The 57671-nt window shown below is 74.9% G+C and carries 52 protein-coding genes (2 of these 52 running past the window's edge); 23 read left to right on the forward strand and 29 right to left on the reverse strand.

Features of this window, described 5'->3' with window-relative positions; all coding sequences use genetic code 11:
- From prcB to LY71_RS16470, 7 genes are all read right to left on the reverse strand, one after another.
- On the reverse strand, positions 1-347 hold the start of the coding sequence (gene prcB, locus LY71_RS16440) for a proteasome subunit beta (protein WP_106279592.1). It extends 496 nt beyond the left edge of the window; 347 of the gene's 843 nt are visible here — the first part of the coding sequence; its start codon is at positions 345-347; its stop codon lies beyond the left edge, outside the window.
- Positions 348-509: 162 nt separating this feature from the next.
- Positions 510-1145, reverse strand: coding sequence for an endonuclease domain-containing protein (locus tag LY71_RS16445; protein WP_106279595.1), 636 nt, complete (start codon positions 1143-1145; stop codon positions 510-512).
- Positions 1146-1177: 32 nt separating this feature from the next.
- On the reverse strand, positions 1178-1387 hold the full coding sequence (locus LY71_RS16450; protein WP_091107399.1) for a ubiquitin-like protein Pup: 210 nt from the start codon (positions 1385-1387) through the stop codon (positions 1178-1180).
- A gap of 90 nt (positions 1388-1477) precedes the next feature.
- A complete protein-coding gene (locus tag LY71_RS16455) occupies positions 1478-2470 on the reverse strand; it encodes an acyl-CoA dehydrogenase family protein (protein ID WP_106279597.1) in 993 nt (330 codons plus the stop codon).
- Positions 2471-3976: a depupylase/deamidase Dop gene (gene dop, locus LY71_RS16460; RefSeq protein WP_106279599.1), complete on the reverse strand. Its 1506-nt coding sequence runs from the start codon at positions 3974-3976 to the stop codon at positions 2471-2473. It abuts the gene before it with no gap.
- Positions 3977-4044: 68 nt separating this feature from the next.
- Entirely contained in the window at positions 4045-5769 is a 1725-nt protein-coding gene (gene arc / locus LY71_RS16465) for a proteasome ATPase (protein WP_245887955.1), read from the reverse strand.
- A gap of 176 nt (positions 5770-5945) precedes the next feature.
- Positions 5946-6869 carry a tRNA (adenine-N1)-methyltransferase gene (locus LY71_RS16470; RefSeq protein WP_281261617.1) on the reverse strand — a complete coding sequence of 308 codons (924 nt, stop codon included), beginning with the start codon at positions 6867-6869 and terminating at the stop codon, positions 5946-5948.
- Between the two features lie 87 nt (positions 6870-6956).
- On the opposite strand from LY71_RS16470, the gene LY71_RS16475 reads away from it, so the two are divergent.
- A complete protein-coding gene (locus tag LY71_RS16475; RefSeq protein WP_106279603.1) occupies positions 6957-7880 on the forward strand; it encodes a RecB family exonuclease in 924 nt (307 codons plus the stop codon).
- A gap of 188 nt (positions 7881-8068) precedes the next feature.
- On the forward strand, positions 8069-9247 hold the full coding sequence (locus LY71_RS16480; RefSeq protein WP_106279605.1) for an amidohydrolase family protein: 1179 nt from the start codon (positions 8069-8071) through the stop codon (positions 9245-9247).
- A gap of 3 nt (positions 9248-9250) precedes the next feature.
- Here LY71_RS16480 and LY71_RS16485 read toward each other — a convergent pair whose 3' ends face one another.
- From LY71_RS16485 to LY71_RS16495, 3 genes are all read right to left on the reverse strand, one after another.
- Entirely contained in the window at positions 9251-9952 is a 702-nt protein-coding gene (locus LY71_RS16485; RefSeq protein WP_106279608.1) for an HAD family hydrolase, read from the reverse strand.
- Positions 9953-10232: 280 nt separating this feature from the next.
- A complete protein-coding gene (locus tag LY71_RS16490; RefSeq protein WP_106279610.1) occupies positions 10233-10565 on the reverse strand; it encodes a hypothetical protein in 333 nt (110 codons plus the stop codon).
- Between the two features lie 81 nt (positions 10566-10646).
- Positions 10647-10856: a dodecin gene (locus tag LY71_RS16495; protein ID WP_106279612.1), complete on the reverse strand. Its 210-nt coding sequence runs from the start codon at positions 10854-10856 to the stop codon at positions 10647-10649.
- A gap of 49 nt (positions 10857-10905) precedes the next feature.
- Between LY71_RS16495 and LY71_RS16500 the strand changes: the two genes are divergently transcribed.
- On the forward strand, positions 10906-11337 hold the full coding sequence (locus LY71_RS16500) for a hypothetical protein (protein WP_106279614.1): 432 nt from the start codon (positions 10906-10908) through the stop codon (positions 11335-11337).
- Between the two features lie 64 nt (positions 11338-11401).
- On the opposite strand, the gene LY71_RS16505 is transcribed toward LY71_RS16500, so the two are convergent.
- Positions 11402-12856 (reverse strand): sugar porter family MFS transporter, encoded by a 1455-nt coding sequence (locus tag LY71_RS16505; RefSeq protein WP_106279615.1) that lies wholly within the window; start codon positions 12854-12856, stop codon positions 11402-11404.
- A 325-nt stretch (positions 12857-13181) separates the two neighbouring features.
- Between LY71_RS16505 and LY71_RS16510 the strand changes: the two genes are divergently transcribed.
- Positions 13182-14354 (forward strand): FUSC family protein, encoded by a 1173-nt coding sequence (locus LY71_RS16510; protein WP_170121397.1) that lies wholly within the window; start codon positions 13182-13184, stop codon positions 14352-14354.
- Positions 14355-14482: 128 nt separating this feature from the next.
- Here the strand turns inward: LY71_RS16510 and LY71_RS16515 are convergent, their stop codons facing one another.
- Together LY71_RS16515 and LY71_RS16520 are read right to left on the reverse strand one after the other, a co-directional pair.
- On the reverse strand, positions 14483-14875 hold the full coding sequence (locus LY71_RS16515) for a tautomerase family protein (protein WP_106279747.1): 393 nt from the start codon (positions 14873-14875) through the stop codon (positions 14483-14485).
- A gap of 199 nt (positions 14876-15074) precedes the next feature.
- Complete coding sequence (locus LY71_RS16520; protein WP_106279620.1) at positions 15075-15812, reverse strand: GntR family transcriptional regulator; 738 nt, start codon at positions 15810-15812, stop codon at positions 15075-15077.
- Positions 15813-16024: 212 nt separating this feature from the next.
- Between LY71_RS16520 and iolC the strand changes: the two genes are divergently transcribed.
- The 9 genes from iolC (at position 16025) to LY71_RS16565 (ending at position 26167) form a co-directional block, all read left to right on the forward strand.
- On the forward strand, positions 16025-17017 hold the full coding sequence (iolC, locus tag LY71_RS16525; RefSeq protein ID WP_211297382.1) for a 5-dehydro-2-deoxygluconokinase: 993 nt from the start codon (positions 16025-16027) through the stop codon (positions 17015-17017).
- Positions 17010-17933 carry a class I fructose-bisphosphate aldolase gene (locus LY71_RS16530; RefSeq protein ID WP_211297383.1) on the forward strand — a complete coding sequence of 308 codons (924 nt, stop codon included), beginning with the start codon at positions 17010-17012 and terminating at the stop codon, positions 17931-17933. Before iolC ends, LY71_RS16530 begins: the two co-directional genes overlap by 8 nt.
- Before the next feature lie 10 nt (positions 17934-17943).
- A complete protein-coding gene (gene iolB / locus LY71_RS16535) occupies positions 17944-18879 on the forward strand; it encodes a 5-deoxy-glucuronate isomerase (RefSeq protein ID WP_245887956.1) in 936 nt (311 codons plus the stop codon).
- On the forward strand, positions 18876-20813 hold the full coding sequence (gene iolD / locus LY71_RS16540; RefSeq protein WP_106279622.1) for a 3D-(3,5/4)-trihydroxycyclohexane-1,2-dione acylhydrolase (decyclizing): 1938 nt from the start codon (positions 18876-18878) through the stop codon (positions 20811-20813). The genes iolB and iolD overlap by 4 nt, the downstream gene beginning before the upstream one ends.
- 24 nt (positions 20814-20837) lie before the next feature.
- A complete protein-coding gene (locus LY71_RS16545; protein WP_106279624.1) occupies positions 20838-21794 on the forward strand; it encodes a sugar phosphate isomerase/epimerase family protein in 957 nt (318 codons plus the stop codon).
- Positions 21791-22858 carry a Gfo/Idh/MocA family protein gene (locus LY71_RS16550; RefSeq protein WP_245887958.1) on the forward strand — a complete coding sequence of 356 codons (1068 nt, stop codon included), beginning with the start codon at positions 21791-21793 and terminating at the stop codon, positions 22856-22858. Before LY71_RS16545 ends, LY71_RS16550 begins: the two co-directional genes overlap by 4 nt.
- On the forward strand, positions 22855-23730 hold the full coding sequence (locus LY71_RS16555; protein ID WP_106279626.1) for a sugar phosphate isomerase/epimerase family protein: 876 nt from the start codon (positions 22855-22857) through the stop codon (positions 23728-23730). Before LY71_RS16550 ends, LY71_RS16555 begins: the two co-directional genes overlap by 4 nt.
- 10 nt (positions 23731-23740) lie before the next feature.
- The gene (locus tag LY71_RS16560) at positions 23741-25234 is read left to right on the forward strand and encodes a CoA-acylating methylmalonate-semialdehyde dehydrogenase (RefSeq protein WP_106279628.1); all 1494 of its coding nucleotides are present in this window, start codon (positions 23741-23743) and stop codon (positions 25232-25234) included.
- Positions 25235-25312: 78 nt separating this feature from the next.
- Complete coding sequence (locus LY71_RS16565; protein ID WP_106279630.1) at positions 25313-26167, forward strand: mycofactocin-coupled SDR family oxidoreductase; 855 nt, start codon at positions 25313-25315, stop codon at positions 26165-26167.
- 7 nt (positions 26168-26174) lie between these two features.
- Here the strand turns inward: LY71_RS16565 and LY71_RS16570 are convergent, their stop codons facing one another.
- On the reverse strand, positions 26175-26750 hold the full coding sequence (locus LY71_RS16570; protein ID WP_106279632.1) for an Lrp/AsnC family transcriptional regulator: 576 nt from the start codon (positions 26748-26750) through the stop codon (positions 26175-26177).
- Between the two features lie 104 nt (positions 26751-26854).
- On the opposite strand from LY71_RS16570, the gene hppD reads away from it, so the two are divergent.
- Complete coding sequence (gene hppD / locus LY71_RS16575; RefSeq protein ID WP_106279634.1) at positions 26855-28060, forward strand: 4-hydroxyphenylpyruvate dioxygenase; 1206 nt, start codon at positions 26855-26857, stop codon at positions 28058-28060.
- A gap of 98 nt (positions 28061-28158) precedes the next feature.
- Here the strand turns inward: hppD and LY71_RS16580 are convergent, their stop codons facing one another.
- On the reverse strand, positions 28159-30483 hold the full coding sequence (locus LY71_RS16580; RefSeq protein ID WP_106279636.1) for a transketolase-like TK C-terminal-containing protein: 2325 nt from the start codon (positions 30481-30483) through the stop codon (positions 28159-28161).
- Between the two features lie 72 nt (positions 30484-30555).
- Here LY71_RS16580 and LY71_RS16585 point away from each other — a divergent pair, with 72 nt between their 5' ends.
- Complete coding sequence (locus tag LY71_RS16585; RefSeq protein WP_106279638.1) at positions 30556-30909, forward strand: nuclear transport factor 2 family protein; 354 nt, start codon at positions 30556-30558, stop codon at positions 30907-30909.
- 34 nt (positions 30910-30943) lie between these two features.
- On the opposite strand, the gene LY71_RS16590 is transcribed toward LY71_RS16585, so the two are convergent.
- Genes LY71_RS16590 through LY71_RS16600 form a run of 3 tightly spaced genes read right to left on the reverse strand, consistent with a single transcriptional unit; the run spans position 30944 to position 33792 of the window.
- A complete protein-coding gene (locus tag LY71_RS16590; protein WP_106279640.1) occupies positions 30944-31969 on the reverse strand; it encodes an NAD(P)-dependent alcohol dehydrogenase in 1026 nt (341 codons plus the stop codon).
- Positions 31966-32736 carry a metal-sulfur cluster assembly factor gene (locus tag LY71_RS16595; protein ID WP_106279642.1) on the reverse strand — a complete coding sequence of 257 codons (771 nt, stop codon included), beginning with the start codon at positions 32734-32736 and terminating at the stop codon, positions 31966-31968. The genes LY71_RS16590 and LY71_RS16595 overlap by 4 nt, the downstream gene beginning before the upstream one ends.
- A gap of 12 nt (positions 32737-32748) precedes the next feature.
- Positions 32749-33792 (reverse strand): amidohydrolase family protein, encoded by a 1044-nt coding sequence (locus LY71_RS16600; RefSeq protein WP_106279644.1) that lies wholly within the window; start codon positions 33790-33792, stop codon positions 32749-32751.
- Between the two features lie 180 nt (positions 33793-33972).
- Between LY71_RS16600 and LY71_RS16605 the strand changes: the two genes are divergently transcribed.
- The 5 genes from LY71_RS16605 (at position 33973) to LY71_RS16625 (ending at position 40830) form a co-directional block, all read left to right on the forward strand.
- Complete coding sequence (locus LY71_RS16605; RefSeq protein ID WP_245887959.1) at positions 33973-35457, forward strand: AAA-type ATPase lid domain-containing protein; 1485 nt, start codon at positions 33973-33975, stop codon at positions 35455-35457.
- Between the two features lie 72 nt (positions 35458-35529).
- Complete coding sequence (pta, locus tag LY71_RS16610) at positions 35530-37614, forward strand: phosphate acetyltransferase (RefSeq protein ID WP_106279646.1); 2085 nt, start codon at positions 35530-35532, stop codon at positions 37612-37614.
- The gene (locus LY71_RS16615; RefSeq protein ID WP_106279648.1) at positions 37611-38807 is read left to right on the forward strand and encodes an acetate/propionate family kinase; all 1197 of its coding nucleotides are present in this window, start codon (positions 37611-37613) and stop codon (positions 38805-38807) included. The genes pta and LY71_RS16615 overlap by 4 nt, the downstream gene beginning before the upstream one ends.
- Before the next feature lie 83 nt (positions 38808-38890).
- Positions 38891-40198 (forward strand): sensor histidine kinase, encoded by a 1308-nt coding sequence (locus tag LY71_RS16620; protein WP_106279651.1) that lies wholly within the window; start codon positions 38891-38893, stop codon positions 40196-40198.
- Positions 40186-40830 (forward strand): response regulator, encoded by a 645-nt coding sequence (locus LY71_RS16625; protein WP_106279653.1) that lies wholly within the window; start codon positions 40186-40188, stop codon positions 40828-40830. The genes LY71_RS16620 and LY71_RS16625 overlap by 13 nt, the downstream gene beginning before the upstream one ends.
- Positions 40831-40837: 7 nt before the next feature.
- On the opposite strand, the gene metH is transcribed toward LY71_RS16625, so the two are convergent.
- Complete coding sequence (gene metH / locus LY71_RS16630; protein WP_106279655.1) at positions 40838-44638, reverse strand: methionine synthase; 3801 nt, start codon at positions 44636-44638, stop codon at positions 40838-40840.
- 139 nt (positions 44639-44777) lie between these two features.
- Between metH and LY71_RS16635 the strand changes: the two genes are divergently transcribed.
- Positions 44778-45641: a PAC2 family protein gene (locus LY71_RS16635; RefSeq protein WP_106279657.1), complete on the forward strand. Its 864-nt coding sequence runs from the start codon at positions 44778-44780 to the stop codon at positions 45639-45641.
- 171 nt (positions 45642-45812) lie between these two features.
- Here LY71_RS16635 and LY71_RS16640 read toward each other — a convergent pair whose 3' ends face one another.
- From LY71_RS16640 to LY71_RS16660, 5 genes are all read right to left on the reverse strand, one after another.
- Positions 45813-46868, reverse strand: coding sequence for an HD domain-containing protein (locus LY71_RS16640; RefSeq protein WP_106279659.1), 1056 nt, complete (start codon positions 46866-46868; stop codon positions 45813-45815).
- Entirely contained in the window at positions 46868-48163 is a 1296-nt protein-coding gene (mshC, locus tag LY71_RS16645; protein ID WP_106279661.1) for a cysteine--1-D-myo-inosityl 2-amino-2-deoxy-alpha-D-glucopyranoside ligase, read from the reverse strand. Before mshC ends, LY71_RS16640 begins: the two co-directional genes overlap by 1 nt.
- Before the next feature lie 142 nt (positions 48164-48305).
- The gene (gene glpK, locus LY71_RS16650) at positions 48306-49823 is read right to left on the reverse strand and encodes a glycerol kinase GlpK (RefSeq protein WP_106279663.1); all 1518 of its coding nucleotides are present in this window, start codon (positions 49821-49823) and stop codon (positions 48306-48308) included.
- Positions 49824-49881: 58 nt separating this feature from the next.
- Positions 49882-50607, reverse strand: a complete 726-nt coding sequence (locus tag LY71_RS16655) for an MIP/aquaporin family protein (protein ID WP_245887960.1) — start codon at positions 50605-50607, stop codon at positions 49882-49884.
- A gap of 163 nt (positions 50608-50770) precedes the next feature.
- Positions 50771-52516 carry a glycerol-3-phosphate dehydrogenase/oxidase gene (locus tag LY71_RS16660; RefSeq protein WP_245887962.1) on the reverse strand — a complete coding sequence of 582 codons (1746 nt, stop codon included), beginning with the start codon at positions 52514-52516 and terminating at the stop codon, positions 50771-50773.
- Between the two features lie 161 nt (positions 52517-52677).
- On the opposite strand from LY71_RS16660, the gene LY71_RS16665 reads away from it, so the two are divergent.
- Both LY71_RS16665 and LY71_RS16670 read left to right on the forward strand, forming a co-directional pair.
- Complete coding sequence (locus LY71_RS16665; protein WP_211297384.1) at positions 52678-53703, forward strand: sugar-binding transcriptional regulator; 1026 nt, start codon at positions 52678-52680, stop codon at positions 53701-53703.
- Between the two features lie 16 nt (positions 53704-53719).
- Positions 53720-54436 (forward strand): maleylpyruvate isomerase family mycothiol-dependent enzyme, encoded by a 717-nt coding sequence (locus tag LY71_RS16670; RefSeq protein WP_106279665.1) that lies wholly within the window; start codon positions 53720-53722, stop codon positions 54434-54436.
- 3 nt (positions 54437-54439) lie between these two features.
- On the opposite strand, the gene LY71_RS16675 is transcribed toward LY71_RS16670, so the two are convergent.
- The 5 genes from LY71_RS16675 to LY71_RS16695 form a co-directional block, all read right to left on the reverse strand.
- A complete protein-coding gene (locus tag LY71_RS16675) occupies positions 54440-54826 on the reverse strand; it encodes a VOC family protein (protein ID WP_106279667.1) in 387 nt (128 codons plus the stop codon).
- 177 nt (positions 54827-55003) lie between these two features.
- On the reverse strand, positions 55004-55747 hold the full coding sequence (locus LY71_RS16680; RefSeq protein ID WP_106279669.1) for an SCO1664 family protein: 744 nt from the start codon (positions 55745-55747) through the stop codon (positions 55004-55006).
- Between the two features lie 13 nt (positions 55748-55760).
- Entirely contained in the window at positions 55761-56312 is a 552-nt protein-coding gene (locus LY71_RS16685) for a DUF3090 family protein (RefSeq protein WP_106279671.1), read from the reverse strand.
- Positions 56313-56347: 35 nt separating this feature from the next.
- On the reverse strand, positions 56348-57052 hold the full coding sequence (locus LY71_RS16690) for a histidine phosphatase family protein (RefSeq protein ID WP_106279673.1): 705 nt from the start codon (positions 57050-57052) through the stop codon (positions 56348-56350).
- A gap of 160 nt (positions 57053-57212) precedes the next feature.
- Positions 57213-57671 carry the 3' portion of an undecaprenyl-diphosphate phosphatase gene (locus LY71_RS16695; protein WP_106279675.1) on the reverse strand. The gene runs 375 nt beyond the window's last position, so the window shows 459 of its 834 coding nt (coding positions 376-834); the start codon falls outside the window, past its right edge — the gene reads right to left on this strand; the stop codon is at positions 57213-57215.

Genomic DNA, 57671 nt, shown 5'->3' on the forward strand with positions numbered 1-57671 from the left:
AGCTCGACCTGGTAGAGCTTCACCATCTCGATGGCGATGCCCGCCGCGCCGGCGATGCCGATCACCGACCAGCTGTCGGCCGGGTACACCTTCTCGATGTCGCGGCTGGAGATCAGGTTGCCCATGGTCGCCCGCCGGTCGCCGCCCATGAGGACGCCGCCGTGGTAGGTGACCGCGACGATGGTCGTGCCGTGCGGGGTGAGGTCACCGACCGGGATCTGCGGCACCGGCCGGCGGCCGGGCAGCAGGTCGGGGGCGGTGACGCCGAGGAAGTCGGTGAAGGACGAACCCACCCGGTCCAGGTAGGCGGGCGGGAAGCCGCTCCGGCCGGTGTGCGACTGGGTCAACCCGTCCACCTCTCCGCCCCGTTCGGGGTGCTGATCGACGAGCCGCGGGGACCCGCGGCGCTCGCCGTCGACCCTACCGGCGCCGCTGACGGCCCACCCGGGGCGCCACGGGAGCGAGCGAGCCGCCGGCTCAGGTCAGGGATCCTCGCCGGACGGGCGGTGTCAGCCCCCTGGCGCCACCGGTCCGGCGCCACCGAGGAGGCGACGGAGGACCGCGTCATCCGGGTCCGAATCCCCCAGGGACCTGGCGTGGCGCAGGCGGTGCAGCTCGACGTAATCGGCTGCGGCTCGCATCAGCGACGGGTCGTCCCGGAACAGGCCGAGCGCCAGGTTGCAGCGTTCGCACAGCAGGGCCCGGACGAAGTCCCTCTCGTGGTCGTGATCGATGTGGGCCGGACGAGGGTCACCACAGATGGCACAGAGATCGGACTGTCGAGCGCGCAACTCGTCGATGCCCGCGCGGTCGAGCCCGTAGCGGCGGGCGTAGTACCGGTCCATGTCGGCCGCGTACTTGCACGGCTTGCACTGGCTGCCGAAACCCGACGAGGTCCGGGCGGAGCGGGCGAAGTCCTCGTGCGCGACCGCTTGATGACAGGAGGGACACCAGCGGAAGCCCTCAGGCACCCAGGAGTGGTCCCGCACCTCCCGTCCCTGCCTGCGCCGGGAGTCTCGGTACCACCGGCGGTTGCGCTCCCGATTACAGCTCAGGCAGTAGAACGACAGCCCGTCGCGCAGGGCACGGTTGCGCCCGAAGTCCGTGACGGGCTTCGCCTCCCCGCACTGCGGACAGGTCTTCATCCGCTATCCGACTACTCTGAGTCAGGATGCGACTACTCTCCGCCCTTCTGCACGTACGATCGCACGAACTCCTCGGCGTTCTCCTCGAGGACGTCGTCGATCTCGTCGAGGATGGCGTCGACGTCCTCGGACATCTCCTTGTGCCGCTCGGCGACCTCGGTGTCGACCGAGGCCTCGACCTCGTCGGTCTCCTCGCGCGTCCGCGTCGCCTTCTGCTGCCCGCCGGTGTCCCTGGTGGCCACGTGCCCTCCCCTGGTGCGCGCCGAGTGCGTGCTGGTGCTGAAGCTACCCGCAGGTACCGACATCCGTCGGCCGCCGGCGCGGGGTCGGGGTCAGCGCCGGGGCGGCGCGGCGCCGAGGCGGTCGAGCAGCGCCGCCCGGATCGCCGGGCGGGTGCCGAACACGAGCAGGAACAGCGCCTCCCGCAGCGTGCGCTCGGCGTCGCTGCCCGAGCGCACGGCGCCGCTGCCGGTGGCCACCGCGAGCGCCCCGGCCGCCCGGTGCGCGAGCGCGGCGGCCTCGGCCCGGGCGGCGGGCAGCTCGTCGGGGCCCGCGGCGTCCAGGCGGGCCCGCGCGGCGGCCAGCTCGCCGTCCAGCGGCGAGTTCCCGACCAGCCGGGCGCAGCGGCGCACCAGGCCCAGGGCCAGCGAGCCGTTCACCCGCAGCGTCGCCGCGTCCGACGCCAGCACCTCGGCGAACGGGCGGCGCCGCACCAGGCGGTCGGCCGGCACCCGGTGACCGGTCAGCCGCAGCTCCACCGTCGCGCTGGCCTGCACGGCCACCAGCGGCTGCGCCTGGACCGCCAGCGTGGGCCCCTCGGCCGCGTCGACCAGCACGAAGGCCACGTCCGCGCCGTCGCGGGCGGCGACGAGCAGCACGTCGACCGCCCCCCAGCCGGTCACCCAGGGCACCGCGCCGTCGAGCACCAGGTCGTCGCCGTCGGCCCGCACCGTCATCGCCGGCGGCCCCGGCCGGGTCGCCGCCTGCAGCGCCACCCCGGCCCGCCGCCGCCCGGCGCACAGGTCGGCCAGCAGCGCCGGGTGCGTGCCCGCGGCGGCCAGCCGGGCCACCACGCCCAGGTGCTGCAGCCAGACGAACGTCGTCGCCAGGTCGCCGGCGGCGAGCTCCTCGACGACGCCGGCGACGGTGACCGCGTCGGCGCCCAGCCCACCGGCCGAGCGCGGTCCGGTCAGCCCGTAGAGCCCCGCGCCGGCCAGCGCGTCGAGGTGCCCGCGCGGCACGGCCCCGGCCGCCTCCACCGCGGCGGCCGCGGGCGCGAGCAGGTCCTCGGCGAGCCGTCGCGCCGTGGCGACGGGGTCGGCCACTCAGCCGCCGGTGATCGTGTCGACCAGCTCCTGCGCCGTCGACGTCGACTCGAACAGCAGCCCGACGTGCTCGCGGGTGCCGCGCAGCGGCTCCATCGTCGGGATCCGCACCAGGTTCTCCCGGCCCAGGTCGAACACCACCGAGTCCCAGGACGCCGCGGCCACCTGCGCGGGGAAGCGCCGCAGGCACTCGCCGCGGAAGAAGGCGCGGGTGTCGGCCGGCGGGCTGACCACGGCGCGGGCGACCTCCTCGTCGGTGAGCAGCCGCCGCATCGAGCCGCGGGCCACGAGCCGGTGGTAGAGCCCCTTCTCGGGGCGCACGTCGGAGTACTGCAGGTCGACCAGCTGCAGCCGCGAGTCGCCCCACTCCAGCCCGTCGCGGGAGCGGTAGCCCTCGAGCAGCCGCAGCTTGGCCGGCCAGTCCAGCCGGTCGGCCAGCCGCATCGGGTCGGCGGCGAGGTCGTCGAGCACCTCGGCCCAGCGGCGCAGCACGTCGGCGGTCTGCTCGTCGGCCTCGCCGCCCCGGTCGACGAACCGCTCCGCCTGGTCGAGGTAGGCGCGCTGCACGTCGAGCGCGGTCATCCGGCGGCCGTCGCGCAGCCGCACGACGTGGGTGAGCGAGGGGTCGTGGCTGACGGCCTGCAGCGCGGCGACCGGCTCCTCGATCGCGAGGTCCTCGGTCAGCGCCCGGGCCTCGATCATCGCCAGCACCAGCGACGTCGTCCCGACCTTGAGGTAGGTGGACAGTTCCGCGAGGTTGGCGTCGCCGATGATCACGTGCAGCCGGCGGTACTCGTCGGGGTTGGCGTGCGGCTCGTCGCGGGTGTTGATGATCGGCCGCTTGAGCGTGGTCTCCAGGCCCACCTCGACCTCGAAGAAGTCGGCGCGCGAGGAGATCTGGAAGCCCTTGGTGCGGCCCTCGGTGCCGATGCCGACGCGGCCGGCGCCGGCGAAGACCTGCCGGGTGACGAAGAACGGGACGAGCCCGCGGATGATGTCGATGAACGGCGTGCGCCGGTCCATCAGGTAGTTCTCGTGCGCGCCGTAGCTGGCGCCTTTGCCGTCGGTGTTGTTCTTGTACAGCTGGATGGGCTGCGTGCCGGGGATCCGGGCGGCCCGCCGGGCGGCCTCGGCCATGACGCGCTCCCCGGCCTTGTCCCAGAGCACGACGTCGCGCGGGTTGGTGACCTCCGGCGTCGAGTACTCGGGGTGGGCGTGGTCGACGTAGAGCCGCGCGCCGTTGGTGAGGATGACGTTGGCCATCCCCGAGTCCTCGTCGAGGTCGGTGTGGTCGAGCGCCTGCGCCGGGGAGAGGTCGAACCCGCGGGCGTCGCGCAGCGGCGACTCCTCCTCGAAGTCCCAGCGGGGACGGCGCCGGGTCGGGGCGTCGGCCACCGCCCAGGCGTTCACCACCTGGCTGGAGAGGGTGGTCGGGTTGGCCGTGGGCTGCCCGGGCACCGAGATGCCGTACTCGACCTCGGTCCCCATCACCCGCCGAACGCTCATGCGACCGAGACTAGGCGGCGCGCCGGACGCCGCCCGGGCACCCCGCGCAGGGGTGCCCGGGCGGGGCCTCAGAGGTACTGGCCGGTGTTGGTGGCCGTGTCGATGGCCCGGCCGGACTCGTTGCCCTTGCCGCTGATGAGCGTGCGGATGTAGACGATCCGCTCGCCCTTCTTGCCCGAGATCCGCGCCCAGTCGTCGGGGTTGGTCGTGTTGGGCAGGTCCTCGTTCTCCTTGAACTCGTCGACGCAGGCCTGCATCAGGTGGCCGACCCGCAGGCCCGCCGTCCCCGTCTCGAGGTTCTCCTTGATGGCCATCTTCTTGGCGCGGTCGACGATGTTCTGCAGCATCGCGCCGGAGTTGAAGTCCTTGAAGTACAGGACCTCCTTGTCACCGTTGGCGTAGGTGACCTCGAGGAAGCGGTTCTCCTCGCTCTCGGTGTACATCCGCTCGACGGTGCGCTGGATCATCCCCTGGATGGTCGCCTCGGCGCTGCCGCCGTTCTCGGCGAGGTCGTCGGCGTGGATGGGCAGCGTCGGCGTCAGGTACTTGCTGAAGATGTCCCGCGCGGCCTCGGCGTCCGGCCGCTCGATCTTGATCTTCACGTCGAGCCGGCCCGGCCGCAGGATCGCCGGGTCGATCATGTCCTCCCGGTTGGAGGCGCCGATGACGATGACGTTCTCCAGGCCCTCGACGCCGTCGATCTCGCTGAGCAGCTGCGGCACGATCGTGGACTCGACGTCGGAGGACACGCCCGACCCGCGGGTGCGGAAGATCGAGTCCATCTCGTCGAAGAACACGATGACCGGCGTGCCCTCGCTGGCCTTCTCCCGGGCGCGCTGGAACACCAGCCGGATGTGCCGCTCGGTCTCGCCGACGTACTTGTTGAGCAGCTCGGGGCCCTTGATGTTGAGGAAGTAGGACTTCGCCTGACCCTCCCCCTTCACCGCGGAGACCTTCTTGGCCAGCGAGTTGGCCACGGCCTTGGCGATCAGCGTCTTGCCGCAGCCGGGCGGGCCGTAGAGCAGGATGCCCTTGGGCGGGCGCAGCTCGTACTCGCGGAACAGGTCGGCGTGCAGGAACGGCAGCTCCACGGCGTCGCGGATCTGCTCGATCTGCCGGGACAGCCCGCCGATGTCGGAGTAGTCGATGTCGGGGACCTCCTCCAGCACGAGCTCCTCGACCTCGCTCTTGGGGATCCGCTCGTACACGTAGCCCGACCGCGTCTCCAGCAGCAGCGAGTCGCCCACCCGCAGCGGCTGGTCGGTGAGCGAGTCGGCCAGGAAGACCACCCGCTCCTCGTCGGTGTGGCCGATGACCAGCGCCCGCGCCGTGACGCCGTCGACCGGCTCGAGCAGCTCCTTGAGCATGACGACGTCGCCCTGCCGCTCGAAGCCGCGCGCCTCGACGACGTTCATCGCCTCGTTGAGCATGACCTCCTGGCCGGGGCGCAGCTGCTCGCCCTCGACGGCCGGGGACACCGACACCCGCAGCTTGCGGCCGCCGGTGAACACGTCGACCGTGCCGTCGTCGAACCGGGTCAGGAAGACGCCGTAGCCCGACGGCGGCTGCCCGAGCCGGTCGACCTCCTCCTTGAGCGTGACCAGCTGCTCGCGCGCGTCGCGCAGGGTGCCGGCCAGCTTGTCGTTGCGCTCGGAGAGGAAGGCCGCACGGCCCTCCGCCTCGGCGATCCGCTCCTCCAGGGCGCGCACCTGCCGGGGGCTGTCGGCCACCTTGCGACGCAGGAGACCGATCTCCTCCTCGAGGTAGGAGATCTGGGCGAGCAGCGCGGACACGTCTCGTTCACGCCGCGCCCGGAACTCGTCGGGACCACTTCCAAGGCCGGAGCCCATCGCGCACCTCCGGTGATCGGGGGGAGCCAGGAGGCAAATCTATACACGCGGAGCGACAGCCCGCCCGGGGCTCGCGAGGGCCGTGACGCGCTCGTCACGTTCCCCCGCTGGGGGTCCTCCTACTTCTGCGCGCGGCGCTGGCGGATCGGCGCGACGACGCCCTCGGCCAGCCGCCGGGCGGTCACCAGGAAGGCGGTGTGCGCCACCATCCGGTGCTCCGGGCGCACCGCCAGGCCCACGGCGTGCCACGGGCGCACCAGCGACTCCCAGGCGTAGGGCTCGGTCCACACGGCCTGCGCGCGCAGCGCCTCGACGTAGGTGGACAGCTGGGTGACGGTGGCGACGTAGCCGACGAGCACGCCGCCGGGGCGCAGCGCCGCGGCCACGGTGGGCAGCACGGCCCACGGCTCGAGCATGTCGAGCACCACGCGGTCGACGACCTCCTCGGCGGGGTGGTCGGCGAGGTCGCCGAGGCGCAGGTCCCAGGTGCCGGGGACGCCGCCGAAGAAGGCGCTCACGTTGCCGCGCGCGACGTCGGCGAAGTCCTCCCGCCGCTCGTAGCTGGTGACCCGGCCGTGCTCGCCGACGGCGCGCAGCAGCGAGCAGGTCAGCGCGCCGGACCCGGCGCCGGCCTCCAGCACGCGCATGCCCGGGCCGATGTCGCCGTTGCCGACGATCTGGGCGGCGTCCTTGGGGTAGATGACCTGCGCGCCGCGGGGCATGGACAGCACGAAGTCGGCCAGCAGGGGCCGCAACGCCAGGTAGCCGGTGTTGGCGGTGGAGTGCACGACCGAGCCCTCGGGGGCGCCGATGAGGTCGTCGTGGGCGATGGCGCCGCGGTGGGTGTGGAACTGCTTGCCGGGCGTGAGGACGACGGTGTGCAGCCGGCCCTTGGGGTCGGTGAGCTGCACCCGGTCGCCGGCGACGAACGCCCCCGGCACGGGCTCGACCGTCGTCGGCCGCTCCTCCCCCGCCGGCAGGGGCTCCGCGGCCGGCGCCGGCTCGGGCTGGGGTGCGTCGGTCGGCTCGGGCTGCGGGTCCACGGGCGGCCAGCCTAGGCGAGGGCGGTCCGCGGGCTCCCCGGCGCGGGTGCCGCGGAACTGTCGGTGGCCCGGCCTAGCCTCGGGTGCGTGACTGCAGTGTTCTCCTCCGACACCGCGGCCGACGGCGAGCAGGCGGCCGGGCCTGCTCCCGAGCGGGCGCCGCGGCGGCCGTCGCTGTCGCCGAGCCGCGCGGCGGACTTCAAGACCTGCCCGCTGCTCTACCGGTTCCGCACCATCGACCGGCTGCCGGAGAAGAAGAGCGCCGCCGCGGTGCGCGGCACCCTGGTGCACGCCGTCCTCGAGCGGCTCTACGACCTGCCCGCCGCCGAGCGCACCGTGGACGCCGCGCGCGGCCTCGTCGGCCCGGCGTGGGAGGAGCTGCGCACCGACCCGGAGGTCGCCGCGCTGTTCACCGCCGGCGACGAGGGCGCCGAGCCGCCGTCGCTGGAGACCTGGCTGGCCTCGGCGGGCAAGCTGGTGGAGACCTACTTCACGCTGGAGGACCCCACCCGCATCCAGCCCGAGGGCCGCGAGGAGCTGGTCGAGGTCACGCTGCCCGACGGGCTGCTGCTGCGCGGGTACGTCGACCGGCTCGACGTCGCCCGCAACGGCGCGCTGCGGGTGGTCGACTACAAGACCGGCTCGATGCCGCGGGAGGCGTTCGAGTCCAAGGCGCTGTTCCAGATGAAGTTCTACGCGCTGGTGCTGTGGCGCACCCGCGGCGTGGTGGCCAGCCAGCTCAAGCTCATCTACCTCGGCGACGGCGACGCGCTGACCTACGCCCCCGACGAGGGGGAGCTGGTGCGCTTCGAGCGCACGCTGCTGGCCATCTGGGCGGCGATCGAGCGGGCGGTGTCCACCGGCGACTTCCGGCCCAACCGCAGCCGGCTGTGCGACTGGTGCGACCACCAGGCGCTGTGCCCCTCCTTCGGCGGCACTCCCCCGCCGTTCCCCGCCGCGGCGGCCGCCGCGGCCGGCTGGCCGACGCTGCCCGTCGTCGAGCGCGACTGACCCGCCCGTCCGGGCCGCCGCCTGCTCCTCCTGCCCGAGGTGACCGTGGCCCGGCGCACCGGGAGTTGGGGATAACGGTCGACGTCGCGAGTCGGTGCGCTGCACCGGAACGCGCAGGGTCCGGTCGACCGGCGGGCGGTGTGCGGCCTAGCGTCGGCCCGTCCGCCACCGCCCACGAGGGAGCCGGCATGCGGGGCTACCGTGCCGACCGCGCCTTCGACGGCGAGCGGGTGCTGCCCGGCGGGGCGCTGGTCCTGGTGGACGACGGCCGCATCGTCGGCGTCGAGCCGGCCGGCGCCGCGGTCCCCGACGGCGTCCCGGTCACCGCCCTGCCCGGAGCCACGCTGCTGCCCGGGCTGGTCGACACCCACGTGCACCTGTGCGGCGACAGCAGTCCCCGCGCGCTCGACCAGCTGCCCGAGCTCGGTCCCGAGCGGGTCGACACCATCGTCGCCTCCGCGCTGCACCAGCACCTGGCCGCCGGGGTCACCGCGGTGCGCGACCTGGGCGACCACCGGTGGGCGGTCGTGGAGCGGGCGCCGCGCACCGGGCCGACGGTCGTCGCCGCCGGGCCGCCGATCACCTCCCCCCGCGGGCACTGCTGGTCGATGGGCGGGGAGGCCGCCGGCGTGCCCGCGCTGCGGGTGGCGGTGCGCGAGCGGGCCGGGCGCGGCGCCGGCGTGGTCAAGGTCATGGCCAGCGGCGGCGCGATGACCGCGGGCACCGACCTGGCGGCCTGCCAGTTCACCCCCGCCGAGGTGCGCGCCGTGGTGGAGGAGGCGCACCGGCTGGGCCTGCCGGTGACCGTGCACGCGCACGCGCTGGCCGCCGTCCGGCAGGCCCTCGACGCGGGCGCCGACGGGATCGAGCACTGCTCGGGCCTGACCGCCACGGGCTGGGGCGTCCCGCCGGCGCTGGCCGGGCGGCTGGCCCGCGCGGGCACCGTCGTCTGCCCCACCCTCGGCCTGGCGCCGGGCGTGCGGCCCCCGCCGCGGGTCCAGGAGCTCATCGACCGGCTGGGCATGACCGAGGCGGCCCGTGCCCGGGAGGCCGCCCGGTTGCACGCCGCCGGGGTGGCCGTCGTCAGCGGCGTCGACAGCGGGATCAGCCCCGGCAAGCCGCACGGCGTGCTCCCCCACGCGGTCGCCTCCCTGGTCGCCGGCGGCGTGCCGCCGGCCGAGGCGCTGGCCTCGGCGACCGGCCGCGCCGCCCGCGCGTGCGGCCTCGGCGGGCGCACCGGGCGGCTGGCGCCGGGGCTGGACGCCGACCTGCTGCTGGTCGACGGCGACCCGGCGGTCGACGTCACCGCCCTGCAGCGGGTCCGCCTCGTGGTCTCCCGCGGCCGGGAGGTCCTACCGGGGAGCTGAGGCTCAGCGGCAGCTGGCGGCGGGCTCCCGGGCGGCGAGGACGCCGGCGAGGTCGGCGAGGCCGACGCCGGCGAGGGTGTCGCGCAGCACCAGCCCGGGCGCGGGGGCCAGCGGCTGCAGCGACGGCACCCCCAGCACCGCGGCACCGGCGGCCAGGCCCGCGCTCACCCCGACGGCGGAGTCCTCGACGACCACGCAGCGGGACGGATCGACGCCGAGCGCCGCCGCGGCCTGCAGGTAGGGCGAGGGGTCGGGCTTGCGGGCGGACACCTCGTCGCCGCAGACGGTCAGGTCGAAGGGCGGGACGCCGGGGAAGGCGCGCTCGACCCGGGCGAGCACGAGGTCGGCGAGGCGCCGCGGCGTCGTCGTCACCAGGGCGGTGGGCACGGCGGCGGCGCGCACCTCGGCGATGAGCTCGCGCGCGCCGGGCCGCCAGCGCACGTCGGTGGCCAGGAGCCCGGCGACGGTGTCCTCGACCCAGGCGGCGTCGTCCTGCCAGCGGTCCTCGCGGTCGAGGCCGAGGTCGGCGTGCAGCACCCGCATCGAGGAGCGCATCGAGGTGCCCACGGTGGCCTCGCGGGCGGCCGGGCTGAGCTCACCGCCCAGCCGGCGGGCGAGGGCGGCCAGCGCCGTCCCCCAGTGCTCCTCGGTCTCGACGAGGGTGCCGTCCATGTCGAACAGGACTGCTGCGGGGCGGTTCGGCATCGGGGCTGCGGTCTTCCTCGGCGGCTCGGCTCCCGGGCGCACGACGGGCACGCACCGGAGCGGTCTCGGACAGGGCTCGACCACCGCCGCTCGCGTCGCGGACCGGTCGTCGGGCCCGCCGGGGGCGCACCGGAGGCCGGTGGTCTCCGGTCCCAGTGTCCCAGCCGTCGCGAGACGGCGACGAGCGAGCCTCCTCACGCACGGCCGGTGCCGGACGAGCCGACGCGGCGGGCCTCCGTGCCCGGGCGGGCGAGTGACCACGGCCGGGACGCGGGGGCGCTCAGAGCTGGAGGACCTCCGCCGCGAGGAGGTAGGCCGCGGTCGCACCCGCGGGGTCGTGCAGGTCCCCGGGCTCGCGCGCCGTCGCCCGGGACCGGGCGCGGATCGCGGCGCCGGGATCGGCGGTGACGAGGTCGGCGCACAACCCCGCGACGACGGCACGGGCGTCGTGGTCGTCGAGGCCGTCGAGGGCGAGGCCGTCGTCGAGCAGGGTGGCCACCTCGCGGAACACCTCACGGACCGTCTCGGGGTCCACGTCGGGCCGCGCCCGGGCGACCTCCTCGGCGGTCACCAGGAACCGGTCGAACGGTGGCCTCGCGGCGCTGGGCGGCACACCCGCAGTCTGGTCGCGCACCCGCCCCCGGACGAGCGGTTTCCGGCGGACGGCCGACGCCGTCCCCGCCCGGGACCGGCCTCAGTCCTCCACGCGGAAGCCGACCTTGAGCGTGACCTGGAAGTAGGCGACGTCGCCGTCGGCGACCTGGCCGCGGACCTCCTGGACCTCGAACCACTCCAGGTGGCGGACCGTCTCGGCCGCCTTGCGGACGGCGGTGCGGATGGCGTCGTCCACGCTGGTCGGGCTGCTGCCCACGACCTCGCTGAGCCGGTACACGTGGTTGCTCACTGGGGGCTCCTCTCGGGCCGGGGACCACCGGCGGCCCTAGCATCGGGCGGTGCCCGACCGCTCGCACGCCCAGGTCGTCCTCGGCCAGCAGCTCTACCCCGTCCTGGAGCAGTGCCGCAAGCCCGAGGTGCTCTGGGCCAAGCTCGCCACCGGCAACTACGACTGGCTCGGCGTCCGGCGCAACGGCAGGTACGTGCTGGGCCGGCCGCGGTTGTCCGCCGTCGTCCCGGAGGAGCCCGGCCCGCCGCCGGACGACGGGCGGGAGCCGCACCGCATCGAGTCGCTGGCGCCGCTGCAGCGGGTGCCGCGGTGGGAGGCCTACCCGACGGCCGAGGAGGCCCGCGACACCTTCGGCCGCCTGGTGCAGGGCGACCCGATCACCCCGCTGCGCACCTCCGGGGTGTGGCGGGCGCGGCTGGTCGTCGACGGCCGGCCGGTCGAGGAGCGGCTGGTCGTGCGGCCGCTGCCGCGGCTGCTCTGACGCAGGACGCGGCGGTGCCCGCCACCGCGGTCTGCGGGGTGGCGGGCACCGTCGGGCGGGGTGGTCAGCCTCCGTGGACGCCGACCGGGGCCTCGCGGACCTCGGCCGGGGAGTGGGCGCGGAAGTCGTCCTCGAGCTCCTCGAGCGAGCGGCCCCGGGTCTCCGGCGCGAACTTCTTGACGAAGGTGAGCGAGCCGACGTTCACCAGCGCGAACAGGCCGAAGGTCAGGGTCGCGCCGAGGGTCGCCACCAGCGGCGGGAAGGCGAAGGAGATGGCCGCGTTCACCGTCCACAGCACGAAGACGGCGATGCCCATGGCGAACCCGCGGATGGTCATCGGGAAGATCTCCGACAGCAGCAGCCACACCAGCGTGCCGATGAACGTCTGCACGAAGAAGACGACGAACAGCATCGCGGCGAGGATGAGGTAGCTGCGGAAGCCCGACTCCGGCAGCAGGAACGACAGCGCCAGCACCGCGTGCCCGGCGGCGACACCGGTGAACCCGGTGAGCAGCAGCGGCCGCCGGTTGATCCGCCCGATGAGGACGATGCCGAGGATGGTGCCGATGATGCCGACGACGCCGACGGTGATGGTCAGGACCAGCGACGCGCTGGCCCCGAGGCCGGTGGACTCGAGGATGGTCGGCGCGTAGTAGTTCACCGTGTTGATGCCGGTGGCCTGCTGCACCGTGGCCAGCCCGCAGCCGATCCAGAGGATCCGGCGCATCCACGGGAAGGCCCGCAGGTCACGCATCGCCGCGCCCTTGTCCTCGTTGACGTCGCGCTGGGCGTGCTGGGCGATGACGTTGTACTCCTCGGCGGCCTCGGCCGGGTCGCGGCTGAGGCTCAGCACCCGCCGGGTGTCCTCCAGCCGGCCGCGCACGGCGTACCAGCGCGGCGAGTCGGGCAGGAAGAACATGCCGATGAACAGGGCGACCGCGGGCACGGTGGCCACCGCGAGCATCCAGCGCCACACGTGCGGGTCCTTGATGAGGGCGTCGAGCAGGGCGTTCATCGCGAAGGCGAGGAACTGGCCGGTGACGATCATCAGCTCGTTGATCGTGACCATCCGGCCGCGCCGGTCGGCGGGGGCCATCTCGGCGAGGTACAGCGGGCAGGTGGCCGCCGCGGCGCCGACGCCGAAGCCCAGCAGGATCCGGCCGCCGGTCATGACGCCGACGTTGGGGGCCACCGCGCAGATCAGCGCACCGACCAGGAACAGCCCGGCGCACACGAGCAGGCTGCCCTTGCGGCCGAGGGCGTCGGCCAGCTTGCCGCCGAGCAGCGCGCCGAAGGCCGCGCCGGGGAACAGCAGGGAGCTGACGACGACGGCCTCGGTGAACGTGGTGAGGGCGAGGTCCTCCTTCATGTAGAGGAGGGCACCGGAGATGACCCCGGTGTCGTAGCCGAACAGCAGGCCTCCGAGCGTGGAGATCACCGTCAGCTTGACGAGGAACCGGTTGTGCGCCGGCGAGCGCTGGACGCCGGTGGACGTCCGGGAGGACGAGTGGATCGACATGGGCCGCTCTTTCGGGTGGAGGGCGTCATGGCCCCGGGTGGGAGGAACGGGCGGGTCGTGCGGTGCGGTGCGCGGGGTCGGCCGGCGCGGTGGCGGGGTCGCGGCCGCGGGGCCGGCCGCACGGGGCGCGCCGGCGGAAGACCGCCCGCGGCCGGCGGGCCGGGGTGCGACGGGTGGGTGGTGCGCAGGGGACGGCGCGGGCGCGCACCGGTCGGCGAGCCGGGTGCCGGCGCGGGCCGGGGTCGCGGAGGATGAGCGGGTGGCTCCCTGGCGCCGGAGCGGGCGAGGGTCCGTCCGCGGACTCGTCGCGGGCGCCGTGCACCTGGTGCGCCGACGCGGCCGGACCGCGGCGTTCCGGGCGCTGCGGCTGACCGGGGCGACGGTGGCCGCCTTCGTCGTCGCCCAGCTCGCCGGGCTGCACGACCCCCCGCCGCTGATCGCCGCGCTCACCGCGCTGCTCGTGGTGCAGGCGACGCTCACCAGCACGCTGGTCAACGGGGTGCAGCGGGTGCTCAGCGTGGTCGCCGGCGTCGCGCTGGCAGTGGGGTTCGTCGCCGTCGTGGGGCTCACCTGGTGGAGCCTCGGGGCGCTGGTCGCGGCCGCGATCGTCGTCGGCCAGCTGCTGCGGCTGGGACCGCACCTGGTCGAGGTGCCGATCAGCGCGATGCTGGTGCTCGGCGTCGGCGCCTCCGGGGCGGAGGCCGTCGGGAGCGACCGGGTGCTGGAGACGCTGCTGGGCGCGGCGGTCGGGATGCTGGTCAACGTGCTGTTCCCGCCGGCGGTGCAGACCCGGTACGCGGTCCGCTCGGTCGAGCGGTTCGCCGGGGAGATCGCCGGGCTGCTCGACGGCGCCGCGGGCACGCTGCTCGCCGGCCCGGTGACCCCGGAGCAGTCCGCGCGCTGGCTGCAGGACGCCCGCCGGCTCAACCGGCACGTGCCCCGCCTGGACCGGGCGCTCGCCCACGCCGAGGAGAGCCGCCGGCTCAACGTGCGCGCGCTGCGCTCGCCGTGGGCCACCACCACCGGGGTGCGGGCCGGGCTGGACGCGCTGGAGTACACCTCGGTCTCGCTGCGGACGCTGTTCCGCGCCGTCGACGACGCCACCCGCGAGCGCACCGGCGTCCGCGACGACGCCGAGTACGCCGACACCGTCCGGCGCACCACGGCCAGCCTGCTCGAGCGCATGGGCACCGTCGTCCGCGAGTTCGGCCGGGTGCTGACGGCGGGGCCCGGGGACGCCCGGCCCGCCGCCGAGGAGCGGCTGGCGTCGTCCCTGACGGCGCTGGCCAGCGGCCGGGCGCTCGTCGCCGACCTGCTCATCGGCGACCCGCGCAGCCGCACGGGGCTGTGGGAGCTCAACTCCGCCCTGCTCACCACCGTCGACCGCATGCTCGACGAGCTGGGCCCGGGACCCGGCGACGTCGCCGCGGCGCTGCCGGTCTCCCGCGCCGCGCTGCTCACCGCGCACCGGCTGCGGCTGGGCCGCCGCCCGTCCTGAGGCCGGCGGCCCCGCGGCGGGGCGGCCGGCGAGGACCGGGTGTCGTGCGGACACGTCGTTCCTCCTCGGGAGTCGGGGGCGGATGCGAGGAGCGCCGGGGTCAGGGGCGCCGGCTCAGGGGGCGGGGGTCAGAGGTCGCCGTCGAGGAACTGGGCCCGGCCCAGCCCGAAGGACCAGTCGGCCCGGGTGTTGCCGACGACGGAGACGACGAGGTCGCCCGGGGCCAGCCCGGTGACCTCGCCGAGGCGGCGGCACAGGCCGGCGTAGAGCGCCCGCTTCTGCTCGTCGGAGCGCCCCTGCTGGACGACCTGGAGCACGACCAGGTCGTCGGTGCGCTCGATGCCCAGCCCGGTGTCCTCGCAGATGAGCTGCCCGGGCCGGTGCTCGGTGAGCACCTGGTAGCGGTCCCGGGGCGGCGCGGCGAAGACGTCGAGCAGGACCTCCTGGACGGTGTCGGCGAGCAGGCGGAGCTGCTCGGGGCTGCGCCGTCCCTCGACGACGTCGATGCGGACCAGGGGCACGGGGGCCTCCCTCGACGTGGGGTCGGCCGGCGTGACGCCGGCCACACGCTGAGGGACTATGTCAGGACATTAGGACTTTGCATAGACCCGATCGGCAGATCCCGCGCGCAGCGCAGCCCGACACGCCGCGGGCGGACGCAGGACGAGGGGCCCGACGGGCAGCGACGGGCAGCGACGGGCGGGGACGGGAGGGTGCGCCTCAGCGGCCGACGAGCGTCGTCTCGAACTCGTAGCGGGAGGCGCGGTAGACGTGCCGGCCGTGCTCCACGGCGGCGCCCTTGTCGTCGAACGCGGTGCGCTCCATGGTCAGCAGCGCCGACCGCGGCGGCTCGTCGAGCAGCCGCGCCTCGTCGGCCCGGGCCAGTCGGGCGCCGATGCGCTGGTGCGCCACCCGCAGGTGGACACCCTGCCCGCGCAGGTACTGGTAGAGCCCGCGCTCGGCGAGCTCGGCCGGCGTCGGCTCGAACCGCCCGGGCAGGTAGTTGGTCAGGATCGCCAGCGGCTCGCCGCGGGTCCGGCGCAGCCGCCGCAGGGCGACGACCTCCGCCCCCGCGGTCAGGTCGAGCTCCTGGGCGACGTCGGCCGGCGCCGGCACCCGCTCCAGGGAGAGCACCTCGGTGGTGGGCGCCTCGCCGCCGCGCGCGAGGTCGTCGTAGAGGCTGGTCAGCTCGACCGAGCGGCGGACGTGCGGCGCGATGACCTGGGTGCCCACCCCGCGCTTGCGCACGAGCAGCCCCTTGTCCACGAGCTCCTGCACGGCACGGCGGACGGTGGGCCGCGACAGCCCGTAGTGCTGGGCGAGGAGGAGCTCGTTCTCCAGCTTCGACCCCGCGGGCAGGCTGCCGTCGGTGATCGCCCGCTCGAGGGCCTGCGACAGCTGGAAGTACAGCGGCGTGGGGCTGGAGCGGTCGATGTCGAAGGTCGGCGTGACGGCCACCTGGTCCTCCTCGTGCGCACGCCGGCGGACGGCTCCGGCAGGGCGCCCCCGGATGATCGCACCCGGCGCGGTGCGCCCACCTCCCCACGTCGGGGCATCCCGACGTCTGCACGTCCTGCTGTGCTTATGTCCTGACAAAGTCTTGACGCGTGCCTGTGCGGTGGAGCACAGTCCCAGTCACCGCAGGACGACGCACGAGGACGGAGCACACCGTGCAGAACGCACCCGACGTGGTGGTCATGGGCCGCAGCGGCGTCGACGTCTACCCGCTGCAGGTGGGCGTCGGCCTCGAGGACGTCGAGACCTTCGGCAAGTACCTGGGCGGCAGCGCCGCGAACGTCGCGGTGGCCGCCGCACGGCTCGGCGAGACCGTCGCGCTGGTCACCGGGGTCGGCGACGACCCCTTCGGCCGGTTCGTGCGGCGGGCGCTGCGCGACCTGTCGGTCGACGACCGGTTCGTCGTCGTCGACCCCGAGCACCCGACGCCGGTGACCTTCTGCGAGGTCTTCCCGCCCGACGACTTCCCGCTGTGGTTCTACCGCCGGCCCACCGCGCCCGACCTGCAGGTGCGCCCCGCCGACCTCGACCTCGACGCCGTCCGCGACGCCCGGCTGTTCTGGGCCACGGTCACCGGCCTGTCCGAGGAACCCTCCCGCTCGGCCCACCACGCCGCCTGGGAGGCCCGCGGACGGCGGCGCCACACCGTGCTCGACCTCGACTACCGGCCGGTCTTCTGGTCCTCCCCCGAGGAGGCGTCCGCGCAGGTCCGGGCGGCGCTGCCGCACGTGACCGTGGCCGTCGGCAACCGCGAGGAGTGCGAGGTCGCCACCGGCGAGACCGATCCCGACCGTGCCGCCGACGCGCTGCTCGACGCCGGCCTCGAGCTCGCCGTGGTCAAGCAGGGCCCCCGCGGCGTCCTCGGCAGGACCCGCACCGAGCGGGTGGTCGTGCCGCCCACGCCGGTCGAGGTGGTCAACGGCCTCGGTGCCGGTGACGCCTTCGGCGGCTCGCTGGTGCACGGCCTGCTCGCCGGCCTGCCGCTGGAGCAGGTGCTGCGCAACGCCAACGCGGCCGGGGCGATCGTCGCCTCGCGCCTGGAGTGCTCGACCGCGATGCCGACCGCCGCCGAGGTCGCCGCGCACGTCGCCGCGCACGCCCCCTCCCCCACCCCCACCCGTGGCCGCATGGAGAGCACCCGTGTCTGACACCGCCCTGGACCTGCCCGACGTCGTCACCGGCGCACCCCTCTGCGCCACCTACGCCGAGGTCACCGAGCTGCGCAGCCGCCACCCCGAGGCCATCGGGCAGGCGCTGGCCACCCGCCGCCGGCGCCCGGCGTTCCTCCCCGACGACGGCCGGCTGATGCTGGTCGCCGCCGACCACCCCGCCCGCGGCGCGCTGGCCGCGCAGGGCCGCGCGACGGCGATGAACAGCCGCACCGACATGCTCGACCGGCTGCGCACCGCGCTGGCCCGGCCCGGCGTCGACGGCCTGCTGGCCACCGCCGACATCGCCGAGGACCTCCTGCTCCTGGGGGCGCTGGAGGACAAGGTCGTCGTCGCCTCGATGAACCGCGGCGGCCTGGCCGGCTCCACCTTCGAGATGGACGACCGGATGACCGCCTACGACGTGCGCGGCGTGGTCGAGGCCCGCTTCGACGCGGCCAAGATGCTCAACCGCTTCGACCTCGACGACCCCGGCACCGTGGTGTCGATGGAGTCGGCCGGCCGCGCGGTCACCGAGCTAGCCCGCGCCGGGGTCGTCGCCATGCTCGAGCCGTTCCTGTCCCGCCGGGTCGACGGCCGGGTGGTCAACGACCTCTCCCCCGACGCGGTCATCAGGAGCGTGCACATCGCCCAGGGCCTGGGCGCCACGTCGGCCTACACCTGGCTCAAGCTGCCGGTCGTCGACGAGATGGCGCGGGTCATGGACGCGACCACGCTGCCCACGCTGCTGCTCGGCGGCGACCCCTCCCGGCGCCCGGAGGAGACCTACGCGCAGTGGCGCGACGCGCTGGCGCTGCCCTCGGTGCGCGGCCTGGTGGTCGGGCGCACGCTGCTCTACCCGCCCGACGACGACGTCGAGGCCGCGGTGGACACCGCCGTCTCCCTTGTCCACTGAGGAGGACCCCGTGACCGCCACCGTGCCCGCCACCGCACCCGACACCCGGTCCCTGCACCTGCCCGCCGGCAGCGCCGCCGCCGGGGCCTACGCCCTCGAGGTCACCCCCGAGTCCGCCGGCTGGGGCCACTCCGGCCTGCGCGTCCTCGAGCTGGCCCCAGGCGGCACGCACACCCTGTCCACCGGCGAGGACGAGGTCGTCGTCGTCCCGCTGTCGGGCGGGCTGGCCGTCTCCTGCGACGGACACGACCTCACCCTGGCCGGGCGGCCGGACGTCTTCGCCGGGCCGACCGACTTCGCCTACCTCCCGCGCGAGGCCACCGCGCAGCTCACCAGCGAGCGCGGCGGCCGGTTCGCCCTCTGCAGCGCCCGCGCGAGCCGGCGGCTGCCGGTCCGCCACGGGCCCGCGGCCGGCGTACCGGTCGAGCTGCGCGGGGCCGGCGCCTGCAGCCGGCAGGTCAACAACTTCGCCACCGCCGGCGTCTTCGAGGCCGACGCGGTCATCGCCTGCGAGGTGATCACCCCGGGCGGCAACTGGTCGAGCTACCCGCCGCACAAGCACGACGAGACCAGCGACGCCGAGACCGAGCTCGAGGAGATCTACTACTTCGAGGTCGCCCCCGGCCCGCAGGGTCAGGCCGGCCTGGCCTACCACCGGGTGTACGGCACCCCCGAGCGACCCATCGACGTGCTCGCCGAGGTCCGCGACCGCGACGTCGTCCTCGTGCCGCACGGCTGGCACGGCCCCTCGATCGCCGCCCCCGGGCACGACCTCTACTACCTCAACGTCATGGCCGGCCCCGGCCCCGAGCGGGCCTGGCGCATCGTCGACGACCCCGAGCACGCCTGGGTGCGCGACACCTGGACGCAGCAGGACGTCGACCCGCGGCTGCCCCTGCACTCCCCTCCCACCAGCCCCGACCAGAACGGAGCGACCCGACCGTGAGCGCGCCGTCCTCCCCCCCGGCCCGGACCGAGACCGTCCGGCTGACCGTCGCCCAGGCGGTCGTGCGGTTCCTCGCCCAGCAGCACACCGAGCGCGACGGGCAGCGCCAGCGGCTGTTCGCCGGCTGCCTGGGCATCTTCGGCCACGGCAACGTCGCCGGCCTCGGCCAGGCGCTGCTGCAGGCCGAGCTCGACGAGCCCGGTGCCCTGCCCTACGTGCTGGGCCGCAACGAGCAGGCCGTGGTGCACACCGCCGTCGCCTACGCCCGGGCGAAGGACCGGCTGCAGACCTGGGCGATCTCGACCAGCGTGGGGCCCGGCTCGACCAACACCCTCACCGGCGCGGCGCTGGCCACCATCAACCGGCTGCCGGTGCTGCTGCTGCCCGCCGACACCTTCGCCACCCGCTCGGCCGGGTCGCTGCTGCAGGAGCTGGAGCTGCCCGCCTCCGGCGACGTGACCGTCAACGACGCCTTCCGGCCCGTGTCGCGGTACTTCGACCGCATCTGGCGGCCCGAGCAGCTGCCCGGCGCGCTGCTGGGCGCCATGCGGGTGCTCACCGACCCCGCCGAGACCGGCGCGGTCACCCTCTGCTTCCCGCAGGACGTGCAGGCCGAGGCCTTCGACTGGCCGGTGGAGCTGTTCGCCGAGCGCACCTGGCACGTCGGCCGGCCGCTGCCCGAGCGCGCCGCGCTGCAGCGCGCCGTCGCGGCGATCCGCGCGGCCCGCCGGCCGCTGGTCGTGGCCGGCGGCGGGGTCGTCTACTCCCACGCCACCGAGGCCCTCGACGCGTTCGCCGCCGCCACCGGCGTCCCGGTCGCCCAGACGCAGGCCGGCAAGGGCGCGCTGCCCTTCGACCACCCGCAGTCGGTGGGGGCCATCGGCTCCACCGGGACGACGGCGGCCAACGCCCTGGCCCGCGAGGCCGACGTCGTCATCGGGATCGGCACCCGCTACCAGGACTTCACCACCGCCTCCCGCACCGCCTTCAGCGACCCCGGCGTGCGCTTCGTCAACGTCAACGTCGCCTCCCCCGACGTGGTCAAGCACGCCGGGATCGCGGTGCAGGCCGACGCCCGCGAGGCGCTCACCGCGCTGACCGACGCGCTGGCCGGCTGGTCGGTCGAGGACGCCTACCGGGCCCGCACGGCCGAGCTCGCCGCCGCGTGGGAGGCCACCGTCGAGGCCGCCTACCACCCGCCGGTGCCCAGCGCCGGCGAGGGCGGCCGGCTCACCCAGAACGAGGTCATCGGCCTGGTCAACGAGGTGTCGGCACCCCGCGACGTGGTGGTCTGCGCCGCCGGCTCCATGCCCGGCGACCTGCACAAGATGTGGCGGGTCCGCGACCCCAAGGGCTACCACGTCGAGTACGGCTACTCGTGCATGGGCTACGAGATCCCCGGCGGCATCGGCATCCGGATGGCCGCCCCCGACCGCGACGTGTTCGTCATGATCGGCGACGGCTCCTACCTGATGATGCCGACCGAGCTGGTCACCGCCGTCCAGGAGGGCGTCAAGATCGTCGTCGTCCTGGTGCAGAACCACGGCTTCGCCTCGATCGGCGCGCTGTCCGAGCAGCTGGGCTCCCAGCGGTTCGGCACCCGCTACCGCGCCCGCGCCGCCAACGGCCGGCTCGAGGGCGACGTGCTGCCGGTCGACCTGGCCGCCAACGCCGCCAGCCTCGGCGTCGACGTCCTCACCGCCCAGGACGGCCCGAGCCTGGAGGCCGCCCTGCGCAAGGCCAAGGCCAGCGACCGCACCACCGTCGTCCACGTCGAGACCGACCCGCTGGTCGACGCCCCCTCCAGCGAGTCGTGGTGGGACGTGCCGGTCAGCGAGGTCTCCACCCTCGAGTCCACGCAGCGCGCCCGCGGGGTCTACGAGCAGTGGAAGGCCCGCCAGCACCCCTACCTGACGCCGTCCGAGCGTTCCTGAGCACCCCTCCGAGGAGAGGAAGACATGACCGTGCAGCAGCCCGGAGGCGCCCGCATCCGCGTCGGGTCGGCACCCGACTCGTGGGGCGTCTGGTTCCCCGACGACCCCCAGCAGGTGCCCTGGCCGCGCTTCCTCGACGAGGTCAGCGCCGCCGGCTACGAGTGGATCGAGCTCGGCCCCTACGGCTACCTGCCTCCCGACCCCGCCCGGCTGGCCGACGAGCTGGCCGCCCGCGGCCTGCGCGTCTCGGCCGGGACGGTGTTCGAGCACCTGCACCGCCCCGACGCCTGGAACGACGTGTGGCGGCAGGTCGGCGACGTCGCGACGCTCACCGCCGCGATGGGCGGCACCCACGTGGTGGTCATCCCCGACGTCTGGCGCGACCACAGGACCGGCGAGGCCATCGAGCCCCGCGAGCTCACCGCCGAGGCCTGGGCGCGCCTGGCCGCGGGCGTCGACCGGCTCGGCCGCGCGGTGCAGGAGGAGTACGGGCTGTCCATCGCCTTCCACCCGCACGCCGACAGCCACGTCGGCCGCCAGCCCGACATCGAGCGCTTCCTCGCCGAGACCGACCCGCGGTACGTCCCCCTCTGCCTGGACACCGGGCACGTCAGCTACTACGGCGGGGACAACCTCGACCTCATCCGCCGCTTCCCCGAGCGGATCGGCTACCTGCACCTCAAGCAGGTCGACCCGGCCGTGATCGAGCGGGTGCACGCCGAGGACGTCCCGTTCCCGCAGGCCGTGCAGCTCGGCGCCATGATCGAGCCGCCACACGGCGTGCCGGACCTGCCGCCGCTGCTCGAGGAGGTCGACCGGCTGGGCCTGGACGTGTTCGCCATCGTCGAGCACGACCTCTACCCCTGCCCGCCCGACGTGCCGCTGCCCATCGCACAGCGCACCCACCGGCTCATCGGCTCCTGCGGGCTGCCCTCGCTGCAGATCGGCCGGCCCCGCACCCCCGTGGCGGAGCAGGCGTGACCGCCGCCGAGGTCCTGCCCGCCGCGGCGCCGGCCGGGGCGGAGGCCGCGGACCTGCGCGTCGCCGTCCTCGGCGTCGGCCTGATGGGCGCCGACCACGTCGCCCGGCTGTCCCGCCGGGTGTCCGGGGCCCGCGTGACCGTGGTCAGCGACGCGGCCACCGACCGCGCCGACCAGGTCGCCGCCGAGGTGCCCGGCTGCCGCGTGGTCCCCGACCCGCTGGCCGCGATCGCCGACCCCGAGGTCGACGCCGTCGTCGTCGCCAGCCCCGGCCGCTTCCACGAGGAGCAGGTGCTCGCCTGCATCGAGCGCGGCGTCCCGGTGCTGTGCGAGAAACCGCTGACCATGGACGCCGGCAGCTCGCTGGCCGTCGTCCGCGCCGAGGACGCGTACACCGCGCGCACCGGGCGCCGGCTGGTGCAGGTCGGGTTCATGCGCCGCTTCGACCCCGAGTACGCCGCGCTGCGCGAGCTGGTCGCCTCCGGCGGCCTCGGCGAGCCGCTGCTGGTGCACTGCGCGCACCGCAACCCCGCCGTGCCCCCGGGCGTGACCACCGAGTCGGTCGTCAACGACTCCGTGGTGCACGAGGTCGACGTCGCCCGCTTCCTGCTCGGCGAGGAGATCGCCGCGGTCACCGTGCTGCGCCCCCGGTCCACCCGGCGCGCCGCCGAGGGCCTGTCCGACCCGCTGGTGGTGCTCCTGGAGACGACCGGCGGCCGGCTGGTCGACGTCGAGTGCTTCGTCAGCACCGGCCTGGCCTACGAGGTGCGCACCGAGGTCGTCGGCGAGGACGGCAGCGCGCTGATCGGCCTGGACTCCGGCGTCGTCCGGCTGTCCGCCGGCACCGGCGGCGCCGTGCGCGGCCGGACGGGCGCCCCCGGCTTCCGGGAGCGCTTCGGCCGCGCCTACGACATCGAGGTGCAGCGCTGGGTGGACGCCGCCCGGTACGGCGGGATCGACGGCCCCGGCGTGTGGGACGGCTACGCCGCCCAGGCGGTCTGCGCCGCCGGCGTGGAGGCGCTGCGCACCGGCCGGCGCACCGAGGTCCGGATGGAGGAGCGATGAGGATCGCGCTGGACCCGCAGATGCTGCGGACGACGCCCCTGCTGGAGCTGCCCGACGTGGTGGCGTCCATGGGTTACGAGTGGATCGAGCTCTCGCCCCGCGAGGACCTCGTCCCCTTCTTCAAGCACCCCCGCATCGACACCGCCACCGTCCGGGCGTTCAAGTCCCGGCTGGCCGACGCCGGCGTCGGGATCACCTCGGTGCTGCCGGTCATGCGCTGGTCGGGGCCCGGCGAGGTGGAGCGGCAGGCGGCCGTCCGGTACTGGAAGCGCGCCCTCGAGATCTGCGTCGAGCTCGGCGTGGACACGATGAACAGCGAGTTCAACGGCCGGCCCGAGGCGCCCGAGCTCGCCGAGGCGATGTTCTGGCGCTCGATGGAGGAGCTGCTGCCGCTGTTCGAGCGCGAGGGCGTCAAGCTGGCGCTCGAGCCGCACCCCGACGACTTCATCGAGCTCGGGCACCCGGCGATCGACATGGTCCGCGGCATCGACAGCCCCTGCGTGTCCTTCCTGTACTGCCTGCCGCACACGTTCCACCAGGGCGACGACGCGCCGGGGATCATCGCGCACGCCGGCGACCTGCTCACCCACGTGCACGTGGCCGACTCGATGGACCACCGGGCCTCCGACGGGCTGCGGTACATCACCAACCCGCCGGGCAACACCACCCGTGTGCACCAGCACATGGAGATCGGCCGGGGCGACGTCGACTTCGACGAGGCCTTCGCCGCCCTGGCCGGCATCGGCTTCGACGGCGTCCTGACCACCTGCGTCTTCGGCTGGGACGAGCAGGCCCGCGAGGCGGGCACCCGGATGCTGCAGGCCATCCGCGAGCTGGTCACCAAGCACTTCCCCGACACCCCCCTTCCCTGAGAGGTCCCCCATGCCCACCGCCATCCCGCACTGGATCGACGGCGCCCGCCGCGCGGGCACCAGCGGCCGCACCGGCGAGGTCACCGACTCCGCGACCGGCGAGGTCACCGGCGAGGTCGCCCTCGCCAGCGTCGAGGAGGTCGACGCGGCCGTCGCCGCCGCCACGGCCGCCTACCCCGCCTGGCGGGACACCTCGCTGGCCAAGCGCACCGCGGTGCTCTTCCGCTTCCGCGAGCTGCTCAACGCCCGCAAGCCCGAGCTCGCCGCGATCATCACCGCCGAGCACGGCAAGGTCCTCGACGACGCCCTCGGCGAGGTCTCCCGCGGCCAGGAGGTCGTCGAGTACGCCTGCGGCGTCCCCTCGCTGGTCCGCGGCGGGTTCACCGAGAACGCCTCGACCAACGTCGACGTGCACTCCATCCGCCAGCCGCTGGGCCCCGTCGCGGTGATCAGCCCGTTCAACTTCCCGGCGATGGTCCCCATGTGGTTCTTCCCCGTCGCGATCGCCACCGGCAACACCGTCGTCCTCAAGCCCAGCGAGCAGGACCCCTCGGCGGCGCTCTGGATGGCCGAGCTGTGGCAGGAGGCCGGGCTGCCCGACGGCGTGTTCAACGTCGCCCAGGGCGACAAGGTCGCCGTCGACCGCCTGCTCGAGCACCCCGACGTCAAGGCGGTGTCCTTCGTCGGCTCCACCGACGTCGCCCGCTACGTCTACGAGACCGGCACCCGGCACGGCAAGCGCGTGCAGGCCCTCGGCGGCGCGAAGAACCACATGGTCGTCCTGCCCGACGCCGACCTCGACCTGGCCGCCGACCAGGCGGTCAACTCCGGCTTCGGCTCGGCCGGCGAGCGGTGCATGGCGATCAGCGCGGTGCTCGCCGTCGGCGGCATCGGCGACGACCTCGTCGCCCGGATCGCCGAGCGGACGAGGACCCTGCGCACCGGTGACGGCCGCAAGGGCTGCGACATGGGCCCGCTGATCAGCCGGCGGCACCGCGACCGCGTCGCCTCCTACGTCGAGGCCGGCGAGCAGCAGGGCGCGAAGGTCGTCGTCGACGGCCGGCAGGTGCAGCCCGACGGCGGGGAGGACGGCTTCTGGCTCGGCCCCACGCTGGTCGACCACGTCGAGCCGCACATGAGCGTCTACACCGACGAGATCTTCGGCCCGGTGCTGTCGGTGCTGCGGGTGGACACCTACGAGCACGCCGTCGAGCTGATCAACCGCAACGAGTACGGCAACGGCACCGCGATCTTCACCAACGACGGCGGCGCCGCCCGGCGCTTCCAGCACGAGGTGGAGGTCGGGATGATCGGCATCAACGTGCCCATCCCGGTCCCGATGGCCTACTACTCCTTCGGCGGCTGGAAGAACAGCCTCTTCGGCGACTCCCACGCCCACGGCGCCGAGGGCGTGCACTTCTACACCCGGGGCAAGGTCGTCACCTCCCGCTGGCTCGACCCCAGCCACGGCGGCCTCAACCTGGGCTTCCCGCAGAACGTGTGATGCCCGGCCGGCGCCGGCGGGACCCGTCCCCGCCGGCGCCGGCCGCTCCCTCCCCCACCCCGCACGAGGAACGAGGACATGGCCCAGACAGCGTTCGACCCGCACCGCTTCGCCGGCCGGGTCGCCTTCATCAGCGGCGCCGGGCGCGGCCAGGGCCGGCAGTTCGCCGTCGACCTGGCGAAGGAGGGCGCCGACGTCATCGGCTTCGACATCTGCGAGGACATCCCCGGCGCCAGCACCCCCATGGCCACCAAGGCCGACCTCGAGGAGACCCGCGCCCTGGTCGAGGCCGCCGGCCGGCGGATGGTCGCCGAGCGCGCCGACGTCCGCGACTACGCCTCCGTCGAGGCGGTGCTCCGGAAGGGCCTGGCCGAGTTCGGCCGGGTCGACGTCGTGGTGGCCAACGCCGGCATCTGCTGCGGCGCGGGGCCGTTCTGGGAGATCGGCCTGCAGGAGTGGAGGGACACCGTCGAGACCGACCTCACCGGCGTCTGGCACACCGTCCGCGCCGCCACCCCGGCGATGATCGAGGGCGGCCGCGGCGGCGCGATCATCATGATCGCCTCAGCGGGGGCGACGAAGGGCTTCCCGAACATCACCCACTACGTGGCGGCCAAGACCGCGTTGGTGGGGATGCTCAAGCCGATGGCCGCCGAGCTCGGCCCGCACTCCATCCGGGTCAACGCGCTCTCGCCGACCAACGTCAACACCGCCATCTACATGACCGAGACGAACAAGCGGCTCTTCCTCCCGGACAACCCCGCCCCGACCGACGAGGAGTACGAGCTCGCCTCCCGGCCGCAGCACGTGCTGCCCATCGGCTGGATGGAGACCCGGGACACCTCGGCCGCGCTGCGCTACCTGGCCTCCGACGACGCCCGCTACGTCACCGGGCTGGAGCTGCGCGTCGACGCCGGCGTGGTGCTGCGCTGAGTCGGGTTCAGCGGTCGGGGTCCGCGCGCCGGTAGGGCGAGCGGCCCGACCCGCTGGCCGCCTCGGCGGCCAGCAACGGCAGCGTCCGCCAGGCCACCAGCTCGGAGAGCACCACCACGCTGGTCGAGCGGACCACCGCCGCCGAGCGGTTGAGGTCGACCAGGATCTGCTGCAGCGCCTCGTGCGAGCCCGCCGCCACCCGGCACAGCACGTCGCCGCTGCCGGTGGTCGCGTGCGCCTCCAGCACGCCGGGGATGGCCTCCAGGTCGCGGCGGACGGCGTCGATGGCGCCCTGCGCGATCTCCAGGGTGACGAACGCCTGCACGCCGCACCCCGCGGCGGCGACGTCGACGTCCGGCCCGTAGCCGGTGACCACGCCGGCCTCCTCCAGGCGCGCCAGCCGGGCGGTCACCGTCGCGCGGGCCACGCCGGTGACCCGGGAGAGCTCCAGGTCGCCGGCGCGGCGGTGCTCGCGCAGCGCGGCGAGCAGGGCGACGTCGAGCGCGTCGAGCGGCCGGCCCAGGGTCACGTGCGCCTCCAGCTGTGCGGTCTGCACACCTCGGTGCGGGTACAGCTGTGCCATCTGAGCACACCGGGCAGCCGCAGCGACACCGGTTGCCCAGCCGGATGAGCGGGTGTGCGCTCCACCCGACGCTGCCGGCACGCGCCCGACGGGAGACGGAGACGATGAGCCTCGACCAGGTCCTCAACGACGAGGAGCGGCTCGCCCGCCTCGACCTCGACCAGCTCCGGCAGCTCGTCGGGCTGGTCGAGCACGACGACTCCGCCGATCCGTTCCCGGTGTCGGGGTGGGACGCGCTGGTGTGGGTGGTGGGCAACGCGCTGCAGACCGCGCACTTCCTGCAGTCGGCGTTCGGCATGGAGTTGGTGGCCTACTCCGGCCCGGAGACCGGCAACCGCGACCACTGCGCCTACGTGCTGCGCTCGGGTGCCGCGCGGTTCGTCGTCCAGGGCGCCTACGACCCCGACAGCCCGCTGGCCGACCACCACCGCCGGCACGGCGACGGCATCGCCGACATCGCGCTGGCCGTCCCCGACGTCGACCGCTGCGTCGCGCACGCCCGGGCGCAGGGCGCCACCGTGCTCGAGGAGCCGCACGACCTCACCGACGAGCACGGCACCGTGCGGCGCGCGGCGATCGCCGCCTACGGCGACACCCGGCACAGCCTGGTCGACCGCTCCCGCTACTCCGGCCCCTACCTGCCCGGCCACGTCGCGCGGACCTCGTCCTACGTGCCCCGCCCGGGCCGGCCGCGGCGGCTGTTCCAGGCCGTCGACCACGTCGTGGGCAACGTCGAGCTCGGCGCGATGGACACCTGGGTGGACTTCTACAACCGCGTCATGGGGTTCACCAACATGGCCGAGTTCATCGGCGCGGACATCGCCACCGACTACTCGGCGCTGATGAGCAAGGTGGTGGCCAACGGCAACCACCGGGTGAAGTTCCCGCTCAACGAGCCGGCGATCGGCAGGAAGCGGTCGCAGATCGACGAGTACCTGGACTTCCACCGCGGCCCGGGTGCCCAGCACGTGGCGCTGGCGACCACCGACATCCTGGCCACCGTCGACGCGATGCGCGCCGAGGGCGTGGAGTTCCTGTCCACCCCGGACTCCTACTACTCCGACCCCGAGCTGCGGGCGCGGATCGGCGAGGTGCGGGTGCCGATCGAGGAGCTGCAGGCCCGCGGGATCCTGGTCGACCGCGACGAGGACGGCTACCTGCTGCAGATCTTCACCCGGCCCACCGGCGACCGGCCGACGGTGTTCTTCGAGTTCATCGAGCGGCACGGCTCGCTGGGCTTCGGCAGGGGCAACTTCAAGGCGCTGTTCGAGGCCATCGAGCGCGAGCAGGCCCGGCGCGGCAACTTCTGACCTCCCCCGCGTGCCCGCCGGGTGGGCAGTTGCGGTTGCCCGCGACGGCGGGTCCGCGCGTGTCGCCGGCCACGACTGCCCATTCGGCCGGGCGCTCCTCAGTCGACCAGGTCGAGGGCGGCGCCCACCAGCGAGTCGACGTCGAGGCCGTGGGCGCGGTAGACGCTGTCGAGGTCGCCGCTCTGGCCGAAGCGGGTCACGCCCAGGTGCGTGGCCGGCACGCCGCGGACGCCGGCCAGGAACGCCAGCGTGTGCGGGTGGCCGTCGAGCACGGTGACCAGCGGAGCGGCCCGGTCGGCCGGGAAGGCCGCGTCGAGCACCCAGCCGGGGGCCTCGTCCAGGCCGCGGCGGGCCTGCACCGCCCGGAACAGCAGGTCGGGGCTGGTCACCACGACGACGTCGGCGGGGAAGCCGAGCGCGTCGAGCCGCTCGGCGGCGGCCAGCGCCTCGGGGACGACGGCGCCCACCGCGGCGAGGGTGACCGCCGGGCGCGGCACCCGGCGCAGCGGGTAGGCGCCGGCCACGACCTGCCGGCGGCGCCGCTCGCGGGCCGCGGGGTCGGCCGGGACGGCGGCCAGCGCCTGGTCCACCGGCCGGGTGGAGAGCCGGACGTAGGAGCTCGACCCGCCGGGGCGCCCCATCTGCCCGAGCGCGGCCAGCAGGCACCACTCGGTGTCGAGGGCGAAGGCCGGCTCGTAGGACAGGCAGCCGGGCTGCTCCAGCCCGATGGACGGCGTGGTGATCGACTGGTGGGCGCCGCCCTCGGGGGCCAGCGTGACACCCGACGGCGTGCCGACCAGCAGCGACTGCCCGCCGGCGTAGACCGTGAACGACCACGGCTCCAGCGCCCGCTCGACGAACGGGTCGTAGAGGACGCCGATCGGCAGCAGCGGCTGGCCCCAGCGCGACCAGGTGGCGCCCAGCTCGCCGAGGACGCCGACCAGGTTGGTCTCGGCGATGCCCAGCTCCACGTGCTGGCCCGACGGCTTCTCCCGCCAGTGCAGGATCGTCTCGGCGTCGTCGGCGAACCAGTCGCGCCGGTCCTCGTGCGACCAGACGCCGACCTTGTTCACCCAGCCGCCGAGGTTGGTCGAGCTCGACACGTCGGGGCTGACGGTGACCACCCGCCGGCCCACCTCCGGCGCGGCCCGGTTGAGGTCGAGCAGCGTGCGGCCCAGCGCGGCCTGGGTGGTCGCCGTCCCCGAGGGGGTGCGGCCCAGGTCGGCCGGCACCGGCGGCGGCGTCGGCGCCGGGACGTCGGCGCGGCGCAGCCGGCCGGCGGCCGCGGCGAGCAGCCGCCCCGGCGCGCTGTCGGCCGGGAAGCCCGCCCACGGCTGCGCGGGGTCGACGCCGACGGACGCGGCCAGCTCGTGCAGCTGGGCCTCGGTCAGCAGCGCCGAGTGGTTCTGCGGGTGGCCCTCGGTGGCCAGCCCGTAGCCCTTGAGCGTGTAGGCGAGAACCACGGTGGGCCGGGTGTCGTCGATCCGCGTGAACGCCTGGCGCAGCGCGGCGAGGTCGTGGCCGCCGAGGTTGCGCACCGCCGCGACCAGCTCGTCGTCGGGCACGCCGGCGACGAGCGCGGCGACGTCGTCGGCGCCGGGTCCCTCCCCGGGCAGCGTCCGCCGGACCTCGGCCGGTGTCCGGCGCAGCATCCGCTGGTACTCGGCGTTGCTCATCCCGTCGATGCGGTCGCGCAGCGCCGGCCCGCCGGGGCGGGTGAACAGCTCCTCGAGCAGCCGGCCGTACTTGACGGTGAGCACCTGCCAGCCGGCGGCGGCGAACATGCCCTGCAGCCGGGTGGCGCCCATGGTGGGGACGACGCGGTCGAGCGACTGCCGGTTGAGGTCGACCACCCAGACGACCTCACCCAGGTCGGCGACCATCGGGTCGAGGACGGCCTCCCAGATCGCGCCCTCGTCGAGCTCGGCGTCGCCGACCAGCGACCACTGCCGGCCGGTGCCGCCCGCGCCGAAGCGGGTGTTGACGTAGCGGCGGGCCAGCGCGCCCCAGATCGGCGCGGTGGCGCCGATGCCGACGCTGCCGGTCGAGTAGTCCGCCGGGACGGGGTCCTTCAGCCGCGACGGGTAGGACTGCAGCCCGCCGAACGAGCGCAGCGTGGTCAGCCAGGAGGCGTCGAGCTGCCCGAGCAGGAACTCCAGCGCGTGCAGCACCGGGGAGGCGTGCGGCTTGACGCTCACCCGGTCGTCGGCGCGCAGGTGCTCCAGCCACAGCGCCGTCATGACCGTGACCATCGACGCGCTGGAGGCCTGGTGGCCGCCCACCTTCAGGCCCGAGGGGTTCGGCCGCACCCGGTTGGCGTGGTCCACGACCGCCGTCGCCAGCCACAGCACGCGCTGCTCGACCTCCCGCAGCGCGGCGTCGTCGGAGCCGGTGGCGGGGGGCCGCGGGGCGGTCAGCGTCATGGCTTCTCCTGTCGGGCGGTCGGAGGACCAGGATGGCGGGTGCCCGGCCCGCCGTCGCGAGAGGACCCGTCCATGACCGCCCCCGACCGCGCGGCGCAGCTGCACGCGCTGTACCAGGCCTTCGGCCGGCGCGACCTCGACGCGGTGCTGGCCGCGATGAGCCCCGACGTCGACTGGCCCAACGGCTGGGAGGGCGGCCGCGTCCACGGGCGGGAGGGCGTGCGCGACTACTGGACGCGCCAGTGGGCGCAGATCCGCCCGGTGCTGCGGCCGACCCGGGTCACCGAGCGCCCCGACGGCGCCGTCGAGGTCACCGTCGCCCTCACCGTGCGCGACCCCGGCGGCACCCTGCTCTCCCGGGAGACCGTCCGGCACGTGTACCGCTTCGACGGCGACCTGGTGGCCCGGATGGACACCGAGCGGTAGCGCCCCCGGCCGACCCGGCCGGGGGCGCCACCCGTCACGGCACGAGGATGGCCCGGCCCCGGACCTTCCCGGCGTCGAGGTCGCGGATCGCGTCCACGGCCCGGTCCAGCGGGTACTGCTGGGTGTGCAGGGTGACCTGCCCGGCCTGCGCGAGCACCATCAGCTCGGCCAGGTCGGTGTAGGTGCCGACGATGTTGCCGACGACGTTCTTCTCGCCGGCGACGAACTCCAGCGTCGGGATCCGCAGCTCGCCGCCGTAGCCGATGACGTAGAGCGAGCCGGCCGGCCCGGTCATGTGCCAGCCGTCCATCTCCGCGCCCTGCTCGGCGACGAAGTCGAAGACGACGTCGGCGCCCCCGCCGGTCAGCTCTTGCACCGCCTGCACCTGGTCCCCGTCGGCGACCACGGTCTCGTCCGCGCCGATCTGGCGGGCGAGCTCGAGCGCGTCGGGGTTGCGGTCGACGACGACCACCCGGGCGCCCGACAGCGCGGCCAGGCACTGCACGCCGATGTGGCCGAGACCGCCGGCGCCCTGCACGACCGCGGTGGTGCCCGGGTGCAGCAGCGGCAGGGCCTTGCGCACGGCGTGGTAGGCGGTGATGCCGGCGTCGGCGAGCGCGGCGACGTCCGCGGGGTTGGTCGACGGGTCGAGCTTCACGCAGGCGCGGGCGGTGGTGCGCAGGTACTCGGCCATGCCGCCGTCGTCGTTCGACAACCCCGGGAAGAAGGCGTGCTCGCACTGCATGTCCCGGCCGGCGCGGCAGGCCAGGCACAGGCCGCAGCTGGGCTGGGGGTGCAGGATCACCGTGTCACCGACGGCGACGTTCGTGACCCCCTCCCCGACCCGGTGCACCCACCCGGCGTTCTCGTGCCCGATGACGTAGGGCAGCTCCGGGTTCTGGATGTCGGCCCACTGGCCCTCGAGGATGTGCAGGTCGGTGCGGCAGACCCCGGCGCCGCCGATCTTGACGATGACGTCGAGGGGGCCCTGGAGCTCCGGCTCCGGGATGTCGTCGATGCGGGGGTCGGCGTGGTACTCGTGCACGCGGACGGCCTTCATGAGCGCACCTCCAGGGGGAGCAGCGGACGGTCCTCGGGGCGGGGGGTCTGGTCGGCCTCCGACCCCGGGTAGCGGGTGGTGAGCAGCCCGCGGCAGAAGTGTGCGTTCCCGTCGACGGAGATGCGCACCGAGCGGGCCCGCCGCAGGAAGTGCGCCGCGGCGTCGTACGCGGGCCGGGTGCCGTCGGCCTCGACCAGCACCGGTGCGCCCGGGTCGAGCGGCAGGCCGAGCACGGCCCGGCGGCGCAGCAGCGCCTCGGTCGTGGGCTCCCCTGCCGGCAGGTCGCCGAGGGTGAGCGCAGCGACGTCCACCGCCGGGTCGAGCCGGAGCAGGGCGGTGACCGCCCGCTCCATCGCGGCGGTGTGCGCCTTGCGGGTGAAGGTCGCCCGCAGCTCGTCGAGGGACTCCTCCGCCTCGTGCCCGAAGGTGCCCTGGTAGCCCAGGCCCGCGGCCAGGCCCCGGTTGATCAGCTCGGAGTCGTGGTGGTCGTCGAGCTCGACGACCACCCGCCCCACCCCGGGCACGGCCGACACCGCGTCGTGGGCGTCGGAGACCATCAGCCAGGCGAAGTTGGGCGCGCAGAACGAGGTGGGCAGCCGCAGGTGCACCTCCACGTGCGCGCCGTCGCCGGCGCCGACGACGGCCACCGAGCGGACGAAGCCGAGGTCGGTGATCGGCTCGTCGAGCTCGGGGTCGACGACGGTGCCCAGCGCCGCGCGCACCGCCTGCTCGGAGACGGCGGCCAGGTCGGGGAGGACGGCGGTCATGCGGCGTCCTCCTCAGACCGACGCGAGGTCGGCGGCGGCGGGCTCGCGCGGACCGGTCTGCGTCTCGTCGGCCTCGGGCAGCCGCAGGTGCTCGGGCACGTGCAGGTCGTAGAGGCGGGCGGCGTTGAGGCCGAGCACCTTCTTCCGCTGCGCGGTGGTGATCGGCGCGTACTCGGTCATGTCCTCGGGGATCTGGAAGTCCACGAACCGCTCGACCAGCCACTTCGGCGTCCAGAGGGCGTAGTCGCTGGAGAACAGGATCCGGTCCTCGCCGATCCAGTAGAGGAGCTCGCCCATGATCTGCGCGAAGTAGCGCGGCCGGGTGTGGATGAAGGGCATGGCCACCGCCAGGCCGCCGTAGACGTTGGGCTCCTGGGTGGCGATCCAGCAGAAGTCCTCCAGGCGCGGCAGGCCGACGTGCTCCACGACGAAGGTGAGGTCGGTGAAGTCGGTCGCCACGTGGTCGACGTCGGCGACGTCGAAGGCGTCGCGGTCCAGCGGGCGGATGGTGGGGCCCTTGTGGATGTGGATGTTCCGGATGCCCAGCTCGCGACAGACCTCGAGGTAGCGGTAGGCCATCGGGTCGGTGAGCTTCCAGCCGCGGGACTCGCCGTGCCAGTCGGCGGTGTAGAGCTTCACGCCCTTGAGCTGCATGCGCTCGGCGTTCTCCCGCAGCTTCTCCAGGCCGTTCTCGCCGTCGCGCGGGTCCCAGTAGTGGTTGTAGGTCAGCTGGTCCGGGTGGGCCTGGGCGAGGGCGAAGGCCTCCTCGGTCTGGCCGAAGCCCCGGTGGTAGAACTCCGCGAGCCGGGCCGGCTGGAAGATCGCGTGGTCGACGATGCCGTCGACGAACACGTCGCGCATCAGCCGCTCGCCGCCCTGGTAGAGGTACTCCTCGTAGCCCCAGGTCTCCGACTCCGGGGACAGGTTGCGGTGGTAGTCGTAGAAGCAGTCGATGAACTGCTTGCCGTGGACGTTGCGCTGGTTCTCCGGCCGCGCGTCCCACAGCGCGATGTGCGCGTCCACCACGTAGTACTGCTCGCCGTCCTTGGTGTACATCCGTCGGCCTCCGTCGGCTCCGGTCGTGAGCTGGGTCACCTGCCCGCCGCCGACGCTAGGGCGCGCGGGCCGCCACGCACCCCCTCCGGCCGTCTCACTCTGAGACACCTCGGGACGCCGCCTGCCGCGTACATTGCCGTGACACAGGCCACAGCACCCAGGCCCAGCCGGGAGGCGACCGTGGACGAGCCGGCCCTACCGGAGTCGCTGCCGGAGTCGCTGCCGGACCCCGCCCTGGCCGGCCGGTCCGCGGCGCCGCGGGTGCGGGCGTCGTGGCGGCGCAGCCAGGGCTACGGGGTGCCGCCGGACGAGGTGGTGCCGGTGTTCACCGGGTCACCGGACACCGGCTCGCTGCTCTACGAGTGCGCGCACCGGGTGCTCAGCGACCTGCAGTCGACGATCGCCAACGAGCCGGTGAGCCTGATGGTCGCCGACCCGGCCGGGTTCGTGCTGGCCCGCCTCGGCGACGACGTGTCGATCCACCGGGCGCTGGACCGGGTGCACCTGGCGCCGGGGTTCTCCTACAGCGAGCGCAACGCCGGCACCAACGGCCTGGGGCTGTCGCTGGCCGACCGGGCGCCGACGCTGGTGCGGGCCGCCGACCACTGGGTCACCGACCTGCGCGGCTACACCTGCGCGGCGGCGCCCGTGCTCGAGCCGGGCACCGGCGAGCTGGCCGGCAGCATCAACCTCACCACCTGGTCGGACTCCTCCTCCGAGCTGCTGCTGGGCCTCGCGCAGACCGCGGCGAGCGCCACCAGCGCGCTCATGGCGGTGCGCAGCGGCGGCCGCCTCGTGCGCCCGGCGCCGCGCGGGGAGGTGTTCCGGGTGATCGGCGGCTCGCTGGCCCCCGACGACGGCGACCCGTGCGTCACCCCGGCCTGGCGGACCGCCGTCGACCGGGCCGCGGTGGCGGTCTCCTCCGGGCACGGGACGGTCGTCGTCGGCGAGCCCGGCGCCGGCAAGGCGACGCTGGCCGCGCTCGCCCGGCGGCGGCTGCCCGGCCGGCAGCGGCTGCTGCACGCCCGCGCGCCCGAGGCCGGCGACGTCGCGCCGTGGCTGGAGCTGTGGACGCCGGAGCTGCGCGACGCCGACACCTGCGTGATCGTCTCCGGGCTGCACCGGCTGCCGGCGTGGGCGGCCGGCGAGCTCGCGCACGTCCTCGCCGGCGTCCGCCGCGCCGGGCGGCCCCAGCCCTTCGTGCTCACCGCACCCGGCTACGGGGCGCTGCCCGACCCGGTCGCCCGGCTGGCCGACGCCGTCGTCGAGGTGCCGCCGCTGCGCGACCGGGCCGACGACGTGCTGCCGCTGGCGTCGTGGACCGCCCGGCAGGAACGGCACCGCGAGGTCGCCTTCACGCCCCGCGCCGCCCGCGCGCTGACCGGGTACGCCTGGCCGGGCAACGTCGGGCAGCTGCGGCGCGTGGTGCGCGAGGCGGTCGCCCGGGCCGACGTCGTCGACGTCCACCACCTGGCGCCGGAGGTGCTCGACGCCGGCAGCCGGCCGCTGTCGCGGCTGGAGCGGCTGGAGCGCGACGAGATCGTCCGGTGCCTGACCGAGCCCGGGACGACGATGACCCGGGTCGCCGAGGAGCTCGGCATCGGCCGCGCCACCCTCTACCGCAAGATCGCCCAGTACAAGATCGCGCTGCCGCGGGCGGGCTGAGCTCCCGCGCTCCGGACGCCGCCCCGCCGCCGGGCCCCTAGGGTCGCGGGCAGGGGGCGGAGGGAGACGAGGGTGTCGGACGGGCTCTACCTCACCGGCTGCGAGCCGGCGACCGGGAAGTCGGCCGTGGCCCTGGGGGTCTTCGAGCTGCTGGCCCGCCGGGTCGGCCGGCTCGGCGTGTTCCGCCCGGTGGTGTCCTCGCGCGACGCCGCCGACCCGGTCGTGGAGCTGCTGCTGCCGCGCTCCCCCACGGAGCTGGCCGAGGAGGCCTGCGTCGGCGTCCCGTACGCCGACGTGCTCGCCGACGAGGACCGGGCGCTGTCGGAGATCGTGGCCCGCTACCGGGCGCTGGCGGCGCGCTGCGACCGGGTGCTGGTCGTCGGCTCGGACTTCAGCGAGGCCGGCGCCTCCCGCGAGCTGGCGCTCAACGCCCGCATCGCGGCCAACCTCGGGCTGCCCGTGCTGTGCGTCGTCTCCGGCCGCGACCGCGACCCCGGCGACGTCGCCGCCGCCGTCGGCGTCGGCGAGACCGCGGTGCGGGCGGCCGGCGGCGAGGTGGTCGCCGTCGTGGCCAACCGGGTGCCGCCGCGGCTGCTGCCGGCCGTGCGGGAGCGGGTCGGCGGCCGCGGGGTGCCCGTCTACGTGCTGCCCGAGGCGCCGGTGCTCACCGCGCCCACCGTCGCCGAGGTGGCGCGGGCCTGCGACGCCCGGGTGCTGGCCGGCGACGACGCGGCGCTGGGCCGGGAGACCTCCGGCGTGCTGGTGGCCGCCATGACCATCCCCAACCTGCTCGAGCGGCTGGTCGACGACGTCGTGGTGATCACCCCCGGCGACCGCGCCGACGTCGTCCTCGGGGTGCTGGCCGCGCACCTGTCCGGCGGCCTGCCCGCCCCCGCCGGGCTGGTGCTCACCGGCGGCATGGCGCCCGCCGAGCCGGTGATGCGCCTGGTGGAGCGGCTGCCGGCGGTGGTCCCCGTGGTGGTCACCGACCAGGACACCTACGCGACCGCCACGCTGGCCGGGTCGGCGCCCGGCCGGATCGGGCCGGGGGCGCCGCGCAAGATGGACGTGGCGCTCGCGCTGGTGGAGGAGCACGTCGACGGCGACGAGCTGCTCGACCGGATCGCGGTCGCCCGGCCGCGGGTGACCACGCCGCTGATGTTCGAGTACGAGCTGCTCGACCGGGCCCGCGCCGACCGCCGCCACGTCGTCCTCCCGGAGGGCACCGACGAGCGGGTGCTGCGCGCCGCCGAGCGGCTGCTGCGCCGCGGCGTCGTCGACCTGACGCTGCTCGGCGACGCCGGCGAGGTGCGCGCCGCGGCCGCCCGCGCCGGCGTCGACGTGGCCGGGGCGCGGCTGCTCGACCCCTGCGACCCGGAGCTGCGCGAGCGGCTGGCCGTGGAGTACGCGCGGCGGCGGGCGCACCGCGGCGTGACCATGGACGCCGCCCGCGACCTGGTCGTCGACGTCTCCTACGCCGGCACGCTCATGGTCGCCCTGGGCCTGGCCGACGGCATGGTCTCCGGCGCCACGCACACCACCGCGCAGACGATCCGCCCCGCGCTGGAGCTGATCAGGACCACCGAGGGCGTCTCCCTGGTGTCCAGCGTGTTCTTCATGTGCCTGGCCGACCGGGTGGTGGTCTACGGCGACTGCGCGGTCAACGTGCACCCCGACGCCGGGCAGCTGGCCGAGATCGCGGTGACCTCGGCGCAGACCGCGGCGCGGTTCGGCGTCGAGCCGCGGGTGGCGATGCTGTCCTACTCCACGGGCAGCTCGGGCAGCGGCGAGGACGTCGAGCGGGTGCGCGCGGCCACCGAGCTGGTGCGCTCGCGCGCACCCGGCCTGCTGGTGGAGGGACCGATCCAGTACGACGCCGCCGTCGACGCCGGGGTGGCGCGCACCAAGCTGCCGGCCAGCGAGGTGGCCGGGCGGGCCACGGTGTTCGTGTTCCCCGACCTCAACACCGGCAACAACACCTACAAGGCCGTTCAGCGCAGCGCCGGTGCGGTGGCGGTCGGCCCCGTGCTGCAGGGGCTGCGCAAGCCGGTCAACGACCTGTCCCGTGGGGCGACGGTGCAGGACATCGTCAACACCGTGGCGATCACCGCCATCCAGGCGCAGGACCCGGCCGCCCCGGGCGGAGCGCGGTCGTGAGCGGGCGGGTGCTGGTCGTCAACTGCGGCTCGTCGTCGCTGAAGTACCGGCTGGTCGACGTCGGCGCCGGGCAGGCGCTGGCGTGGGGGCTCGCCGAGCGCGTCGGGCAGCCCTCGGGCCGGCTCACCCACTCCCGGGCGGGCGCGGAGCCGTCGGTGGTGGAGCGGCCGCTGCCCGACCACGCCGGCGCGCTCGCCGCGGCGCTGGAGGCCTTCGCGCACGCCGGCCCGTCGCTGGCCGACGCCGGCCTGACCGCCGTCGCCCACCGGGTGGTGCACGGCGGCGACCGCTTCTCCGCGCCCGTGCGCATCGACGACGACGTCGTCCGCGCGGTGCGCGAGCTGGCCACCCTGGCGCCGCTGCACAACCCGGTCAACGCCGTCGGCATCGAGGTGGCCCGGCGGGCCTTCCCCGGCCTGCCGCACGTGGCCGTGTTCGACACCGCCTTCCACGCCACCCTGCCGCCGCACGCGCACACCTACGCGGTGCCGCCGCAGTGGGCCCGCGACCACGGCGTGCGCCGCTACGGCTTCCACGGCACCTCGCACGCCCACGTCTCCCGCGCCACGGCCGAGCTCCTCGGCCGGCCCCTGTCCGAGACGAACACCGTCGTGCTGCACCTGGGCAACGGCGCCAGCGCCACCGCCGTCGCCGGGGGCCGCAGCGTGGAGACCTCCATGGGCATGACGCCGCTGGAGGGCCTGGTCATGGGCACCCGCTCCGGCGACCTCGACCCCGCCGTCGTCGCGCACCTGCACCGGGTCGCGGGCCTGTCCCCCGCGGAGGTCGACCGGGCGCTGAACTCCTCCAGCGGGATGCTCGCGCTGGCCGGCACCAACGACCTGCGGGAGGTGCACCGGCGCATCGCCGACGGCGACCCCGCGGCCGCGCTCGCCCTCGACGTGTTCTGCCACCGGGTGCGCAAGTACGTGGGCGCCTACCTGGCCGTGCTCGGCCGCACCGACGCGATCGCGTTCACCGGCGGCATCGGGGAGAACGACGCCGTCGTCCGCGCCCGCTCGCTGGCCGGGCTGGAGTCGCTGGGCATCCGGCTCGACGAGGAGCGCAACGCCGTCCGCGCCCCGGGCGGCCGGCGCGTCTCGGCCGACGACAGCGCGGTCGCCGTCCTCGTGGTGCCCACCGACGAGGAGCTGGAGATGGCCCGCCAGACGGTGGCGCTGCTCGCCGCCTGACCCGCCGTGTCGGGGAAGCCCGACAGCGGGCCGGCCGGGCAGCAGGATGGGACCGTGACGCCCGCGCCGCCAGGCTCGTCGGCATGAGCACCGACACCGCCGTCCTGCCACCGATGAGCACCGCAGAGCCTCCCCCGGCCCGCCCGCACGAGCGGCTGCGCGCGCTCGGCGTGGACACCGCCTACTCCCTCGTGGGCCTCCCCGTCGCGACCGTCGCCTTCGTCGTGGTCGTGGCCGGGCTGTCCCTCGGCGCCGGCCTGCTGGTCGTCTGGGTCGGCCTGGCGGTCCTCGCCGCCACCCTGGTCGCCGCCCGCGGCCTGGCCGGCGTGGAGCGGGCCTGGCTGCCCGCGGTCCTGGGCACCCCGCTGCCCCGGCCGGCCTACCGGCGCGCCGACGGTGGCACCGTCCGCCGGCTGCTGACGCCGGTGCGCGACCCGCAGACCTGGCTCGACGCGCTGCACGCGCTGGTCCGCTTCCCGCTGGCCGTGCTCGCGTTCGCCGTGACGGTGAGCTGGTGGGCGGTCGCCCTCGGCGGCCTCAGCTACGGCCTGTGGGACTGGGCGCTGCCGCGGGACGAGGGCAACCAGGACCTGCTCGAGCTGGTCGGCCTGGAGACCTCGTCGTTCCGCCGCGTCCTGCTCTACACGGTGATCGGGGCGGTGTTCGCGCTGCTGCTGCCGGTCGTCGTCCGCGCAGTCGCGCTGCTGCAGGCCCAGCTGGGCCGGGTGCTGCTCACCGGCCGTGCCGCCACCCAGGCCGAGATCGACCGGCTGGCCGGGGGCCGCGACGCCGCCGTCGCCGCGGAGGCGGTGGCGCTGCGCCGGCTGGAGCGCGACATCCACGACGGGCCGCAGCAGCACCTGGTCCGCCTGGGCATGGACCTCTCCCGCGCTCAGCGGCAGCTCGACCGCGACCCCGCCGCCGCCCGCGCGACGCTGGGCGAGGCGGCCGGGCTGGCCCGGGAGGCGCTGGAGGAGCTGCGGGCGCTCTCCCGCGGCATCGCGCCGCCGGTGCTCGCCGACCGCGGCCTGGCCGCCGCGCTGGCCGCCGTCGCGGCGCGGTCCCCGGTGCCCGTCGAGCTGGCCGTCGACCTGCCGCCCGGGCGGCTGGCGCCGGCGGTGGAGAACACCGCCTACTTCGTGGTCAGCGAGGCGCTGGCCAACGTGGCCAAGCACAGCGGCGCCACCGCCTGCCAGGTCGTCGTCGTGGCCGCGGGGCCGGCGCTGCGGGTGACCGTGGAGGACGACGGCCCCGGCGGGGCGGTGCTCGTGCCCGGGCACGGCCTGGCCGGGCTGGCCGACCGGCTGCGCGCCGTGGACGGCGTGCTCACCGTCGACAGCCCGGCCGGCGGACCCACCCGGCTGGTCGCGGAGCTGCCGTGCGGGTCGTGATCGCCGACGACTCGGTGCTGCTCCGCGAGGGGCTGGTGCGCCTGGTCGAGGAGGAGGGCAGCGAGGTGGTCGCCGCCGTGGGCGACGGCCCCTCGCTGGTCCGGGCGGTGACCGAGCACCGCCCGGACGTCGCCGTCGTCGACGTCCGGATGCCCCCCACGCACACCGACGAGGGGCTGCGCGCCGCCGTCGAGGCCCGTGCCGCCGTCCCGGGGACGGCGGTGCTGGTGCTGTCCCAGTACGTCGAGGTGGCCTACGCCGACGAGCTGCTCGCCGACGGCCGCGGCGGGGTCGGCTACCTGCTCAAGGACCGGGTGACCGACCTCGACGCCTTCCTCGCCGCGCTGACCGGCGTCGCCGGCGGCGGCACGGTGCTCGACCCCCAGGTGGTCGCCCAGCTGTTCGCCCGCCGCCGCGCCGACGACCCGGTGCGCCGGCTGACCCCCCGCGAGCGCGAGGTGCTCGAGCTGGTCGCCGAGGGGCACTCCAACGCCGCGATCGCCCGCCGGCTGGTGGTCACCGGCGGCGCGGTGGAGAAGCACACCCAGCGGATCTTCGCCAAGCTGGGCCTGGCGCCCGACGAGGACCGCAACAGCCGCGTGCTGGCGACGCTCGCCTACCTCCGCTCCTGACCCGGCTCTAGTCCTCGTCGGTGCGGTAGCCCAGGTTCGGCGAGAGCCAGCGCTCGGCCTCGGCCACGGTCCAGCCCTTGCGGCGGGCGTAGTCCTCGACCTGGTCGCGGCCGACGCGGCCGAGGTTGAAGTAGCGCGACTCCGGGTGGGAGAAGTACAGCCCGCTCACGGCCGCGCCCGGCCACATGGCCATGCTCTCGGTGAGCTGGATGCCGGCGGTGTTCTCGACGTCGAGCAGCGACCAGATCGTGAGCTTCTCGGTGTGCTCGGGGCAGGCGGGATAGCCCGGCGCCGGGCGGATCCCGTGGTACTTCTCGGCGATGAGGCCGTCGCTGTCGAGGTGCTCGTCGGGGGCGTAGGCCCAGAACTCCTTGCGCACCCGCTCGTGCAACCGCTCGGCGAAGGCCTCGGCGAGCCGGTCGGCGAGCGCCTCCAGCATGATCGCGCTGTAGTCGTCGTTCGCCTTCTTGAACGCCATGACCCGCTCCGTCGAGCCGATCCCCGCGGTCACCGCGAACGCACCGACGTAGTCGCGCAGGCCGGTCGCCCGGGGCGCGACGAAGTCGGCCAGCGACCGGCGCGGCGAGCCGTCCCGCCCCTCGGTCTGCTGGCGCAGCTGGTGCAGGGTCGCCAGGACCTCGCGGCGCGACTCGTCGGTGTAGACCTCCAGGTCGTCGCCGTCGACCTGGTTGGCCGGGAACAGGCCGAAGACCCCGTTCGCGGTGAGCCACTTCTCCGCGACGATCCGGTCGAGCATCGCCTGCGCGTCCTCGTAGAGACGGCGGGCGGCCTCCCCGGTGGTCGGGTTGTGCAGGATGTCGGGGAACCGGCCGCGCATCTCCCACGCGTTGAAGAACGGCTGCCAGTCGATGTAGCCGCGCAGCTCCTCCAGCGGGTAGTCGGGCAGGCTGCGGACGAACTGGGTGGCCACGTGGTGCGCGTGGTCGCACGCCGGCCCTGCGCAGACGTCCATCGCCTGCTGCAGCAGCATGCGCGGACGCGGCGGGGAGTAGCCGCTCCAGTCGATCGAGGGGGCGGCGGCCCGCGCGGCCTCGAGGGGCAGCAGCGCGCGGGAGTCCTGACGGGCCGCGTGCCGCTCGCGCAGCGCCGCGTAGTCCGCCTCGGTCTCGGCCAGCAGCCCGGGCCGCTGCTCGTCGGAGAGCAGCGCGGCGACGACGGGCACCGACCGGGAGGCGTCCTTCACCCAGATGACCGGCCCGTGGTACCGCTGCGCGATCTTGACGGCGGTGTGCGCCCGGGACGTCGTCGCGCCGCCGATCAGCAGCGGGACGTCGAAGCCCTGCCGCTCCATCTCCGAGGCCAGGGTGACCATCTCGTCCAGGGACGGCGTGATCAGCCCGGAGAGGCCGATGACGTCGGCGCCCTCCTCCTTGGCGGCGTCCAGGATCCGCTGCGGCGGCACCATCACACCGAGGTCGACGACGTCGTAGTTGTTGCACTGCAGGACGACGCCGACGATGTTCTTGCCGATGTCGTGGACGTCGCCCTTCGCCGTCGCCATGACGACCTTGCCGTTCGTCCGCTCGGCGTCGCCGGGCTGCTTCTCGGCCTCGATGTAGGGGATCAGGTAGGCGACGGCCTTCTTCATGACCCGCGCGGACTTCACCACCTGCGGCAGGAACATCTTGCCGGCGCCGAAGAGGTCACCGACGACGTTCATGCCGTCCATCAGCGGGCCCTCGATGACCTCGATGGGCCGGCCGCCGCGGGCGGCGATCTCCTGCCGCAGCTCCTCGGTGTCGTCCTCGACGAACGCGTCGATGCCCTTCACCAGGGCGTGGGTGATGCGCTCCCCCACCGGGAGGGACCGCCACTCCTCGGTGGCGACCTCCTTCACCGACCCGTCGCCGGCGTAGTCCCCGGCGATCTCGAGCAGGCGCTCGGTGCTGTCCGGCCGGCGGTTGAGGATCACGTCCTCGATGCGGTCGCGCAGCAGCTCGGGCACCTCGCTGTACACCTCGAGCTGCCCGGCGTTGACGATCGCCATGTCTAGACCGGCCGCGATCGCGTGGTACAGGAAGACCGAGTGGATGGCCTCGCGGACCGGGTTGTTGCCGCGGAAGGAGAACGAGACGTTGGAGACGCCGCCGGAGACCAGCGCACCGGGCAGGTTCTGCTTGATCCAGCGGGTCGACTCGATGAAGTCCAGCCCGTAGTTGGCGTGCTCCTCGATGCCCGTGGCGACGGCGAAGATGTTCGGGTCGAAGATGACGTCCTCGGCCGGGAAGCCGACCCGCTCCACGAGGATGTCGTAGGCCCGCTTGCAGATCCGGGTGCGGCGCTCGACGTTGTCGCCCTGGCCGTCCTCGTCGAAGGCCATCACGACGACCGCGGCGCCGTACTTGCGGCACAACCGGGCGTGGTGGACGAACTCCTCCTCGCCGTTCTTCAGCGAGATCGAGTTGACGATCGGCTTGCCCTGGATGTTCTTGAGGCCGGCCTCCATGACCTCCCACTTGGAGGAGTCGACCATGACGGGCACGCGGGAGATGTCGGGCTCGGCGGCGATCAGCTTGGTGAAGCGGTCCATCGCCGCGACGCCGTCGATCATCCCCTCGTCCATGTTGACGTCGATGACCTGCGCGCCGGCCTCGACCTGCTGCCGGGCCACGGCCAGGGCGGCGGGGTAGTCACCGGCCTTGATGAGGTTGCGGAAGCGCGCCGAGCCGGTGATGTTCGTGCGCTCGCCGACGTTGACGAACAGCGAGTCCTCGGTGACGACCAGCGGCTCCAGACCCGAGAGCCGCAGCGCGGGGGCCACCTCGACCGGCGTGCGCGGCCGCTTGCCCGCCACCACGCCGGCGATCGCGGCGATGTGCGCCGGGGTGGTGCCGCAGCAGCCGCCGACGAGGTTGACGAACCCGCTGTCGGCGAACTCCTCGAGCACCGCCGCGGTCTCCTCGGGTGCCTCGTCGTACTCGCCGAAGGCGTTGGGCAGCCCGGCGTTGGGATAGCAGGAGACGAACGTGTCGGCCACCCGCGCCATCTCGGCGACGTAGGGCCGCATCTCCTTGGCCCCGAGGGCGCAGTTGAGGCCCACCAGGAGGGGCCTGACGTGGCGGACGGAGTTCCAGAACGCCTCGGTGACCTGCCCGGACAGCGTCCGGCCCGACGCGTCGGTGATCGTGCCGGAGACGATCACCGGCCAGCGGCGGCCGCGCTCCTCGAACAGCGTCTCGAGGGCGAAGATCGCCGCCTTGGCGTTGAGCGTGTCGAAGATCGTCTCGACGATCAGCGCGTCCGCGCCGCCGTCCACCAGGCCGCCCGCCTGCTCCAGGTAGGCCTCGACGAGCTCGTCGTAGCTGATGTTGCGGGCACCCGGGTCGTTCACGTCGGGCGAGATCGACGCCGTCCGGGTGGTCGGCCCGATGGCGCCGGCGACGTAGCGCGGCCTGTCCGGGGTGCGCGCGGTCATCGCGTCGGCCTCGCGGCGGGCCAGCCGGGCGGCGGCCTCGTTGATCTCCCGGGCCAGGGCTCCCATGCCGTAGTCGGCCAGCGAGACGGCGTTGGCGTTGAAGGTGTTGGTCTCGATGACGTCGGCGCCGGCCTCGAGGTACTCCCGGTGGATGCCGGCGATGATCCCGGGCTGGGTGAGGACGAGCAGGTCGTTGTTGCCCTGCAGGTCGCTCGGCCAGTCGGCGAAGCGCTCGCCGCGGTAGCCGGCCTCGCTGGGGCGGTCGCGCTGGATCGCCGTCCCCATCGCCCCGTCCAGCACGAGGATGCGCTGCTCGAGCAGGGCGGTGAGCTCCGCGGTGACGTCGGGGCGGAGCTGCGGGGCGTCGGTCACGGGCGTCCTCGGGGGGTTCGGTCGGCGGCGGAGGGGCCTGCTGCGGGCACAGCGGTCCCGGCCCCGCCTCTTGTTCCGCGGGCCATCCTCCCATCTCGCTCCTCCCGGCGGGACGCCGCGACCGACGTAGGCTCGCAGGGTGACCGACCCCAAGTCCGCCTCCGAGGACCTGCCCCAGCTCGACCGGCCGGTGGTGGTGGTCGCGTTCGAGGGCTGGAACGACGCCGGGGACGCCGCCACCGGGGCGCTCGAGCACCTGGAGCTGATCTGGGACGCCACCCCCCTCGCGGCGCTCGACCCCGAGGACTACTACGACTTCCAGGTCAACCGGCCCACCGTGTCCCTGGTCGGCGGGATCAGCCGCCGCGTCGAGTGGCCGACGACGCGCATCTCGGTGGCCCGCCCGCCGGACAGCGACCGCGACGTCGTGCTCATCCGCGGCATCGAGCCCAACATGCGCTGGCGTGGCTTCTGCGAGGAGCTCATCGAGCTGTGCCGCGAGCTCGACGTGCAGACCGTCGTCGCGCTGGGCGCCCTGCTCGCCGACACGCCGCACACCCGCCCCACCCCGGTCACCGGCTCCGCCTACGACACCGAGTCCGCCGAGCGCTGGGGCCTGGAGACCTCCCGCTACGAGGGGCCCACCGGCATCCTCGGCGTCTTCCAGGACGCGTGCGTGCAGGCGGGTCTCCCGGCGGTGAGCTTCTGGGCCGCCGTCCCGCACTACGTGTCGCAGCCGCCCTCGCCGCGGGCCACCGTGGCGCTGCTGCAGCGCGTCGAGGAGGTGCTGGAGGTCGCCGTGCCGCTCGGCGCGCTCCCCCAGCAGGCCGACGAGTGGGTCAAGACCGTCGACGAGATGGCCCAGGAGGACGCCGAGGTCGTCGAGTACGTCCGCTCGCTGGAGGAGCGGCAGACCGAGACCGACCTGTCCCAGGCCAACGGCGACCAGATCGCCCGCGAGTTCGAGCGCTACCTCCGCCGCCGGGGCTCCTCCCCCAACTAGCCCGACCCGGCCGCCGCTGTGGTGGGCGGCGGCCGGCCCGGTCGAGGTCGAGTTGGGGATAACGGTCGGGGGAGCCCCTCTGCCGGCGTTCCTCCCCCGGTGCCGGTGCTGCAGCGCCCGCGGTGCACGGGGGAACGCCGGCACTCCGCCGTCCCGCGGCCGGTCCCGGCGTCAGGTGCGCAGCAGCGGGGTCATCCGGGCCGCGGCGTCCTCGCCGAAGAGCCGGTCGTGGGTGGCCAGCGCGAACCGGTCGGTCATCCCGGACACGTGGTCGACCACCTGCGTCACCAGGTCGGCCTCGGTGTCGCGGTAGGTGGGCGGGATGAGCTCGGGGTGGGCGAGGTGGTGGTCGACCAGCCGGCGGATGACGTCGACCGCCAGCTGCTTCTGCCCCGCGGCGGTCTCGGACACGTACACCCGCTCGAACATGAACGCCCGCAGCTCGTGCATCGCCGCCAGGGGCCCGGCCGCCATGACCACCGCTCCCCCGTCGGCCAGCGAGCCGGCGACGACGGCGTCCACCATCGCGCCGACCATCGCGCTGCCCGGCTCGCCGAACGCCGCGCGCGCGACCGCCGGGAGGTCGCCGGGCCGCAGCACCCCGGCGCGGACGGCGTCCAGCGCGTCGTGCGAGAGGTAGGCGATCCGGTCGGCGTAGCGCACGCACTCGCCCTCGCGGGTGGCCGGCGGCGGGGTGATCTTCCAGCTGTGCGCGCGGATGCCGTCGCGCACCTCCCAGGTGAGGTTGAGGTGCTCGAGCACCTCGACGATCCGCACGCCCTGCGCCGCGTGGTGCCAGCCGCCGGGGACGTAGGGGTCGAAGGCGTCCTCGCCGATGTGGCCGAACGGCGAGTGCCCGACGTCGTGGCCGAGCGCGATCGCCTCGGCCAGCGTCTCGTGGAGGCCCAGTGCCCGGGCGATGGCGCGCGCCACCTGGGTGACCTGCAGCGTGTGGGTGAGCCGGGTGACGAAGTGGTCGCCGTCGGGGTTGAGGAAGACCTGCGTCTTGTGCTTGAGCCGGCGGAAGGCCTTGGCGTGCAGGATCCGGTCGCGGTCGCGCTCGTAGGGGGTGCGCAGCCGGTCCTCGGGCTCGGCGACGGCGCGGCCGCGGGTGGCCGCCGAGCGCGCCGCGGCCGGGGCGAGCCCGGACTCCTCCGCCTCGCGCGCTGCGCGGTCGGTGAGGCGGAACCCCCCGGTCGCCGCACCACCCGGGGACCCGCCCGCCATCAGCCCTCCTGCGGCGCGGCGCCGAAGAGGTCCACGCCCAGCAGCGCGTCGACGGCGTCGGCCACCATGGCCGGGGCGCCGTCCTCGCCGTCCCCGTCCCCGTCCCCGTCCCCGTCCCCGTCCCCGTCCCCGGCGAGGGTGGCCGCCGCCCAGGCGTCGACGAGGGCGATGGCGCCGGGGCTGTCGAGGTCGTCGGCCAGGCGCTCGCGCAGGCCCGCCAGCACCGGGGCGGCCGGGGCGCCGGCGCCGCGGACGGCAGCACGCCGCCAGGTGGCCAGCCGCTCCTCGGCGGCGGCCAGCAGGTCGGCGGTCCAGGCGCGGTCGGTGCGGTAGTGACCCGACAGCAGCGCCAGCCGGACGGCCATCGGGTCGACGCCCTCGCCGCGCAGCTTGGAGACGAACACCAGGTTGCCGCGGCTCTTGCTCATCTTCTCGCCGTCCAGGCCGATCATCGCCGCGTGCACGTAGGCCCGGGCGAAGGGCTTGGTGGCGGTGAGCGCCTCGGCGTGCACGGCGGAGAACTCGTGGTGCGGGAAGACGAGGTCGCTGCCGCCGCCCTGCACGTCGAAGCCCATGCCGATCGTGTCCAGCGCGATGGCGGCGCACTCGATGTGCCAGCCCGGGCGGCCGGCTGTGCCGCGCGGGCCGGGCCAGGACGGCTCGCCCTCGCGGCGGCCGCGCCACAGCAGCGGGTCGAGCCGGTTGCGCTTGCCCGGGCGGTCGGGGTCGCCGCCGCGCTCGGCCGACAGCGCCAGCATGGTGGCCTCGTCGTAGCCGCTCTCGTCGCCGAAGCCCGGTGCCTGCGCGACGTCGTGGTAGACGTCGCCGGTGCCGTCGTCGAGGGCGTAGGCCAGGCCCTCGTCGAGCAGGGTCTCGACGTGGGCGACGATCTGCGGGATGGCCGCCACCGCGCCCACGTAGTCGTCTGGCGGCAGGACCCGCAGCGCCGTCATGTCCTCCCGGAACAGCGCGGTCTCGCGCATCCCGAGGACCACCCAGTCCTCGCCGTCGCGCTCGGCGCGCTCGAGCAGCGGGTCGTCGATGTCGGTGACGTTCTGCACGTAGTGGACCCCGTGCCCGGCGTCCCGCCACACCCGGTTGACCAGGTCGAAGGCCAGGTAGGTGGCGGCGTGGCCGAGGTGGGTGGCGTCGTAGGGGGTGATCCCGCAGACGTACATCCGGGCCACCCGGTCGGGCGTGGTGGCCACGACCTCCCCCCGGGCGGTGTCGAACAGCCGGAGGACCGGGCCGGCACCCGGCAGGGTCGGCAGGAGCGGGGCGGGCCAGGCGAGCACGACGCCGAGCCTAGTTGCGTGGCCGCGCCCACCCCGCGGACGCCGCCCACCTGGGGACGGCGCCCGCGGTGAGCGCACCGAGCGGCCCCCTCGCAGGGGCCCACCGCGAGCTAGCGAGCGGTGGGGGGGCGAGGGGGTCCTTCTACTCGTCGTCGTCGTCGACCCAGTCGAGGGTGCGGGCCACGGCCTTCTGCCACTTGCGGTAGTAGCGGTCGCGGGTGCCGGCGTCCATGGCCGGCGACCACCGCTTGTCCTCCGCCCACTGGCTGGTCAGCTCGTCCTCGTCGGCCCAGAAGCCGACGGCGAGCCCCGCGGCGTAGGCCGCGCCCAGCGCCGTCGTCTCGGCGATCTGCGGCCGGACGACGTCGACGCCGAGGACGTCGGCCTGGAACTGCATGAGCAGCTCGTTGACCACCATGCCGCCGTCGACGCGCAGCTCGGTGAGGTCGACGCCGGAGTCGGCGTTCATCGCCTCGACGACCTCGCGGGTCTGGTAGGCGGTGGCCTCCAGGACGGCGCGGGCGAGGTGGCCGCGGTTGACGTAGCGGGTCAGCCCGACCAGCGCACCGCGGGCGTCGGAGCGCCAGTGCGGGGCGAACAGGCCGGAGAACGCCGGCACGAAGTAGGCGCCGCCGTTGTCCTCCACCGACCGGGCCACCGCCTCGATCTCGCCGGCGCCGCCGATGAGCCGCAGGTTGTCGCGCACCCACTGCACCAGCGAGCCGGTGACGGCGATGGAGCCCTCGAGGGCGTACACCGGCTTGCGGTCGCCGATCCGGTAGCAGACCGTCGTCAGCAGGCCGTTCTTCGACGACACCGCCTCCTCGCCGGTGTTGAGCAGCAGGAAGTTGCCGGTGCCGTAGGTGTTCTTGGCCATGCCGGGCGAGAAGCAGACCTGCCCGAAGGTGGCCGCCTGCTGGTCGCCGAGCGAGCCGGCGATCTTGACGCCGGCGAGCGCGCCGGCCTTGCGGCCCTCGCCGTAGACCTCGGAGTTGGAGCGGATCTCCGGCAGCATCGACACCGGGATGCGCATGTCCGCGGCGATCGACTCGTCCCAGGCCAGCGTGCGGTAGTCCATGAGCATCGTGCGCGAGGCGTTGCTGACGTCGGTGATGTGCTGCCCGCCGTCGGTGCCGCCGGTCATGTGCCACAGCAGCCAGCTGTCGATCGTGCCCATGAGCAGGTCCCCGCGCTCGGCCCGCTCGCGGGCGCCCTCGACGTTGTCGAGGATCCAGGTCACCTTGGGCCCGGCGAAGTAGGTGGCCAGCGGCAGGCCGACCTTCTCCTTGTACCGGTCGGCGCCGCCGCCGAGCTCGCCGAGCTCGGTGACGATGCGGTCGGTGCGGGTGTCCTGCCAGACGATGGCGTTGTAGACCGGCTCGCCGGTGGTCCGGTCCCACACGACGGTGGTCTCGCGCTGGTTGGTCAGGCCGACGGCGGCGAGGTCGGCGCCGGTCAGGTCGGCGCGGGCCAGCGCCTGGCCGACCACCTCGCGGACGTTGGCCCAGATCTCGACCGGGTCGTGCTCGACCCAGCCGGCGCGCGGGAAGATCTGCTGGTGCTCCTTCTGGCCGACGGCCACGACGGCGCCGTCGTGGTCGAAGACCATGCAGCGGGTGCTGGTGGTGCCCTGGTCGATGGCGGCGATGTACTGGCTCACGGGGACCTCCGGGTGCGTCGTTGCAGGGGGGGTTCGGACGGGGGGGAGCAGGGGCGGGTCAGAAGACCTGGGAGAGCAGGCCGGCGAGGACGCCGCCGATGACGGGGCCGACCACCGGCACCCAGGCGTAGCCCCAGTCGCTGCCCTTCTTGCCGCGGATGGGCAGCACGGCGTGCGCGATGCGCGGGCCCAGGTCGCGGGCGGGGTTGATGGCGTAGCCGGTGGGCCCGCCCAACGAGGCGCCGATGCCGACGACCAGCAGCGCCACCGCGAGCGGCCCGATCTCGGACGGCGTGTTGCCGAACTGCAGGATCACGTAGATCAGCACGAACGTGCCGATGAGCTCGGTGACGACGTTCCACGGGTAGCTGCGGATCGCCGGCCCGGTGGAGAACGTCGCCAGCACCTCACCGGGGTCGGGGTGGGCGGCGTAGTGCTCGTGGTAGGCCAGCCAGGCCACGACGGCGCCGAGGAAGGCGCCGACGAACTCCCCGGCGAAGTAGACCAGCGTGCTGCCGAGGGTGATGTCCACGCCGGGCGCGTACTCGTCGGCGCCGGAGGCCCACAGGCCCAGGGTGACGGCGGGGTTGAGGTGGGCGCCGCTGCGGTAGCCGGCGTAGACGCCGATGAAGACCGCCAGGCCCCAGCCGAAGTTGATGAGCAGCCAGTCGGCGCCGCGGCCCTTGGAGTCGGTGAGCAGCACGTTGGCGACCACGCCGACGCCGCCCAGCAGCAGCAGCGCGGTGCCGAGCACCTCGGAGAAGAAGACGGAGACCAGTGACACGTCCAGGGACCTCTCTGTCCGGTTGTGCCGTACGGGGGCCCGCCCGGTCCGGGCGGGGTCGTGCGGGATCCGCGCGCTCCTCCTCGCGCGGGCTCGCGGTCGACGGGGTCGGGGTCGACGGGGTCGGGGCGGGGCCGGCCGGGGTCACCGGCCGGCCCCGGGCTCAGGAGGCGTCGGCGAACGGCCGGATCTCCGGCGCCCGCAGCCGGGCGGCCTCGGCGGAGCTGTCGTCGGGCATGACCTCGGCGGCCCGCTCGGCCTCGACGCGGGCGAGGTAGCTGGACACCTCCCGCTCCAGCTGGGCGTCGTCCCAGCCCAGCGGCCCGGCCATGAGCGCGGCGGCCGCGCGCGCCGACGCCGTCCCCCGGTCGGCCTGCTCGTAGGACAGCCGGGTGCGCCGGGTCAGCACGTCCTCCAGGTGCAGCGCGCCCTCGGCGGTGACGGCGTAGACGACCTCGGCGCGCAGGTAGTCCGGCGCGCCCTCGAGCGGCCGGCCGAGGTCGGGGTCGGCGTCCACGAGGGCCAGCACCTCGTCGACGAGGCTGCCGTAGCGGTCGAGCAGGTGCTCGACGCGCTTCTCGGTCCAGCCGTGCGCGGCGGCGAGGTGGGCCTTGCGGTTCCAGCGCACCTGGTAGCCGTCGGCGCCGACCAGGGGCAGCTCCTCGGTGAGCGAGGCCGGGACCGCGGCGGCCGGGTCCTCGCCGGGCGCGCGGTCGGCCAGCGCCATGTCGACGACGTCGCGGGCCATGACCCGGTAGGTCGTGTACTTGCCGCCGGCGATGACGGTCAGCCCCGGCCGGACGGTGGCCACGGTGTGCTCGCGGGAGACCCTCGTCGTCGAGCCGCTGCCGTCGTCGACCGGCTGGAGCAGGGGGCGCAGGCCGGTGTAGACGCCGAGGACGTCGTCGCGGGTGAGCGGGCGCTCGAGCACGGCGTTGGCGTGCTCGATGAGGTAGTCGACGTCGGCGGAGGAGGCGACCGGGTGGTCCTTGGCCAGGTCCCACGGGGTGTCGGTCGTGCCGATCACCCAGTGGGTGGGCCACGGGATGATGAACAGCACGCTCTTCTCGGTGCGCAGGATGAACCCGTCCTCGCCGGCGATCGCCGACCGCGGGACGGCGATGTGCACGCCCTTGGAGGCCCGCACGGTCAGGCCCTGGGCGCGGAAGAGCTCCTGGGTCTGGTCGGTCCACACACCGGTGGCGCCGACGACGTGGCGGGCGCGGATGGTGAGGTCCCGGCCGGTCTCGAGGTCCACGGCGCGCACGCCCGCGACCCGGCCGTCCTCCTCGAGGTAGCCGGTCACCTGGGTGCGGCTGGCGGCCAGCGCACCGTGGCCGACGGCGGTGCGCACGAGCACCTGGACCAGGCGGGCGTCGTCGACCTTGGCGTCCCAGTAGCGGATGGCGCCGATGGCGGCGTCCTCGCGCAGCGACGGCGCGACCCGGCGCAGCGCCTTCTTCGACAGGTGCCGGTGCAGTGGGACGCCGCGGCCGCCCACCCGGCCCAGGAGGCCGCCGAGCGTGTCGTAGAGCGCGATGCCGGCGCCGATGTAGACCCGCTCCCACACGCGGTGGCGGATCGGGTACAGGAAGGGCACGGGGTGCACCAGGTGCGGGGCGAGCCGGCCGACGAGCAGGCCGCGCTCGTGCAGCGCCTCGCGGACCAGCGCGAAGTCGAGCATCTCCAGGTAGCGCAGCCCGCCGTGGACGAGCTTGCTCGCCCGGCTGGAGGTGCCCGAGGCCCAGTCCCGCTGCTCGAGCAGGCCGACGCTCAGGCCGCGGCTGGCGGCGTCCAGGGCGGCCCCGGCGCCGGTCACACCACCTCCGATCACCAGGACGTCGAGGACCTGCGCGGACATGCGGTCGAGTGCGTCGGAGCGGTTCTGCAGGGACAGGGCGGTGGGCACGGGCACTCCCGGGAGGTGTGCTGGTCACCGACGTGGGCGCCGGTCAACTGAACACCTCAGAGCCTGCCCGGGGTGCGCCGCTAGAGCAGCCCGGTGCACGGATGTGCACCGGCGGACTACCGTCGTCGGCGGCCAGGACGCCCCGCGGAGGAGCTGCCGACGTGACACCCGACGACCGCATCGAGCGGGTCGCCCGACGGTTCTGGCTGGACAGGGCCACGATGGAGACGATCGCCAACGAGGAGGGCGTCTCCCGGTCGACGATCTCGCGGGCCCTCGACACCGCGCGCGCCACCGGGGTCGTGTCCATCACGGTGAACCCCGTGCACGGACGTGCAGCCGCGATGGCAACGGAGCTCGGCCGCCGCCACGGCATCGCGGCGCGGGTGGTCCCCGTCCCGGAGGACGCGAGCGGCCCGGCCCGGCTGCAGGCGGTCGCGGCCGAGACCGCCGTGCTCCTCGACGAGGTGGTCGACTCCGGCACCACCCTGGGCCTGGCGTGGGGCACCACGACCAGCGCGGTGGGGCAGCACCTGCGCGCCCGCCCGCTGCGCGACGCGCACGTCGTCCAGCTCAACGGGGCGATGAACACCCACAGCAGCGGGGTGGGGTACGGCAGCGACGTCCTCGGCCGGTTCGGGACCGCGTGGGACGCCCGGGTGCACCACTTCCCGGTGCCAGCGTTCTTCGACCGGCCCGAGACGCGCCAGGCGATGTGGCGGGAGCGCAGCGTGCGCCGCGTCCTCGACCTCCAGCAGGGCGCCGGCGTCGCGCTCTTCGGCATCGGCGCGATGACCGGCGCGGTGCCCTCCCGCGTGCACACCGAGGGCTACCTGACCCCCGGGGACCGCGCCGACCTCGTCGCCGCCGGTGCCGTGGGCGACGTCTGCACGGTCTTCCTGCGCGCCGACGGCTCGTGGGAGGGGATCGCGCTCAACGCGCGCACCAGCGGCCTGCTCCCGCCGCTGCTGCGCCGCATCCCCCGGCGGGTGTGCGCGGTCGCCGGCGACGACAAGGTCGCCGGTCTCGTCGCCGCGCTGGCCGCCGGCCTGGTGACCGACCTGGTGCTCGACTCGCGGGCGGCCCAGGAGCTGCTGACCTCCCGTCCGCCCACCCGGCCCGGGGCACTGTGGCGGCCGCCGTCGGGCCACCCGTCCCCGACCGGCGCTAGCGTCCGGGGTACCTGACCCGGGGAGGCCGCCGATGGACCCGTCCGCCCACCTCGCGGCGCTGCGCCGGGCCGACGCCCGGTTCGCCGACGCCGCCGCCGAGGCCGTGCTGTCCTCCGGCTGGGGCGCCGCGGTGCCCGGCTGCCCCGGCTGGACGCTGTCCGACCTGGTCTGGCACCTCGGCGAGGTGCAGCACTTCTGGGCGTGGGTGGTGCGCACCCGCGCGCCGCACCCCGGCGGCTACGAGGGCCCGCAGCGCCGTCCCGACGACGAGCTGCTGGGCTGGTCGGCCGGGCAGTCGGCGGAGCTCGAGGTCGCGCTGGCCGCCGCCGACCCCGCCGAGCGGGTGTGGACCTGGGCGCCGCGGCAGGACGTCTCGTTCGTGCTTCGGCGGCAGGTGCACGAGGCCGTCGTGCACACCGTCGACGTCGAGCAGGTGCTCGGCGACGTGCGGCCGGTCGAGGCCGACGTCGGCCTCGACGGCGTCGACGAGTGGCTGGAGGTGGTGGTGCCCGGCGTCTTCCCCGACGGCCCGCCCGAGGGCGCCCACCCGGTGGTGCTGCACGCCATCGACGCCGGCGTGGAGCGCACCCTGTTCGCCGGGTCGCGGCCGCAGCCGGTGGCCACGCTGCGCGGCACGGCCGGCGACCTGCTGCTGGCGTGCTGGCGGCGGGTGCCGCTGGAGGTGCTCACCGTGGACGGCGACGGCCTGCAGGCGGCCGCGATGATCGACCTCGTGCGGATGGACTGACCCTCAGGGCCAGCTGACGGCGTACCGGTCGAACGCCTCGCCGGTCTGCACGCCCACCACGCAGAACACCAGCCCGGCGGGGTCGGTCATCTGCCAGAACGAGCCCATGTCGGCCAGCCGGCGGGCGCCGAGGGCCTCCAGCCGGGCCACCTCGGCGGGCACGTCGTCGGTCTCGACGTCGACGTGCCAGCGCGGCGGCGTCCCCTCCCCCGTGCGCTGCACCTCCAGGTGGAAGCCGCCGGCGAAGGAGCCGAGCGAGGCCCAGTCGTCGTCCGCGGGGTCGGGGGCGGCGGTGCGGCCGGTGGCGCCGGCCCAGAACGCGGTGCCCGCGGCGTGGTGCGCGGGCGGCAGGTCGAGCAGCAGGACGGCCAGGCGGGATCGGTGCGGCACGTGTCCACTGTCGCCCTACCGGGCTCCGACCGCGGCCAGGAGCCGTACCCGACCTGCATCGAGCCCTGCCTCGTCACACCTCGGGAGGCCTCCGGCCCCCGCTCGGCGCGACGACCCTCGCGGGAGCGCCCCCGCGCTCTGCCTCGGGGAGCCTTCGGCCCCCGCTCGGCAGGGCGCTCAGAAGGGCGGCCAGGGCAGCGCGGGCCACTCGCCGGAGGGCTCGGGGTGCAGCTGCGTGCGCAGCAGCTCGGCCACCCGCTGCTGGGTGCAGCGCACCTCCCGGCGGGTGAGGTGCTCGTGCAGCGCCTCGCCGAGGTCGCCGCGCAGCTCGTCGGCCAGGCGCTCGAGCACCTCCAGCGCCTCCAGCGGCAGCGGCCTGCCGGCCCACCGCCACAGCAGGGTGCGCAGCTTCGGGTCCGACGAGAAGCAGATGCCGTGGTCGACGCCGTACACGTGGCCCGCCGAGGTCGGGATGATGTGCCCGCCCTTGCGGTCGGCGTTGTTCACCACCGCGTCGAACACCGCCATCCGGCGCAGGCCGGGGTGGTCGGAGCGGACGAAGGCGGCCAGGTCGACGTCGGGGTCGCCGTCGATCCACAGCTGCACCATGCCGGGGCCGAACGGGCCGTCGCGCAGCACGGTGGGCGGCACCACCGACCAGCCGGTGGCCTCGCTGACCAGCGCCGCCGACACCTCGCGGCCGGCCAGCGTGCCGTCGGGGAAGTCCCACAGCGGCCGCTCGCCGGCGACCGGCTTGTACACGCACTCGGCCTCGAGCTCGCCGGTGCGGACGACGCCGACGAGGGTCACGTTGCTGGCGTCGAGCATCCGGCCCTCGAGGTCGATGTCCCCCTCGAGCAGCAGGCGTCGCGCCTCGGCGTCGCCGACCGGGGTGCGCAGCTCCCGCGCGGGCTCGCTCACCGTCGTCCCCGGATCAGCGGCGGTAGCCGTTCTGCCTGGGGCAGACGTGCCCGGTGGGGTCCAGCGGCAGCGAGCACAGCGGGCACGACGGGCGGCCGGCGGCCACGACGCGGCGGGCGCGGGCGACGAACGAGCGGGCCGCGCCCGGGGTGATCGTCACGCGCAGCGCGTCGGGGCCCTCCTCGGCGTCGGAGAGGATGGCCTCCTCGTCGACCGGCTCGTCGGTGGCCGCCACGGCCTCGACGACGACGGCCTGCGCCTCGCCGTCCCAGGCCAGACCCATGGCGGCGACGCGGAACTCCTCGTCGACCGGCGCGGTGAGCGGCTCGAGGTCGTCGACGTCGGCCTGGGAGGGGACGACGGTGCCCGGCCGGGTGGCCACCTCGTCGAGCAGCTCGTCCATGCGCTCGGCGAGCACCTGCACCTGCGACTTCTCCAGCGCGACGCTGACCACGCGGCCCTCGGCGTCGGAGGCCTGCAGGTAGAAGGTCCGCTCCCCCGGCTGCCCGACCGTGCCGGCGACGAACCGGGACGGGCGGTCGAAGCGGTAGACCTGGCGGGGCACGGGCCCAGGTTACGCGGGCCCGCCGACCACCGCGTTCAGCGAACCGCCGCGCCGGCGCCGCCGCCGACGACGGCGTCGGAGTCCCTCCCCTTCCGGCGCCGCGGCCGCTTCTTCGGGGGGACGAGCGCGGCGACGTCGCCGCCGGTGTCGTTGACCCGGACGACGAACGGGCGGGTCTCGGTGTAGGTGACCACCGAGATCGACGCCGGGTCGACGACGATCCGCTGGAAGCCGTCGAGGTGCAGGCCCAGGGCGTCGGCGAGCACGGCCTTGATGACGTCGCCGTGGCTGCAGGCCAGCCACACCGCGTCGGGGCCCAGACGCGCGTTCCACTCGCGGACGGCGGTCACCGCGCGGGCCTGGGTCTGCGCCAGCCCCTCCCCCTCGTCGCCGGGGAAGACCGCCGCGGAGGGGTGCTGCTGCACGACCTTCCACATCGGGTCCTTGACCAGCTCCTTGAGCGGCCGGCCGGTCCAGTCGCCGTAGCGGGCCTCGCCGAGCCGCTCGTCGGTCTGCAGCTCCAGGTCGCGCTCGGCGAGCACCGCCGCGGCGGTCTGCCGGCAGCGGTCCAGCGGGCTGCTGACCACCGCGGCCAGCGGCACCGGCGCCAGCCGCCGGCCCACCGCGGCCACCTGCGCCTGCCCGGTCTCGTCGAGCTCGACGCCCGGGGTCCAGCCGGCCAGCACGCCACCGGCGTTCGCCGTCGTCCGGCCGTGCCGCAGGAGGATGACGGTGGTCACGGCGCCCGAGCCTAGGCGGGCGGAGCGGACGGTGCCGTCCTCCCGGACGAGCCGTCCCGGCTCACCGCAGCGCGTCCTCCCTCACCGCAGCGCGTCCTACCCGACCGCCCACCCTCGGGGAGGACGCGCGACGATCAGGTCACCTGATCGTCGCCGTCCCCTAGTTGGGCGCCAGGACCCCCACGCCGACGAGCGCGAGCAGCGACAGGCCCAGCACCACCCGGTAGACGACGAACGGGGTGAAGGTGCCGCGGTCGAGGTAGCGCAGCAGCCAGGCGATGACCGACAGGCCCACCCCGAAGGCGATGACGGTGGCCAGGATCGTCGGCCCCCAGGAGATCGTCTCGCCGGCGACGTCGCCGGTGAACGTCTCGTAGACCTGGAAGAAGCCCGACCCGAGGACGGCGGGGATGGCCAGCAGGAACGAGTAGCGCGCCGCCGCGGCGCGGGTGTAGCCGAGGAAGAGCCCCATGGTGATCGTGCCGCCGGAGCGGGACACGCCGGGCACCAGCGCCATCGCCTGCGCCAGGCCGAACAGCAGCCCGTCGCGGACGGTGAGCTGGTGCAGCTCGCGGCGCTTGCGGCCCACCCGGTCGGCCCAGTAGAGGACCAGCGAGAA

Origin of the sequence: Geodermatophilus tzadiensis, assembly GCF_003002915.1 — a bacterium.
Taxonomy (GTDB): domain Bacteria; phylum Actinomycetota; class Actinomycetes; order Mycobacteriales; family Geodermatophilaceae; genus Geodermatophilus; species Geodermatophilus tzadiensis.

What these genes read in the sequence shown, in the direction of transcription:
- LY71_RS16585 (WP_106279638.1), top strand. Translation starts at nt 30,556, where the DNA reads ATGACCGCCCCCGACCGCGCGGCGCAGCTGCACGCGCTGTACCAGGCC.
- LY71_RS16570 (WP_106279632.1), bottom strand. Translation starts at nt 26,750, where the DNA reads ATGGCACAGCTGTACCCGCACCGAGGTGTGCAGACCGCACAGCTGGAG.
- hppD (WP_106279634.1), top strand. Translation starts at nt 26,855, where the DNA reads ATGAGCCTCGACCAGGTCCTCAACGACGAGGAGCGGCTCGCCCGCCTC.
- LY71_RS16565 (WP_106279630.1), top strand. Translation starts at nt 25,313, where the DNA reads ATGGCCCAGACAGCGTTCGACCCGCACCGCTTCGCCGGCCGGGTCGCC.
- LY71_RS16580 (WP_106279636.1), bottom strand. Translation starts at nt 30,483, where the DNA reads ATGACGCTGACCGCCCCGCGGCCCCCCGCCACCGGCTCCGACGACGCC.
- LY71_RS16480 (WP_106279605.1), top strand. Translation starts at nt 8,069, where the DNA reads ATGCGGGGCTACCGTGCCGACCGCGCCTTCGACGGCGAGCGGGTGCTG.
- dop (WP_106279599.1), bottom strand. Translation starts at nt 3,976, where the DNA reads ATGAGCGTTCGGCGGGTGATGGGGACCGAGGTCGAGTACGGCATCTCG.
- LY71_RS16620 (WP_106279651.1), top strand. Translation starts at nt 38,891, where the DNA reads ATGAGCACCGACACCGCCGTCCTGCCACCGATGAGCACCGCAGAGCCT.
- LY71_RS16505 (WP_106279615.1), bottom strand. Translation starts at nt 12,856, where the DNA reads ATGTCGATCCACTCGTCCTCCCGGACGTCCACCGGCGTCCAGCGCTCG.
- LY71_RS16560 (WP_106279628.1), top strand. Translation starts at nt 23,741, where the DNA reads ATGCCCACCGCCATCCCGCACTGGATCGACGGCGCCCGCCGCGCGGGC.
- LY71_RS16670 (WP_106279665.1), top strand. Translation starts at nt 53,720, where the DNA reads ATGGACCCGTCCGCCCACCTCGCGGCGCTGCGCCGGGCCGACGCCCGG.
- LY71_RS16555 (WP_106279626.1), top strand. Translation starts at nt 22,855, where the DNA reads ATGAGGATCGCGCTGGACCCGCAGATGCTGCGGACGACGCCCCTGCTG.
- LY71_RS16590 (WP_106279640.1), bottom strand. Translation starts at nt 31,969, where the DNA reads ATGAAGGCCGTCCGCGTGCACGAGTACCACGCCGACCCCCGCATCGAC.
- LY71_RS16445 (WP_106279595.1), bottom strand. Translation starts at nt 1,145, where the DNA reads ATGAAGACCTGTCCGCAGTGCGGGGAGGCGAAGCCCGTCACGGACTTC.
- LY71_RS16640 (WP_106279659.1), bottom strand. Translation starts at nt 46,868, where the DNA reads ATGGCGGGCGGGTCCCCGGGTGGTGCGGCGACCGGGGGGTTCCGCCTC.
- LY71_RS16600 (WP_106279644.1), bottom strand. Translation starts at nt 33,792, where the DNA reads ATGTACACCAAGGACGGCGAGCAGTACTACGTGGTGGACGCGCACATC.
- LY71_RS16485 (WP_106279608.1), bottom strand. Translation starts at nt 9,952, where the DNA reads ATGCCGAACCGCCCCGCAGCAGTCCTGTTCGACATGGACGGCACCCTC.
- LY71_RS16545 (WP_106279624.1), top strand. Translation starts at nt 20,838, where the DNA reads ATGACCGTGCAGCAGCCCGGAGGCGCCCGCATCCGCGTCGGGTCGGCA.
- LY71_RS16595 (WP_106279642.1), bottom strand. Translation starts at nt 32,736, where the DNA reads ATGACCGCCGTCCTCCCCGACCTGGCCGCCGTCTCCGAGCAGGCGGTG.